Here is a 57,671-nt window from a genome sequence, read left to right as displayed (position 1 = left end):
CATGTTGCTAAATGAGTGGTTTATCAAGAAGTCTAGAAAGGATTTGGCCCAGCCATGAAAAGGTTTAATAGTTTCGTATTTGCCATTACCAGTTTATACCTGGCTTTGCCGATTATTTCAACTGCTCTTTACGCAATTTCAACTGAATGGAATAGAACTGTGTTTCCAGAGGGCCTAACACTAAAATGGATTTCTTCCTTATTCAATGATCTACGATTTATCGAAGCTTTTGGTAGATCAGTAATTCTTTCTGGAAGTGCGGTCATATTAGCAGTTATTCTAATGATTCCAGCTATATTAATTATTGTGATTTACTATCCTAAATATGAGAAGTGGATACAATCTATGGTAGTGATGGTCTATGCATTCCCACCTATCATTCTAGCTGTCGGCTTGATCAATTCATATTCGGGTACAGGCCTATCTATGGTCCTTATTTTGTTGGGTGCCTATGTAATTGGTATTCTGCCATTTATGTATCAGGGGACTCGAAATAGTTTAAGAAACTTTAATGCAAGAGAATTAATGGATGCTGCAGAGCTATTAGGGGCTGGAAAAATGGAGGCCTTTAGGCGTGTTTTACTTCCATCCATCTATCCAGGAATTTTCGTTGCATCAATCTTATCCTTTTCTGTTCTTTTTGGAGAATTTGTATTAGTTAATTTAGTGGTAGGTTCACAATTTGAAACGGTTCAAATATTTTTAATTGCCGTTTTAAAATCTAATGGTCATATTGCGAGTGCAGTTGTTTTAATTTATATCATTCTTATGGGGGCTACAACTGTTATTACTGCATTCTTAGCGAAAAAGTCGGAAGGGGTTACCCGCGGATGAGTTATGTACTGTTTCAGGATATAAAAAAGATATACAATGAAACAACTGTATTATCTGGTATTGACATGGAAGTGAATAGAGGTGAATTTGTTACACTTCTTGGACCAAGTGGGTGTGGAAAAAGTACCATATTACGTATCTTAGCAGGGTTAACAGAAGCAACATCAGGCTCTATCTATATTGATGGTAAGGATATGAGGAACGTCCCACCAATGAATAGAGAAATAGGAATGGTGTTTCAGTCCTATGCATTGTTTCCAAATATGACGGTGGAGGATAATGTGGCTTTTGGACTTAAAATGAAAAAGGTTCCACAGTCAGAGGTTAAAGAGAGGGTAGATCACATCCTAGATGTTGTACACCTTACTGAAAAAAAGGCCGCATATCCTAACCATTTATCTGGTGGCCAGCAACAACGGGTTGCCTTAGCCCGCTCTCTTGTCGTACGTCCAAAAGTATTGTTATTAGATGAACCCCTAAGTGCTCTAGATGCACAAATTCGCAAGCGGCTTCAAACAGATTTACGCAACATCCAAAGAGAGATGGAAATGACAATGATACTTGTTACTCATGACCAAGAGGAAGCAATGGCTGTTTCGGATCACATTTTTGTGATGAAGACTGGGGAAATCGCCCAGAGGGGAACACCAATTGACATCTATACAAGACCGGAGTCAGAATTTATTGCGAGATTTATAGGAAATTACAATATTATCCTACGAGAACAATTAGAAAAACTAATAGGACGTCATTTAGGGGATGATTCTGGAAAATTCGCCATTCGTCCGGAAGCTATTCATTTTAGCCAAACACCTTCATCCTATCATATACGGGCTGAAGCGATTGATTCTACGATGCACGGTAATGTAATTCGAACTATTTTTGAAGCGGAGAGTATCCGTTTTTCTTGCGAGCGTTTGCATCATGGGACAGGAACCTTACAAAAGGGGAAAATTTATGACTGCTTTATTGAGCCAGAAGATGTGGTGGGACTTAAATGAATGTGATAAAAGAAGAAAGACAAAAAACAATTTTAAAAAGGTTAGAGGGTGAGAAAAAAATCTGGGTCTCTAAACTTGCAGACATACTAGACGTGACTCCAGAAACGATTCGCCGTGACCTTGCCGAACTAGAAAATAAAGAACTGTTAACAAGGGTTCATGGTGGGGCGGTAACCTTTATTCCTTCTCAAAAGGAATTAGCTTTTCAACGTAAGCTCGATATGAATAGGGAGGTAAAAATAAAAATTGCAGCAAGGGCCGCAGAGTATATTAACAATGGAGATTTTATTGCTATAGATGTAGGGACAACAACCGTTCACATCGCTGATATGATACAAAACCTAGAAAATGTTACTGTTGTAACTAATTCAATTGCAGCAGCAGAAAGATTCAATTTGGCATTAGAAGAAAAAAGAATGACAGGGAGGGTCATAATGCTTGGTGGTATAACAAATCCGGAGCAATCTTCCGTTGCAGGAGCCATGACCCTTGAATTGCTTTCGCAAATGAAAATTAACAAATCGTTTATTTCATGTGGCGGAGTAACTAAAACGACTATTTATGAATATGACCTTGATGAATCACTTGTTTCAGCGGAGATGGTTAAACAGAGTACTTCCACCTTTTTACTGACAGATGATTCGAAAGTAGGTAAATCATCTTTTTTTTCCATCTGTTCTATAGATATGGTAAATGAAATTATTACCAATAAACACTGTCCCCAAGATTGGGTGAAATCACTAAATCGTAAAAATATTAAATGGACATTGATTAGTTAAGAAAGGAGGAATCTAGGTATGCTCATAGATTACCATGTTCATTTAGAGGAAGGGCCCTATTCTTTTAAATGGCTGGCACGAACAGCAAAGGCATTAGAAGCATTTCAGGGAGTCCCCTTTTCATCTATTGGTTCTAGAGGAAGACTTATAGAGCAAATAAATTCTTTACAAGAGCGTATGTCAAAGGGTTGTTATAGTGAAGAATGGTTACATTTATATTTACGTAAAGCAAAACAGTTGGGGATAAAAGAGGTTGGAATTGTCGATCATCTTTATAGATTTCGTGAAGCAGCTGATTATTTTTCCAAAAGAATGAATCTTGATCAGAATGACACCATTGGATCATTACAGAATTACTGGTTATCGAAAGTGATGAATGAAAAAATGGAGCATTTTGTCGAAGTAATAGTTAACGCAAAAAAAATATGGGAAAAAGAAGGTGTACATTTAAAACTCGGTCTCGAAGCTGACTATTTTCCAGGAGGGGAAGAAGAACTATCAAAATTGCTTGGGGACTATCCCTGGGATTTTGTTATTGGGTCTGTCCACTTTGTTAACGGTTGGGGGTTCGACAATCCAGAAACCATCCAAATTTTTAATGAATGGGACACGCTTACTTTATATACTCACTTTTACGGGACTGTAGAGAAAATGATTCGGTCAGGTTTGTTTGATTTTGTGGCTCATTTAGATAACTTAAAAGTCTTCAATGTACGTGCAGAAAACGAAGCATTTACCCAAACATGGCAGGAACGGATTGCCCAAGCTCTTATTGATACGGATACTGCAACTGAAGTAAATGCCGGTCTTTATTACCGCTATCCTGTAAAAGAAATGTGCCCGGGTCCTGATTTTTTATCAATTCTTGTCAAAAAAGATGTCTCATTTACTTTGTCCTCAGATGCTCATTTTCCAGATGATCTTGGAAATTATGTTGCCGAGAATGCGGGAGCACTAAGGGAGATGGGAATTAAGGGAGTTGCAACATTTGAAAAACGTAAAAGGATCATTAAACCGTTATAAACAGTCGCTGCCAATGCAGCTTCTTTTTGTGTTTAGAATATTATTACTTTCCAGAATCTTAAATTGACACTACAAATGATGATATATAAAATATTTATTATATTTAATATATTTAAATACTACTAGTTACTGACAGGGGGTAAATGGATGACAAATCATGAAATAAATGCAGTGTATTCCCTGTGTAAAATACATACAGATCTCTCAGACGATGACATTCAAAAGATAAATGATGTGGTACAGAATCTATCATTAATTGCTGATTTAAATCAAGCAAATGTTTTTATCGATTGTCCAACTAGCGAAAGAAAACATGCGATTGTCGTAGCGGAGGCTTCACCAACAACAGCTAAATCGGTATACAAATATCCTGTCGTCGGTAAGTTTGCCTATGAAACGTTTGAACCAGCTGTTTTTTATGCACTTCGAACAGGAAAGCCCATCTTCTTGAACCATGCGTTAACACAAGAAGGGAAAAAAGTAGAGCAGAGTGTGGTGCCTATTGAAGGCATAAATAACCGGGTGATTGGGACGTTAATCATGGAAAAAGATATCAGTGATAAGCTTCAAAATCAAGATAAATTGAAAACGTTAACAGAAGCAAATGAGACTCTAAGTGAGCTACTGCTCGGAATCGCTGAAAATAGTCCATTTATCCATGAAGTGATTGAAGAGTCCTTGTTTATTATAGACTCTGAATTACGAATTCAATATGCAAACCCGTCTGCTATGAATCTATTGTTGGAAATGTGTTCAAAAGAGTATAAAAATGGCACTTCCTTTTTAGAATGTTTTCCTAACTTACATGAGGTTTGTTTGCTTCCTGAAGAATTACTCATTCAAGAAGTAACTATAAAGAATAAAGTGTTTCAAATGAAAAAGATTGGACTGGTCCAAAATGATAATAACAGTGGTTCCTTCATTATTTTTCGTGATCTGACTGAACTCAGGGAAAAGGAACGAGAACTAACAGTTAAGACAGTTGCAATTCGCGAAATCCATCACCGTGTGAAAAATAACCTCCAAACTGTTGCAAGCCTATTGCGGCTTCAAATGAGGAGAGGAGTTCCAGAAGAAAGCAGGGTTCATTTTATTGAAAGTCTTAATCGGATATTAAGCATTGCCTCTGTATACGAAATCATCCTATCAAATTCTAGTATTGATGATGTTGAGATTTTTAGTTTAATTGAAAAAATAGGCAATATGTTGGTATTTAGTGATGACCATGATAGTAAAAATATTACAATCACATATTCAGGTCCTAAACTTTTAATAAAATCAAATGTTGCTGTCTCTGTTGCATTGGTCATTAATGAACTTATTCAAAATTGTGTTAAACATGCATTTACTGGATTAAGTGAAGGTGAAATTGCTGTAACCATTCAAAATCATACACCTATGATTAAAGTTCAAGTTCAGGATAATGGTATAGGGTGTCAGTCTACTATGAAGCCGTCTTTAGGTTTGGATATTGTAAAAATGATGATAGAACATGATTTATCAGGTGAATTTACTATCATTGGAACGAGTGAGGGTACGATTGCCACAGTTGAATTCCCCTTAGAAAGGGAGTATGAATCTTGAAAAAACGAATTATGGTAGTAGAAGACGAGTCAATCGTTCGCTTGGATGTTTCACTCATGTTAAAGGATGCGGGGTATGAGGTTGTTGCCGAAGCAGCTGATGGGGAAAAGGCTGTTGAATTAGCTTTTCAACTTAAACCTGATTTAATCATCATGGATATAAAAATGCCAAAGTTGAATGGGCTGAAAGCCAGTGAAATTATTTCTAACAAATTTGATATTCCTATTCTTCTTTTAACTGCTTATAGCCAAAAAGAATATATTGAAAAAGCAAAACAGGCCAATATTTTAGGTTACTTAGTGAAACCCATTTCTGAAGCCAGTTTAATCCCTGCAGTTGAGATCGCTCTAAGGCAGGCAGAAAACACAAGCCTTTACAAAGAAAAAGTAGAAGAAATGAATAAAGAACTGGAAAATCGCAAATTAATTGAAAAAGCAAAAGGAATTTTAATGAAACAATTGAATTTACCAGAAGAAACGGCTTACAATAAGATGAGAAGCATCAGTATGAAAAAACAGCTCCCATTGGAAAAGGTAGCAAAGTACATTCTCTTGAAATACCCCAGCTAGATTGATTGATTACAAGTAAATAAACATAAGCAATGGCGCTTAATAGATTTTATTTTTTTAAAAAAAATAAGGTCTATTAAGCATTTTTTGTCTTATAGAAAGAAATGGAGAGGTGTTCTCATGAGTGATGAGAAAAAGAGATTTATTCAAGAGTTTGTCCCTGGTAAACAGGTAACATTAAGCCATTTAATTGCAAATCCAGATCCAGATATGTTTGAGAAATTGGGTATCCAGGAAAGTGGTGCATTAGGAATCCTAACATTAACACCGAGTGAAACGGTTATTATTGCCGGAGATTTAGCAACAAAGGCAGCAAATGTAAAATTAGGTTTCCTCGATCGCTTTACAGGCAGCTTAGTGATTGTCGGGAATGTATCAGAAGTAGATATGGCCATGAGGGAAATCAACCGGTTTCTTGCGGATACCCTTCACTATACACCAGCGCAAATTACAAAGTCTTAATTTCTGAAAAGGAGAATACAAATGAAGAACAGAGCAATGTTGATCGGTTCAATTGGTGCAGGAAAATCCACCTTAACAAATGCTCTCCTTGGCCGAGAAGTAAAAGCGGTAAAAACACAATCCCTACTATATTTTGATTGGATTGTGGATACTCCTGGTGAATATAGTGAAAACCCATTTTTTTATAAAAATATCATGGCAACTGCTCTTGAGGTTACTCATGTCCTTTATTTACAGGATAGCACGAAGAAAAAGATGATTTTCCCTCATGGGTTTAGTACTGGGATAAATAAACTTCCTATTGGTGTCGTCACAAAGAGTGATTCTGATAAGGCAGATATCGAATTAGCTGTCTCCCTTTTAAAAAAGGTAATGGTGAACAGAGGGCCCATTGTGATTACATCTTCCCTTAAAAATGAGGGGATAGAGGAAATTAAAATGCTGGTGGGCATGAATACGATACAGGAAATGAAGGAGTATATCGACAATCATCCTTCCCCGTATATATTTTTTGAATGAAAGCCTTTACAGTATTCAGAAAATAATTTATATTATGGTTACACAAATGAATTTACAGGCAATGGCGCCTCTTTTAAACCATCTAATCTTGGATGGTTTAAAAGGGGCGTCTTTGTTTTTGGGGAGATGGGATATGAAATTTATTAGCCCACATAAAGAAGAAATGATCAGTGCTGGAATTGATATCGGAACGAGTACAACTAAAGTAGTGATTAGTAAGTTTACATTGATGAATATGGCTGGCGGGGCACATGTTCCTCGCATCGAGATTATTGATAAGCAGGTCGTTTATCGCAGTCCCATTTATCGAACACCACTTCTTTCTCCAACATCAATCGATATCGGGAAAATTGAGGCTTTAGTAAAAGATGAATATAAAAAAGCAAGGGTTGAGCCTAAAGATATTAAAACCGGGGCTGTCATCATCACGGGAGAAACAGCAACAAAGACAAATGCAGAAGTAATGATTCACCAGCTATCGGATCATGCCGGTGAATTTTTGGTAGCCACGGCCGGACCAGATTTAGAAGGGATCATTGCTGCAAAGGGTTCTGGTGCGTATGAGTATTCGAAATCATCAGGCAAAGTCACTGCTAATATTGATATCGGTGGAGGAACAGCAAATATAGCAGTGTATAAATCAGGGAGACTTTGTGGCACTTGTACACTCCATATTGGCGGTAGACTTATAGAATTTCATGGCTTAAAAATTAAAAGTATCTCACCCCCTGTGAAAAATCTGCTTACTCACTGGGGGACAATCATAAATGTGGGACAATCCATAAGTGTAAATGAAATAAAGAGAATTACTGATTTTATGGCTGGTGTAATTGCAAGGATGCTACAAAAGTCACTTACGAAAGAAGACCAATTCCTTTTATTAGGTCATGAACCTAATTGGCAGGAAGATGTAGAGGCTATTATGTTTTCAGGAGGAGTTGGTGAATGTATCTATCGTTATGAAGACGAGTCTGCTAACCCAGCCCAATACGATGACATCGGCATGTCACTGGCTGCTTCCTTGAAAGAAAACAAGGTCTTACATAAATGGTCATGGGTCAAGCCGGAGGAAACTGTAAGGGCAACCGTCTTAGGTTCAGGGTTGCAAACAACGGAAATCAGCGGGGCGACCATTGAGGTAGATAGTAGCCAATTACCACTTAAGAATTTGCCGGTTTTTCAAATCCGATTTGACAAAGATTTTAACGAGGTAGTGGATTCTATTTCGAAAAAAGTGACAGAAGCAATTGAACTATATGATCCCCAGAAGGAAGGTCAGAATTTTGCCCTATATTTTTCGAATCTACCCTATTTACGCTTTCGAGAAATTGACGCATGGGCAGAATGCATCCTTCAAGGGCTGAAGCAAAAACCTAATCGATCGCAGCCCGTGGTCCTTGTTTTAGATAGAGATTATGCAAAAGTACTCGGACAAACGATTAATCGGAAAGATCCTTCGCAATCGGTCATTTGCATAGATCAAATTACTGTTGAAAATGGTGACTATTTAGACATTGGGCGCGTACTAGAATCCGATGTCGTTCCGGTTATCATAAAAACCTTAACATTCCAGAATAAAGAAAGGAGGACTTTCAGGTGAGATTAAAGACGAATTATTTCGGCACAGTCTACCAATTTTCCTCATTAAAGGACTTATTTGCAAAAGCAAACGAAGAAAAATCAGGTGACCGCTTAGCAGGTCTTTCAGCAGAAACCGTACAAGAGCGAATAGCTGCAAAGGAAGTATTAAGCAACCTAACACTTCATGATATTAGGGAGAACCCACTACTATCTCCTGATGAAGATGAAGTCTCACGCATTATTGAAGGTCAAATCAATGAACCAATTTATCAATCGATTAAAAATTGGTCCGTTTCCGAGCTTAGGGAGTATATCCTAAATGATACAACCACTGGTGAAGATTTAAAGCGGTTAAGCAGAGGATTAAATAGTGAGATGATCGCTGCAGTTGCGAAAATCATGTCCAATTTAGACCTGGTTCATGCAGCAAACAAGATTGAGATTCTATCAAAATGTAATATTACGATTGGTCAACAAGGGGTGCTTGCTTCAAGACTACAGCCTAACCATCCAACAGACAATGTTGAGGGAATGATGGCATCAATGAAAGAAGGTCTTTCCTATGGAATTGGTGATGCGGTCATTGGAATCAACCCCGTGGATGATTCAGTAGAGAGTGTAAAGAGACTGCTACACGCAACCCATGACTTCATTCAAAAATGGGAAATACCGACACAAAACTGTGTGCTAGCTCATGTCACTGCTCAGATGAAAGCACTTCAGCAAGGAGCTCCTGCAGATATGATTTTCCAAAGTATCGCAGGAACCGAAGCCGCTAACCGTTCATTTGGTATTACTGCTTCCCTTCTAGAAGAAGCCAATGAAATGGCTAAGGTATATGGAACTGGAACAGGGCCACAGCGTATGTATTTTGAAACGGGTCAAGGCTCTGAGTTATCGGCAGAGGCACATTATGGCATCGATCAAATGACCTTAGAATCACGTAATTATGGCTTTGCTCGATACTTTGATCCATATATCGTAAACACAGTGGTTGGCTTTATTGGGCCAGAATATTTGTACAACAATAAACAGGTAATCCGAGCAGGGTTAGAAGACCACTTTATGGGCAAAATGCATGGGATTCCGATGGGAGTAGATATTTGTTATACAAACCATATAAAAGCAGATCAAAATGATATTGAGGATTTAGGTGTGCTGTTAACCGCTGCTGGAGTGAATTTCATCATTGCTGCACCAATGGGTGATGATTGCATGTTGAATTACCAGTCCTTAAGTTATCACGATGTGGCAACCTTAAGACAAACATTGAATAAGCGCCCTGCTCCATTGTTCGAAGAGTGGCTTGAAAAGATGGGGATTTTTGAAAATGGAAAGTTAAGCAAAAAAGCAGGAGATCCAACTATTTTTTCGAGGGTAGGAGGTGTATAGAATGAATCCTGAATTAGTTGAACAAATTACCAAATTAATATATGAAAAATTAAAATCACAAATTGTGGTGACCGATGAACAGACGTCATCAGAAGTAGAGGTGAAGTTTTGGAACCACAATGCAGACGGTCAATCACACCCTTCTGCGAGTGATAACTATCAACCCATCAAAGAAAAGATGCAGCAAACCCTACAAGATGATATTGAAGATATTAACTTAGAATCAAAGCCTGTTATTGGAATTGAATCCCCATTTGATAAAGATGAGTTAGAGTCTTTGATTAGTAAGACACCTGCAAGAATTGGGGTGGGGAGAGCGGGACTAAGACCTAAAACGAATACCTGGTTGAAGTTTCGTTACGATCATGCAGCTGCAGTGGATGCCGTGTACGGTGATGTAAATCCTGGTTTATTAGAAAGTTTATCGCTGTTTAAAGTTAACACAAAGGTGGCTGACAAAGAAATTTATGTAAGACGTCCTGATTTTGGGCGCAAGCTTTCTGAAGAAGCTAAGCAACTGATCACACAAAAATGCCAAAAAGCTCCAACCGTTCAAATCATTGTATCAGATGGTTTAAGTTCAAAGGCGATTGATGAAAACTTAGAGGATGTCTATCTATCTCTTAATCAAGCACTACAAGCTTTAGGCCTTCATGTAGGGACCCCTTTTTTCATTGAAAAAGGAAGAGTAGCTGCCATGGATGATGTTGGAGAGCTGTTAAAGCCAAAAGTGATTGTGTACTTGATTGGTGAGCGTCCGGGTCTTGTGAGTGCGGAATCTCTTAGTGCCTATCTATGTTATGAACCACGAATAGGGACAATTGAGGCGGATCGAATGGTTGTTTCGAATATTCATAAAGGTGGAATCCCGCCGGTTGAAGCGGGTGCCTATCTTGGTACAGTCATTCAAAAAATATTAAAATATCAAGCTAGTGGAGTTTCGCTAGTTCAAAAAGAACAATAAGGGAGGACTCGGTTGTGACCTTAAAGCGAATTCATGCAGAAATTTTAGCTGTCAGAATTATTCCAAACGTGGACTCCGCCCTGGCAGAGCAATTTCAACTCCAACCCAATCATCGAAGCCTGGCCATTTTTACTTCCACCATCGATGATGTTGGATATACCGCTTTAGATGAGGCTACAAAAAGAGCGGATGTAGAGGTTGTTTATGCTCGCTCGTTCTATGCGGGTTCTGCACATGCCTCGGGGCCATTATCAGGTGAAATGATCGGCATCCTAGCTGGTCCAACTCCAGACGAAGTGAAAAGTGGAATAGAGGCGGTCATCCAGACTGCAGAAAACGATGCTTTTTTCGAAGCAGTAAATGAAGAGAAAAGCCATGCGTTGTATGCCCATGTGGTAGCAAGGACGGGAAGCTATTTATCGAAAGAAGCTGGAATCACGCAAGGGGAAGCACTTGCTTACTTGATTGCCCCGCCGCTCGAGGCGGTTTATGGAATTGACGCAGCGTTAAAGGCGGCAGACGTGGAGTTAGTTAAATTTTTTGGCCCGCCTTCAGAAACGAACTTTGGAGGAGGACTACTTACCGGTTCACAATCTGCTTGTCAAGCAGCAGCAGATGCGTTCCGTGAGGTCATTCTTGACATTAGTAGAAATCCAAGACAAATCTAACAATTTACTATTTATAAAAGAAAGGTGTGTATCCCAGGTGCAGTTTGATCATGATTTACAATCAATCCAAGAAATGCGGGATGCCCTTCACAAAGCAAAGGAAGCGCAGCAGAAGTATATGGGGTTTTCACAAGAGCAAGTCGACGCAATCGTAAAGCGGGTAGCGGAGGCTGCTTTTGCTAAATCATTGGAATTAGCAAAGCTTGCGGTTGAAGAAACTAGAATGGGTATTGTTGAACACAAACGAATGAAAAATGATGTCGGATCAATGGCTGTATATCAATCTATCAAGAATGAAAAGACAGTTGGCATTATTAAAGAGGACCATGCTAACAAAGTAGTGGAAGTGGCGGCACCATTTGGAGTAATCGCTGGTATAATTCCAACGACCAATCCAACTTCGACGGCTATCTTTAAAGCTTTAATTAGCTTAAAAACAAGAAATGGAATAGTATTAAGCCCACACCCTAGAGCAGTTAAATGTACGATAGCGGCATTGGGAATTTGCATGGAGGCTGCTAAAGAGGCAGGAGCACCAGATGGGATAATTGGATGGATCTCTAAACCAACAATGGCAGCAACGACGGAATTAATGAAACATCGTGACATTGATTTAATCCTTGCAACTGGTGGAAAAGATTTAGTCCGTGCTGCTTATAGCTCTGGAAAACCGGCGTATGGAGTCGGTCCAGGTAATGTTCCGGTATATGTTGAAAAATCAGCAGATATAGCAAAAGCCATGAAAATGATTGTGGAAAGTAAATCATTTGACCATGGAACGATTTGCGCAACAGAACAAGCCATGGTGGTTGATCGCAATGTCCAGCAGTTGGCGATTAGAGAACTAACGAAAAATGGCGCATATTTGTTGGATGATCAAGAAAAAGTTAAATTAGAAAAAGTCATTTCACCTCTGCCAGGAAAATTAAATCCTAATATTGTGGGACAAAGCGCATTGAAAATTGCGGAAATGGCTGGGATTACTGTCCCATCGGGTACGAGAATTTTAGTTGCTGAAGAAAGAAAAGTGGGGAAAGACGTACCATTTTCAATAGAAAAGCTTTCACCCATCCTAGCTCTATACACAGCAGATAGTTATCCTCAGGCAAAAGAAATATGCTTAAGCTTGCTAAACCTTGGCGGGAGAGGACATAGTTTATCCCTGCACACGAATGATGACAAGGTAGCAAGGGAATTTGCCCTAGAAATGCCAGTTTCAAGGTTGATGGTAAACACGCTCTCCTCAATTGGGGCGGTTGGTGCTACAACTGGACTCGTTCCATCACTGACACTTGGCTGTGGATCTTTTGGAGGCAATATTACTTCAGACAATGTATCTGCCAAGCATTTAATCAATATAAAAAGAATGGCATATGGAACGAAAGAGGTCATCATTCCAAAGCAAGAAAAGCAACCTAGTCAAACAAAATCAGAATCAAATGAAAATGTATCTGAAATTGTTGAACAGGTTTTAAAACAAGTAAATATCGCAGGAAATGTAGATCCAAATTTGATTTCTGAAATGGTGAATCAAGTTTTAAAAAAATATCAAATGAACTAATAGGAGGAATGGACAATGGCAAGAGAGTTAACAGCATTAGGAATGGTGGAAACAAAAGGATTAGTGGCATCAATTGAGGCAGCTGACGCAATGGTAAAAGCAGCAAACGTCAACCTTATTGGAAAAGTTCAGGTTGGAGGAGGCCTTGTAACTGTATTTGTACGCGGCGACGTAGGTGCGGTAAAGGCAGCAACAGACGCTGGTGCTGCAGCTGCACAACGTGTTGGGGAGCTTTTATCGGTACACGTCATTCCTCGTCCACACAATGAATTGGAAAGCATTTTACCAAAATTAGAAGCTGAACTCTAATCTTTAGCTTACTAGGTTAGGAGATAAGTGATGAATAAACAGGCCATTCAAATGATCGTGGAAGAGGTCATTCAGCAATTTTTGAATAAAAATTCGGTGACTCGTAACATTCCGATGGCTGTTTCTGCCCGACACTGTCATGTAAGTCAAAGTGATTTAGAAGTGCTATTTGGTAAAGGATATGAATTAACAAAAAAAGCTGATTTATCACAACCAGGTCAGTTTGCTGCAAATGAAACGGTGATGATTGTCGGACCAAGGGGTTCTATTGAAAAGGTCAGAATTCTTGGTCCTGCCCGTTCACTCACTCAAGTAGAAGTAAGTAAAACAGATTCGGTTAAATTGGGGGTAAAACCTCCGATTCGTGAATCTGGAAATATTAAAGAATCTGCTTCTATTACACTAGTTGGCCCAAAAGGAAGTATTTTTAAAAAAGAAGGTCTTATCATAGCCCAGGCACACATCCATATGACACCTGAAGATGCATTGAATTTTGGTGTGGAGAATGGAGAATATGTACGGATTAAAACGGGCGATGAACGTCCTGTATCCTTTGGAAAAGTACTCATTCGTGTATCTGCTAGATATAAGTTGGAGATGCATATTGATACCGATGAAGCGAATGCCGGTCTGATTACTAGCGGAGATGTGGGTATTCTAGAGAAATATGAGGAAATGGATGAGGTAAAGAGGGAAAGTTTTGTCAAACTACCCGAAAAGCAAATGGCTATTGAGCAACGTAATGAACCAGTCGTCTTTGAGAATAAGCTTTTATCACAAAGAGATATACAAACATGGAAGGACCACACAATTACGATAAACAAGCGTACAATTGTAACCCCTTTAGCACGTGATACCGCAAGAGAGTTAGGGAAAACCATCAAGGTAATTGACTAACGATGGGAGATGATTTTTTTGCAAGTAGGTACAGTAATCGGAAATGTATGGGCGACTAGAAAGGAAGACCATTTAACTGGATTGAAATTTTTATTTGTGCAGCCAGAGCTTCCTAACGGATCGCCAATTCAAACCCCCATTATTGCTGTAGACCGAATAGGTGCAGGTGTTGGGGACAAAGTGATGGTAACTTTAGGTAGTGCTGCAACGAATATGGCAGCACAGACTAGTCTACCTATCGATGCCCTTATTATCGGAATAATTGATTCGATAGACGTTACGGGAGGTGCCGAGCATGGCGAAGGCATTAGGAATGATTGAAACGAGAGGGTTAATTGCCTCTATCGTGGCCGCAGATGCAATGGTAAAAGCGGCTGATGTCAGGCTCATAAAGAAAGAAAAGGTAGATGCAGGTCTTGTGGCTGTTTTAGTGGAAGGGGATGTAGGAGCCGTGCAAGCTGCCGTTGATGCAGGCAAGTATGCAGCAGCTAAGGCAGGAGTGCTGGTTTCCGCTCATGTGATTCCACGTCCTGATGATGGTGTAGGAGTGATTCTTGCAGAGCAGCCAAAAAAGGATCAAGAAATATTGAAAACAAATAAAAAGGATACAAAAGCAAAAACAAAATCAATTTCACCTAAAGTTGATTCTACACAAGAAGAACCTCCAAGCAACTAAACTATTAATTTGAAAAGCTACTATGAGTATTGAAAATGGGGGGAGAAGAAATTGGCTTTCAAACGGAGAAAAATTGCAGTTATCGGAGCAGGTTTTACCGGTGCAACAGCTGCATTGATGCTTGCTCAGAAAGAATTAGGTGATGTGGTTCTAGTAGATATCCCATCTCAAAGTGATCCAACCAAAGGGAAAGCACTTGATATGTTAGAAGCAAGTCCTGTGCAGGGATTTAATGCAAATATTACTGGAACGTCAAATTACGAGGATATCCTAGATGCTGACTTAGTGCTTATTACGGCAGGGATTGCTCGGAAACCAGGGATGAGTCGTGACGATTTAGTGTCAACAAATGCTAAAATTATCGAGCAAGTATCAGAAAACGTGAAAAGGTTTGCTCCTAATAGTTACATTATAGTTCTTAGTAATCCGGTGGATGCAATGACCTATGTATGCTATAAAACGACCGGGTTTCCAAAGAATCGTGTTATTGGTCAATCAGGTGTATTAGATACAGCCCGTTTTAACACATTTGTAGCCCAGGAATTGAATGTATCAGTTGAGGACATTTCTGGGTTTGTACTTGGTGGTCACGGGGATGATATGGTACCTTTAGTACGCTTTTCCTATGCGGGAGGAATCCCACTGGATAAAATTCTCCCACCGCATCGGATTGATGCAATTGTAGAAAGAACGCGTAAGGGCGGCGGTGAAATTGTCAATTTACTTGGACAAGGAAGTGCTTATTTTGCTCCTGCTGCATCCATGGTCCAAATGGCAGAGGCCATACTTAAAGACAAAAAGCGCATTTTACCATCCATCGCTTATTTAGAAGGTGAATATGGCTATCATGATCTTTATTTAGGGGTTCCGACCATTCTTGGAGGAGATGGAATCGAAAGTATTATTGAGATCCCGCTAACTCCTGAAGAGAAATCTGCATTAGATAAATCTGCACAATCCGTCCGAAATGTTATGACTATTTTTAACAAGTAGTTCAAGTCTATTAATATTGTAAAATAAGGTATTCATTCTCCTACGAAAAATTTTCAGAAAAAGACCTAACAATAGTGGAAGTTCTAAATTCAAAAATGTTCTTAAAAGGGGACGATCTTATTGGAGAAGGAAAAAAACCAATTGCATAAAAGTCTGAAGCCTATCCATTTATGGGGTATTGCAGTGGGGATGGTTATTTCTGGTCAGTATTTTGGTTGGAATTATGGGTTCGAACAAGGGGGAACCATTGGCCTTGCTATTGCAGCACTTATAATTACAGTGTTCTATACAACTTTTATTTTTAGTTATTCTGAGTTATCCACTTCTATTCCAAATGCTGGTGGGCCATCTGCTTATGCAAGGAAAGCAATGGGGCCATTTATGGGGTTTGTAACAGGGATAGCCTGTTTACTTGAATTTGTATTTGCTCCACCAGCTATTGCTGTTTCAGTGGGTGCATACATTAATTTCTTAGTCCCTAGCATTAATGCCGTCTATGCAACAGTTGGGATGTTTATTTTGTTTATTTTAGTCAACCTCATCGGGGTAAAGGGAGCTGCAATCATTGAATTGGTAGCTACCATTATGGCCCTTATCGGTTTAGCAATTTATTATGTAGCAGGGTTACCACATGTACAAACATCTAATATTTTTAATGAAACGGCCTTCTCAAATGGCTGGTCTGGGGTTATGGCTGCAATTCCTTTTGCCATTTGGTTCTTCTTAGCTATTGAAGGCGGTGCGATGGCCGCTGAAGAAGTTCGTGATCCTAAGAAGGATATTCCAAAAGGATTCATTTCAGGTATTTTAACTCTGGGTGTTGCCACGGTTTTAACATTATTCGTAACGGCTGGTCTTGGTGGAGGAACTGGCAAGCCGGCGGATTATCCACTTCCACAGGCATTATCAAGTGTGTATGGTGAAGGCAGTATTATTCCTATTACAGTCGCTATTATTGGACTCTTTGGTTTAATTGCCAGTTTACATGGAATTATTATTGGTTTTTCCCGCCAGACATTTGCTTTAGCGAGAGCGGGTTACTTACCGAAATTCCTTTCTAATCTTTCAAAAAGAGGCGTACCGCACTGGGGTCTCATTGTACCAGGTGCAATTGGTGTCATTGCTGCTGGTTCTGCTAATTTTGCAAATGCCCTAATTATTCTTTCTGTTTTTGGCGCAATTACCATGTACTGTTTAAGTATGGTTTCATTATTTGTGTTAAGAAAGAAAGAACCAAATATGGAGAGACCATTCAAAGTAAGTTATCCGGTTGTACCAGCGATTGCACTTATTTTAGGCGTGTTTTCTTTCTTCTGTGTTGTTAAATATAGTGTTCTAACTACATCTTTACCATTGTTTGGAGTAGAACTTCCATTAGGTTATGTCATTTTATCCATCTTTGGAGTAGCAATTGTCTACTATTTCTTAGTAGGTTCGAAAAATCTACGCCCAATGTCAGAAGAATTTGTATCCATAGAAGATATTACTTCACATGAAGAATTAAAGGATGTAGCAAACAGATAATATTATATAATTTTCGATTTGATTGAGCAGTCTCTATGAGGACTGCTTTTCTATTCTATGATTTATAGTGAATATAATCGAATTTTTCAGAATACTTATAGTATTAACTTGACCCATATAGGTCTTTGTTTAAACCTTGTTGAAGGAGGTGACCGTGGTTGGAGGTCTTAATTGGTTTCGCTTTAGTCATCATTACACTTGGAGTTGGTTCTGCTATTGGACTGAGAGCAAATAAAAATGTGAGAGCTTTTAAAGAGGAAGAACATGAGATTTTCGTGGGAAGTGATGAAAAAGTCTAAGCACGAAAGGAGAAGTATCTATGAAAAATAAAGATCAACAAATGCTGGCGGATAAAAAACAGCTAAATCGCTATGGATATGCACAAGAACTACTACGTGATATGGGGGGGTTTTCAAACTTTGCGATTTCATTTTCAATCATTTCTATATTAACAGGTGCAGTTTCCCTTTACGGCCATGGATTACTTTATGGTGGACCTGGAATGATGGGGTTCGGGTGGACCATCGTTGCCTTTTTTGTACTATTAATTGCTGCCTCTCTATCTGAACTCGCTTCAGCGATTCCAACAGCAGGGGCTTTATATCACTGGGCTGCTGCCTTAAAAGGCACGAGAATTGGCTGGTATACTGCCTGGATCAATTTAATTGGTCAAATCGGAATCGTAGCTGGAATTGATTATTCAGTCGCCTTATTCGCCGATCCACTCCTAGCAACCATCTTCAATTATTCTTCTAATGATACTACTATTCTCATCGTTTTTGGTGTAGTCCTCCTTTTACACGGAATCCTTAACCATGTTGGTATAAAAATAGTTGCAAAATTAAATGACTTTTCGGCTTGGTATCATATGATCGTTGTTGCTATATTAGTCGTAAGCCTTGCCTTCTTTACTAAAGATGGCCTCCAACCAATTGACTATTTATTTCAAGTTGGAACAACATTTTCAGATAAGCCGTATTTTCTTGCCTTTTTAATCGGATTGTTGCAAGCACAATGGACATTTACAGGATATGATGCATCCGCACATACAATTGAAGAAACGGTTCATCCAAGGGTTCGAGCACCATGGGGAATTTTTAACTCAGTCGCATTTTCGTTCGTATTTGGTTTTATCATGCTCTCATTTGTTACTCTTTCCATTCATGATGCGAGTGGCGCGGTGGACTCTGATAATGCCTTTATCTATGTTATCAGCCAAGCATTGGGTGGTACATTTGGAAACATCGTACTCTGGCTTGTTACTTTTGCCATGTTCTTCTGCGGTCTATCATCAATTACCTCGTTTTCACGGATGATGTATGCTTTTTCACGAGATAAGGGAATGCCGTTTAGCAGGCATTGGGCAGAAATTAGCCGTAAATATCGAACGCCTGCGAAAGCGATCTGGCTTTCTGTTATTCTTTCCTTTGTCCTTGCATTAATTGATTATATTACAAAGTTAATCAATCCAGATGTGGGGTACTCAACGATCGCGTTTTTAACTGCTGTGAGTGTAGTTGGTTTATATGTGGCTTACGGAATCCCGATCTTTTTGAAACTAAGAGCTGAATCAAAAGGCATATTCTTACCTAAACACTATGGTCCGTGGAGTTTAGGTAAATGGAGCAAACCAATTAACGTTATTAGTTTAATCTGGATTCTCTTTATATGTATCATCATGGTAATTCCACCAAATCAAATGGCTGCCTACGCTATAGGAGGCATGTTTGTCATTCTAATCATCATGGACTTGGGTTATTACAAAAAGCACTTTAAAGGCCCTCAAGCTGCATTAGAAAAATCAGTTGAAGAAATAAAACGATTGGAAGATGAGTTCGAACATGAACATGAGTAGGATTATGCAAAGAAGTGCCCTTTTTGGATAGGGCACTTCTTTTTGCTTTAGCGAAATGGTGCCTGGTTTTTATATACATAGATTTTCTCTGCGATAAAGCTGAGGAATATACCAATAATAAACGGAACTAAGGAACCTGTTTCAACGTAGAAACTATTTACATTTAGTTCATATTTATGATGAAACATTAACCATTCTATCTTAAAGAGATGCCCAATCGCATACAAAAGGCCAGTTGCTATTACAAACGTAGAAAAACCGACTAGAAATTTCTTAAACTTCATATTTTCCCCCCATTCTGTTTATGAATAATAAATACTATTCAAGTGCATTGTTAACCGCAGCAAGAGCGTGAATAGAAGCTGTATCAAATAATGGCACATTAATATCCTCTTGTTTTATTAATAAACCTATTTCAGTACATCCAAGAATGATGCCCTCTGCTCCATTTTCAATTAGGTTACTAATGAAACTCTTATATGAAGTTTTTGATGAGTGAAGAATTTTCCCTAAACATAATTCTTCATAAATTATGGTATTTATCATGTCTCTTTCCTGATCAGTTGGTATAAGAACCTTTAGTCCTTGGGCTTCTAAACGGGATTTGTAAAAATCCTGCTCCATCGTATACTTGGTGCCAAGCAAGCCAATTGTCTTCAAACCATTCTTTTTAATTTGAGTAGCTGTTGCATCTGCAATATGTAAAATAGGAATATTAATGTTTTCTTGGATGGCATCTATAACTTTATGCATGGTGTTGGTACAAATGATAATGAAGTCTGCGCCACTTAATACTAGGCTTTTTGCTGCATCAGCTAAAATTTTTCCAGCTCTAACCCAATCACCTTCAGATTGACACTTTTCAATCTCAGCGAAATCAACGCTGTACATGATACATTGAGCTGAATGCAATCCACCTAATCTCTTCTTAACTTCCTCGTTAATGATACGATAATACTCAACTGAGGATTCCCAGCTCATTCCACCTATTAACCCAATGATTTTCATAAGTTCCCCCTAATTTTTTTCATTATAAAATCAAGACAATGAATGGAGCTAAAAGATTCAGCTATTGTGAAATGGTTATTTTTCTATTTTTTATATTTGGAACTATAGTCGTATAGAATCTTATTGTACAAAGAACAAATAAAAACATAATTGCAGGGACCAGATAGTGAAGGAGATTGGAAAATGCAGTTTCGTGACCAGTTTCCTTAACGATAAAAATTCCACTCCCAGAATTACCAACTAGACCAAAGAAAAGACCGTAGGCAATATTTAAGCCATAATGGAGCCCTGTATCTGCCCATATTGATCCCGTTTTATAGTATGCAAGAGTTAAAGAGAGGCCTAAAATAATGGAAAAGATAATATTTCTGAGGCTAAATCCTGCATACCAATAATCATCAAGTGCATAAATTAAAATACTTATTATAAATACCCAGACAATGTGAATCTTATCTTTTAATATATTGATAACATAGCCTCTGACAATTAAATCATTAATTAGAGATCCAACTAAGTAACCAATAAAGACTTCCACAACAGGCATGATTACATTTACAGGGTTATGAACGCCTACAAACTCTAAGTCGCCAACGTAAAATTGTATGAAGAACATAACCATCCAAAATCCAAAGCCTATCAGAAAGCTAATAATAAAGTTCTTATTCCAGCCTGGATGAAATACCATTCCCAATCCTTTTAATCCATCTAGTCCGACCCATTTAGAAATATAAAAAGCTAACGGAAAGAAGAGTAGAGTGGACCCAAATTGAAGAAATGGATTTCCAAGCTGAACGGGAATTAAATTAAAATATAAATCTAAAATAAGAAAACCAATTATGCCTTTTAAAAAGTTTTTAATTAAAATACACCTCCATGAAAAAATAGTGAACTAGTTAATTTTACCTTTTTTAAAGGTAAAATCAACCAGTTTCCTATTACCCTTTTTTCAATGAATGCTTTTCTAGTGTTCATCCTTTCTTGTGAGCACATTTTATTTGTTTTCAATCACCATGTGTTACTATAAAACGTAATTGAAGAAAAACGAGGTGTTGACATGAAAATTGAGGTTTGGTCAGATTATGTATGTCCGTTTTGTTACATTGGAAAGCGCAGACTAGAAGACGCGTTAAACCAATTCCCACATAGAGATCAAGTTGAAGTTGAATTCAAAAGCTTTGAGCTAGATCCAAACTCACCAGAATATAGTGGTCAAAATATCCATGCAGTATTAGCAAAAAAATACGGTATGAGTATAGATCAAGCGAAACAAGCTAACCAGGGAGTTGGACAACAGGCAGCAACAGTTGGATTAACTTTTAATTTTGAAGAAATGAAACCAACGAATACTTTTGATGCGCATCGCTTGGCAAAATTGGCGAAAGCAAAAGGGAAAGAACCATTGGTTTCTGAAAAGCTTCTTCAATCTTATTTTACTGAAGGAAAAAATATTGGGGATTTGGAAACCTTGATTGCCATAGCTGAGGATGCAGGCATAGAACGAGAAGAAGTATTACGTGTTTTGAATGATAAAAATGCATTTGCCAATGAAGTTCGTTTAGATGAATCGCTTGCCCAACAATATGGTGTTCGTGGGGTTCCGTATTTTGTTCTAAATTCAAAGTACGCAATATCTGGGGCACAACCACTTGAAACATTCAAGGATGCCTTACAAAAAGTTTGGGAGGAAGAATCACCTAAACCAATGTTTCAGGACTTATCGACAGCGGAAGATGTAAGCTGTGTAGATGGCAGCTGTGGAATTCCTGATAAAAAATAAACTAAAAAGAAGAGGGGTCTCCATAGGAGTCACCCTCTTTGCCTATAGTATACGTTTTAACGTCTTCGTACTCTTAATTTCCACATGTTTCCACTATCCCAATAGCTTTTCGTTTGATGATTGCTGCGGTTACTGCTCTGCCAACAAGATTTTATTTTAAAGCATTTGGTTGGATATCTTCTTGTAGTACAGCGCTTAGCAGATGTATGTCTTCTGGTTGTGTGTCTACTTGAATGCCGAGTAGTATTTCGACTTGAAGAGGAAGTGCGGCGATTACGGCTTGGTCCTCTAAACATAAAGTCCCCGAAACCACCACGTCTTACCTCATCTGCGGCCCTTTGTATTTCCTCTGATGAAAATTCACTCATTTTAGCACCTCCTTTAAATATAGAAAAGGGAGTACGTTTGCTCATTATACATATACCCTATAAACCTCACTCTTCTTTTACCAATTTACGTTTGTGGAGCCATTTTTGTATGAGAAAAAAGCCTATGAAAGGAAAAATTGCTATCCAATCGTGACCACTATTCCTTTATTTTCATACGAATAAAAGAAGGAGGAATAAAAATGGACGAGGTGACAAAGGTACCTGAGTATAAACTTTTTATAAATCCCAATGACCTAAAGGAACTAAAGAGGGATATATGGAATGATGAACCTGTACCCGGACGGTTAACCATAGAAGGTAAGAGACTAGAGATTGATCTAAGTTATCGAGGAGCCCATATTAGAGATTTGGAGAAAAAGTCCTATCAGATAGCTTTTTATAAACCTAATAACTTTAGGGGATCTAAAATCATTCATTTAAATGCAGAATATATGGACCCCTCACTCATTCGCAATAAATTATCCTTTGACTTTTTTTCGGATATTCAAGTTTTAGCGCCAAGGTCCCAGCATGTTTTTTTGACACAGAACGGAAGACCAGAAGGGGTATACTTAGAAATTGAATCAGTGGATGAAAATTTCTTGCGAAGAAGAAACTTATTGAAGGGAAGCATTTTTTATGCACTTGATGGTGATGCTAATTTTTCCCTTATGAGTGAATTGGACAAAGAAACAAAAAAATCATTAAGTTTGGGCTATGAAAGAAAATGGGGAGACCAAAAAGAAAATTATTATTTAGAAGAATTTATCTTTAAGATTAATACAATAGGAAAAAGGGAATTCGAAAAGGAAATACACAATTTTGTGGATGTTAATAAGTATCTTCGCTGGATTGCTGGAGTTATATTCACATCGAATTATGATGGTTTTGTTCATAATTACTCATTGTATAGGAACGGTGAGACTGGTTTATTTGAAGTCCTACCCTGGGATTATGATGCTACATGGGGAAGGGATGTTAACGGAAAAACTATGGAAGCTGATTATGTACCAATAGATGGATTTAATACATTAACGGCAAGAATTTTAGACGTAAACCATTTCCGAAAACAATATGTAAACTTACTGAAAGAAATAATGTCACAGCAATTCACATTAGACTACATGGTTCCAAGGGTGGAACTGTTGCTTCAATTGATTAGACCATATGTCTTGAGGGATCCTTATAAAAATAAAGAAATAGAACAATTCGATAAAGAAATGGATGTAATAAAGGAATATATAATTGGAAGAAGGAATTACCTAAAAAGGATGATGGTAAGTTTAGAATAAAAAGGGACAGTCCCCCGCTGCTTTAAAGCACTGGGGGACTGTCCCCATTTTTTACTTTAGTTCCCTATGAAACGTGAAGTCCTTTGCATTAAGGGAGTAGGTTGGGCTTTGCTCTTTCATTTTTTTCTTCTTCTTTGATTTTTTCTTCTGCTTGGACAGATTGCCTAAGGAGTTAATGTCTAATACCTCATCTAATTCTTTCTTAATCATGTTAATTATGAGGATTAAGATAAAGTAACATGCGAGCGGGATAAGTACTACCCAAGGCGACATATAGAATTCACGGTAATTCTGTCCAACTAGACCGGCCCATTCCTTAGATATGGAATTCAGAAGGGGCAATCCACGGACCTCTTCCTTTGATACCCCCCCTATATAAACCTGAAATGCACCTAAATACATCATAAGTAAAAGTGTACCTAGAAGCTGCTGAATAACCATTAAAAGTCCATATGAAGTCAAATAGGGCTTAATCTGAGTTTTTAACACATGATAATGATTCCCTCCCATTAAATACGAACACTGGATAAATGTTTTCTTTTTTAATTCATCAACAATGTCTACAGTCATAAACAGTACGGAAGGAATCCCCATAATCACAAGAATGATAATCTGATAGATCATTACACTATAAATTGAATCTTTAATATAGTTTGTAGAAACAGGATACATCAACACTAAAGTAATTAGGATAGGTGGTACTAAATTGAAGACAACAAGAAAATCCTTTACAAGTGGAAGCAAACGTTTCAACCATAAGGAAAATAATAATCCGAGAACGCTTCCTATTAACACTCGAAAAAGGGTGACACCAAACGCAGTTAGTAGTGTGAATTTTGCCCCGAAAATCATCATATAAAGAATATCTGCACCATTCCGGTCAGAGCCTAAAAGGTAATGAGAGGAAGGTGGAATAGGAGGGACTCCGATTAAATTTCCTTTTTTATCATAAAGATAGGTCACCTTATTAAAATCCGCAGGTCCATAGTAGGGATATAGTAAACTGGCAATAAGAATGATACTTAGAATAGACAATCCAACAATGGTCTTTTTATATTTTTGAAGTTTCATACAATGCTAGTTCCTTTTCTATTTTTTGACAACATCACAATTTTAGCAATGATATTAGCGATAATAACAGGCACGGCAAAAAAGAGGAAACCAAAAACAAAGGAAATCGCTCTTGTTCCATACATCGAACGTAACACATCCACATACCCGTGTATATTAAATAAGTATTCAACTACTATAATACTTGATAAGAGAAACCAAATAATGATTCTTAGGTGGATGAGTAATAAAGGAATAATGTTGCGGATAATATGTTTCGTGTAAATGGTTTTTAAGGGCGTCCCTTTTGCTATTGCAAATAATACATAATCTTGTTGTTCTTCATTTGCAAACTCTTTTAATAAAAATTGGACCAAGAAAATAGTAGGTACAAAACTAACAATAACAATTGGCATGATATATGGCTCGGTATAATTTCCTCCGTATAATTGAAAAAGCTTTATGTGAAAAGTTTTAAATAAAAATATCACTAGATATTGAAGTAAGAAGACTATAAGTAAGTCTGGTGCTGTGGTTGTAAAATCGATAAAACCACCAAGCCTCTTCCGAAAAGATAAGGGCATCAACATAATGGTGGTGGCCACAAACATTCCAATCAGTATGACTATGAAAAGTGAAACGGATAATATGGTCATGGTATAAAAATACTTATCCATACCATCGCCTTCAAAAAACCTTAATATGGAAGGGTATTCTTCAACATGAACGAACCATGTTAAGTTATTCAACACATAATCCTTATATTGGCTAAAGTGAAATTCAATGCTCTTTTGATTTACATTGAAAACTATTAGAAATGGTATGTTTAATAAACAAATAAAGCCAGCAAGCATGGCAATCAATCTCACTGGAAGATAGGCTACTTTTTTTATCAACCCACTCAAACCTTTCTAACTATTTTTAATTGCAAGAATAAATATATCCTACATTCAGACTAATTTCCACAATATTGTAAAATAAGAGTGTCAGGCACATTGGCGACTGTCACTCTTTCTGAAGGACGCTAGTTCATTTCTCTTTGTAATAGAAAGTCAGAAGCAACAATCGTAGTTTTGCCCTGGTCTTGTTTTTGTTGATCTTTTTTGATTTTCTTATTTTTAAGTTTAAAACCTAATGAATTAATATTCATCGTTTCTTCAAGTTCTTTCTTAATCATAGTAACAATAAGAATGAGAATGAAGTAGCAAATTAGTGGTATATAGACAAGGTAGGGGGCACGATAAAATTCATCAAAGTTTTGGCCAATAAGCCCGGCCCATTCTTTTGAGTTTGAATTAAATGTTTCCAAACCACGTACATTTCCTTTGGAAATTCCACCAATGTAAATTTTATAGATTCCAAGGTACATAATGAGGATAAAGGTATTTAATAATTGTTGAATCCCGATCAATATTCCATAAGACGTAAGGAAGGGTTTAATTTGTCTTTTTAAAACATGAAAATGACTACCTCCCATTAAGTAAGAAGTGAGGATAAACGATTTCTTACTTAGCTCCTCAATAATTTCTGAAGTAGTAACTATGACAGAAGGAATTCCTACAATAGCTAAGACCACAATTTGATATAGAATAATTCCATAGATCGCATCTTCCATATAGAAAGAGACCCTACCCATAAGAACTAACGTAATAATAATGGGTGGTACTATTTTATACACTAAGAGGTAATCCTTAATAACCAGAAGTAGCGGTTTCAACCATAAGGAAAATATTATTCCTAGTATCCCGCCAACTACGACTCTTAAAATGGTTACACTTAAAGCTATTAAAATGGTAAATTTTGCACCATACAGAAGCATAAGCAATATACTTTCTCCATTACGGTCTGTTCCTAACAGGTAATAAGAAGATGGTGGTAGAGGAGGAACTCCTACTAGGTCTCCTTTATCGTCATATAAGAAAAAGACTTTATCGAAATCACTTGGACCGTATAAAGGGTAGAGAAGACTTATAATTAGGACACACAATAAAAAAGATGAACCCCAGATTGTCTTTTTATATTTTCTCATATACTAGCTGTTTCCTTTCTATTCATCAATATCTTTACTACATAACCAATTGCACTCACTATGACAAGAGGTAGGGAGAAAAGGAGGAGTCCTACTACAAAAAGAACGACCCTTGTGCCGTACATGTAAGTAAGAGCAGCACTATATCCTTTGATATTTAGAATGTGTTCTATAACGTAAATACTCGATAGCAGAAACCAGACTATATATTTTAAATGAATCAGTATTAAAGGAATAATATTTCTAAAAATATGTTTGATATAAATTGTTCGTAAGGGAAGTCCTTTTGCCCTTGCAAACAAGACATAATCTTGGAGTTCTTCAGAAGTATACTCCTTTAAAATCAGCTGTGTTAAAAAGAGAGTGGGAACAAAAATGACTATTAATATTGGTACAAAATAAGGTTCTGTCTCCACTCCCCCATATAGCCGAAAAACCTTAAAATTGTACGTTTTATATAAAAAGAATATAAGGTATTGTAATACAGCGATAATAAGTAAATCTGGAACAGTGGTGGAAAAATCAATAAAACCCTTAAACCTTTTTTGTATAGGTAATGGCAGGAGCATGATGCCTGTTGCAATGATCAAGCTGAGAATGATAACGATAAATAGAGCAATACCTAATAATGACATGGTATACAGATATCTATGGATGCCATCTCCTTCAAAGTACTGTAAAATCCATGGATATTCATTTGTATGGGTAAACCAACTTAAGTTGCTTAATACATATTCCTTAAAAAAACTAAGCCTAAATTCAACTTTTAATTGATAAGGATTAAACGTTAATAGGATGGGTAAATTCACAGCAGAAATAAAACCTACTAGAATTACTATAAATCTTATTGGTAAAAAGACTTTCTTACTATACAAGGTCACCAGCCCCTTCTTCCAATGATTTCTCGTATTTACAAATATAGCGTAGAAAAATAAGGAATTCCACAATTTTGAAAATTTTAAAAATATATCCTTAAACCATGTAACTATTTATCTGAACCTTACGTCTATTAGGAATGCGAAAGAATTCAAATACTTGTATAAGAGGATGTTGTTATGAAAGGAATAAAAATAGTTAAAAGATTTTTCACCCTTATGGTCCAGTGTCTTGTTGGGGTTGAAGTACTAATAGTAATTGCTGTTTTCCCCGAGTTATTTAAAAATTTAACTTTAAATGGTGCCCAATATCTGCAAGCTGTTTATGATTTAAATATAAAACTGTTTACATTTGGTGATTTTTTATTGGTGGACCAGAAGAATTCTGTATTTCCTGTCATTATTTATAAGTATTTGAATTCTATGAAGATGTTAGGTGTAAGCTTTGTGGTAGCATGTTTAATTGCCTTTATTATTGCGTTTGTCGGTCTTATTTTCTTCAAAAATAAAATAAAGTATATTAAAAGCTTCCTAGAGATCCTTGAGTCTATTCCTGACCTAATGCTTATTTTATTACTGCAATTTGCGGTTATCATGGTTTATAAGAAAACGGGTATTAAGCTGGCCCAAGTTGTTACTGTAAGAGAAGAAGCGATTCTTCTTCCAGTCATCAGTTTAAGTGTTCCTATCAGTCTATACATAACAAAAGTACTAATTCATTACATTGAAGAAGAATTAGAGAAGCATTATGTCATGCTGGCAAAAGCAAAAGGCTTTACCTTTTCTTATATCCTAAATGTCCATGTACTTAGAAATATTGCGGATGGTATGTTCGGAACATCAAAAATGATTTTCTGGTCTATGCTTTCAACTCTATTAGTAATTGATTACTTGTTTAATATGAATGGACTGCTTAGAGTGATGTTAACCGCTGTAGATCCATTTATTATTGGATGCATCCTAATTTTTATTCCATTCTTTGTTATTTTTCGAATTTTTGAATGGGTGAGTTTTGAAAACAGAAAGGATATACAATAGTATGCTGGTATTTTTGCTAAAGAGGAAAAGGTTTATATTTAGTGCTTTGTTTCTCATCATACTATTTACTGGTAGTATTCTTAATAGTGTGTTTAATGATGGGCAAATCAGACAGGTGAGATTTCATGCTGATGAAAAGGGAAATATTGTGGATCGTCCCCCGTATGCGCCGTTCACCGAGTATGTTTTTGGTTCTGATCCTTTTGGCTATGATCTTGGTCATATGATGGTGGAGGGGGCAAAATGGACTATAGGTATTACAATCACAATCGTCATTCTCAGGATGTTATTATCAATCATATTGGCGTCATTCATTTATTCATTAAACAATCGGATTTATAACGGTTTAAAAACCATTTTTGAACCATTCTCAGTTGTACCTCAGACCATTATTGCTTATTTTATTTTGTTTAGTGTTTTATGGATGCCGCTTGATGGCTTTCATACTCCCTTTTGGTTACGAGCATCATTTCAGGTATTTATTATAGTCGCTCTTGCTATTCCGAGTTTAACTATTCACATATCGGGTGAAATGAGGCATGTTGAAAAAGAAGATTTCATTGAAGTCTCAAAAACACTAGGTTCTAGTAAGCGTTATATCTTTTTTAAACATATTATCCCACATGTATATGAAAAATGGATTATATCATTTGGCCAACAATTTATTCAAACTTTGCAGCTTCTTGCCCATCTCGGATTTATGAAATTGTTTTTTGGAGGTACCCATTATCCTGACGATGATACACCTCCACGTACGATCTCCTATGAATGGTCAGGAGTAATTGGCGGAGATATTAGTTATCTTTACTCATTGCAGCCTTGGATAGTATTAGTACCAATCGGATTCTTTATTGTTACGGCCATTAGTGTTGCACTCATAAACCAATCAGTTAAAGCTTATTTTAAAAATAAAACCATGATTCGTTTAAATAAAAGATAAAAAATTGAGGTAAATAGGAACATAGGAGAATAGGTTATATAAAAGGAGGGGGAAAATGCTGAGAAATGTTGTCATGGTGAGGGATGATGAAGAAAGTGTGAAACAAGCCATAAGAGAAATCCTGCGTTCAAAAAATAAAGGTCATGAGGTGGCTCTGGATTTAACAAGAATTAAAGATAAAGCTAGGAAAACCGAAATTATGAAGAGGTTAACAAGATATTAATGGAGGTATTTCTTAATAAAGATACTTCTATTTTTTTTGAATAAAAGCAGGTATTTTGAGCTACTCATAAATTATGCAAATTTTAATAAAAATTTATTGTTATAGAAGCATGAGTTTGAAAAACCTTATAATATAGAGAAAACTTGGAGGTAAGATAAAACCTACAGTAAAAAAGACAATGATTTTAAGTACCAGAAATCAATGCCTTTTTTACTGTTTTTTCTACTATTGTTTCAACCGTTTAAGTACTTTTTCTACAAAGTTTGCATGATTGATATCTAAATCCAATATTTCATTTCTAAAGGATTTAAAACGTCCATTTGCTACTTCTAAAGTAAAGTACCCTCTTGGACTTAACAAGTTAATGTCACCAATAATTTTTTTCCCACGTTCAGGATCAAATAAATGAACTAAGTTAGGATTGCTTGGATGTGGTCTGAACATACACCCCTGTTCCACGCAGATTCTTACGATATTACGTACCTTCGGATGAGTGATACTTTCAATTTTCTTATTAACTTCAATGCTGACCATATTGTATCCTCCTTTCCCATCTTAAAAAAATATGCAAGTAGAGGGTGTTTCATTCCTCTTTATGCATTTAATTGTCAGAAACTTTAGTCTTCATGTGCGAAGGAATTAATGATAAACTAATAAAAAATCATTAATCGAAGTGAGGACAAAAATGATAAAAGCCATTTTTTTTGATTTAGATGATACGCTACTGTGGGACCAAAAAAGTGTTAAAGAAGCCTTTGCAGCAACATGTAAATTAGCAGAGGAGAGGTATGGCCTTTCTGCAGATCAACTTGAGGGAGCTGTTCGTGAAGCAGCAAGAAACTTATATTCTTCCTATGAAACGTTTGCGTTTACACAAATGATTGGGATTAATCCTTTTGAAGGATTATGGGGGGATTTTTTAGATGATACGGAAGAGTTTAAGAAAATGAAAGAAATTGTACCCACCTATCGAAAAGATGCTTGGACATCAGGATTATCAGCAATGGGTCTTGATGACCCTGAATTTGGGGTTGAGTTAGCTGAGCGGTTTCCCCAGGAGCGGCGAAACCTTCCATTTGTCTATGATGAAACGTTTAAGATTCTAGATGGTTTAAAGGGAAACTATCAACTTCTTTTATTAACAAACGGATCTCCTGATCTTCAAAATACGAAACTAGCTATTACGCCTGAATTGGTTCCTTATTTTGATCAGATTGTTATTTCTGGTAATTTTGGACGAGGAAAGCCAGATCCTTCAATATTCGAGCATGCCTTATCACGGATGTCTTTGAAGAAGGAAGAAGTGATAATGGTTGGTGATAACCTGATGACCGATATTCTTGGCGCAAACCGAGCTGGAATAAAAACCGTGTGGATTAACCGTCATGATAAACAAGGAAATGATGTCATTCCTACATTTGAAATTAAACATTTGGAAGATCTTTTTCCTATATTAAAAGTATTAAATAGAAGCTAAAAATAATCACCTACGAGTACACTGTCATTTATGTGGCAGTGTCTTTTTATTAGGATAATCAAATAACATGTTCTTAAAGTTTTCACATTTAAAACTATAATAATGATGTTAATCACTATCGGCTAATAATCTTAATGGTAAGTTATTAATGAGATAACTTTAAAAACAGTATTTAGCAACAGTGAAGGAGAATCCTGAAATGAGTGAAATTATTAATAACCGCGAACAACTAATGACTAAAAAAACAGACCGTCTTACCATATTAAAAGGTATCTTCCATGACCTTCATAACGGAAGAAATTTAGAAGAAGTAAAAGCTCATTTTGATGCATTGATAGGGAAAATTACAGTCGATGAAATCACACAGCTCCAGCATCAGTTTTCAGAAGAGGGAAGTATACCAATAGAAGAGTTACAGCGAATCTATCAGGAACATAGTGCCATTTTTCAAGGTTCAATAGAAAGGGAAGATAATTTGCAAAAGCCAGAGGATCTACCAGGGCATCCAGTTCACACGTTTAAACTGGAAAACAGGGAAATTGAAAAGCTGCTACAACTACAGGTACAAGTACATGTGGATGAGTTTGTAATAGACGATTCATCCGAAAACATTTACAAAATTCTGCAGGATATTAATCTCTTACTAGACATTGATAAGCACTATAGCCGTAAAGAGAACTTACTATTTCCCTATTTAGAAAAGTACGGAATCTTCGGGCCGACTACCAATATGTGGAGAATTGATGACTTTATTCGTGACGCTATTAAAGAAGCAAAACAAAAATTAATTAGCTATCAAGGTGAAAAGCAGGAGGTACTTGGAGTCCTAAATTTTGTCATCCAAGAAGTATCTGGAATGATATACAAAGAAGAGAACATCCTTTTCCCAATGGCTTTGAAAAATTTATCTGAGGATGAGTGGATAAAAATTGCTCATGAAAGTGATGAGATTGGCTTCTGTTTAACAGGTCCTGCGGAAGAATGGAAGCCAGAGAGAAAAGCCTTAGCTGAAAATGCTATAACAGAAGGCTATATTAAGATGGAAACGGGATTTTTATCCTTAAAGCAATTAGAGCTGCTATTAAACCACTTACCAGTTGATATTACTTTTATTGATCATGAGGATGTAGTTCGTTATTTTTCCCATGGAAAAGAAAGAATCTTCGCCCGTACAAAAGCAGTTATTGGACGTACGGTTCAGAATTGTCATCCGCCACGAAGCGTGCATGTGGTAGAAGAATTATTGGCAGATTTTAAAGCTGGGAAAAAAGACAGTGAGGATTTTTGGATTAAGTTCCGAGATAAATATGTATATATTCGTTATTTTGCAGTCCGGGATGAAAAAGGAAGATACATTGGTACATTAGAATTTACACAGAATATCGGTCCGATAAAAGCCATTGAAGATGAAAAGCGAATCCTCTCCTAACTTTAAAATTGGAAATATGGCAAAAAATATATTTTTGACAAAAAGTGTAACTTTATTCCTTTTTTTAGCGACTATAGCCCTGAAAACAAAAAACACGTTAAAAAAGGGGTTATGAAAATGGCAAACAAAAAAATATATTTTGTCATTAGTTCCGTAGTATTATTCGGACTTTTAACAGGCTGTGGCACAAGTTCTAAAACGAATGGCACCACTGAAAGAACGAAAACGGAAAATCAAAAGCAAGAAAAAGTGACGGCGAAATTTATTCCTTCACTAGAAATAAAAGAGGATAACCATGACATGACGATCAAGTATGCAGTTAAAAATATATCCGGAAAAAAACAGACACTAACCTTTTCTAATGGTTTAAAGGCTGACTTTATTGTATACGATCAGAATGAAAAAAAAGTCAAACAATATTCTGAGGAAGTTTCCTCAACACAAGCTACGGAAGAAATTTCATTAGATAATAATAAAGATATTGAACAAGAATTTACTATATCTGATCTTCCGAATGGTCAATATAAGTTGGAAGTTTTTCTAACTTCAAAGGAGGATATGGCAAAAACTGAGGCAGAGTTTATAGTAAAGAATTCTATATATACTAATGGTTCAGGTCAGTATGTAGGTCAAATGGATCCACATACAATAGAAGTAAGCATTAATGGAAATAAATCCGCCTTTCAATTATCAGATGAAGCGAACAAACAACTAACATCAATAAAAGAAGGTGAACAGATTTCGTTTATCTATTCAGAAAAGGATAACGGACAAAAAACAATCGAAAAATTTATCATAGAATCTTAGGTAAGTATTAAACCCATTGAGTACCCTCATTTTAAAAGAGGGAGCTTGGTGGGTTTTTTGCATCCGATTTCCTACTGAAACGAATATTATCCTCCCTTGTTTAATAGGATTAACTATAACTTGGATAAGGGAATCCTTTTGGGAAATAACAATTTAATAGGTTCAAGAATTGTTTTTCAAATAGGATTACCGCTGAAGTATTATTTCTACAAAAAGGAGGGTGACATGATTAGGGTTAGGAACGTAGTTAAGTCTTTTGGATCACAAAAAGTTTTAGATGGTATCTATTTATCCGTTGCTGAAAAAGAGGTTGTTGTCATAATTGGTGCAAGTGGTTCTGGAAAAAGTACGCTACTTCGCTGCCTCAATTTCCTTGAAATATATGATCAGGGAGAGATCACGTTAAGGGGAGAAACAATTAATCCTACTAGTACAAATCTGAATAAAGTCCGAGAAGACGTAGGGATGGTATTTCAACATTTTAACCTTTTTCCTCATATGAATGTGTTGGAGAATGTGATGGAAGCTCCTGTGCATGTGAAAGGGAGGGACAAGGCACAAGCTAAACAAAAAGCGCTAGCATTACTTGAAAAAGTAGGATTATATGACAAAGCGTCTGCCTACCCAAAAAATCTTTCGGGTGGTCAAAAGCAACGAGTAGCTATTGCGCGAGCACTCGCAATGGAACCACGAATCATGCTGTTTGATGAGCCGACATCTGCACTTGATCCTGAACTTGTGGGAGAAGTTCTTCAGGTAATGAAGCAGCTGGCAAAAGAGGGAATGACGATGGTTGTTGTTACACATGAAATGGGGTTTGCTCGTGAAGTAGCTGATCGTGTGGTCTTTATGGGGGATGGGAAAATTCTTGAAGAAGCACCGCCGAACGAATTTTTCATCAATCCTCAGCATGTGAAAGCCAAACAATTTTTAAATAGTATTCTTTAAAAAATGGAGGGATTTTGTTGAAAAAAAGCTGGATGATAGGATTGATGGTTTCTCTGTTTTTTGTGTCTGTTATGTTGACAGCTTGTGGTAGTTCAGAGAAAAGCAGTGGTAACGAGAAAAAGGAATTTCGCTATGCTATGAGCGGATTGTACAAGCCGTTTAATTTCAAGGAAAATGGGAAATTAGTTGGCTTTGACGTAGAGATTGGGGAAGCTCTTGCGAAAAAAATGGGAATGAAGCCTGTAGCGGTTACAAACCCTTGGGAAACACTTATTCAAGGATTAAAGGCAAAGAAATTTGATGCCATTCTTGCAAGTATGACTGTTACGGAAGAACGTAAAAAATCAGTAAACTTTACAGATACGTACTATCGTTCCGGTGCACAGATATTTGTAGCAAAAGACAATCAGACCATTAAATCAGTTGCTGACTTAAAAGGGAAAAAAATTGGAGTTGTTAAGGCAAGTACTTATAAAGAGCTGGCATTACAAAATACAGATCAAGGTAACATTGTTGAATATGACAGTGATATCACAGCGCTAATGGATCTTCCAACTGGTAGGTTGGATGCAGTAATTACTGATCAAATGGTGGGGCTTCCAATCATCAAAGACGGTGCAATCAAGATTAAAGATGTTGGTAAGCCACTTTCACAAGATGATCAGGCAATAGCGGTCCGAAAAGAGGATAAAGAGCTGCTTGATAAGTTAAACAAAGCTCTTGCTGAAATTATTAAGGACGGAACCTATGACAAAATTAGTAACAAATGGTTTGGTCGTAGTATTTTAGGAGAATAGGAGTTTCTATGGGTGTCAATTATGAGTGGCAGGCACCCTGTTGATCAAATAAAGAGAGGGTGTTGATTATCGTTCAAATCTTCCTGGACACCTATGAGATTTTTATTTCTGCGGCACTACTTACCTTAAGGTTAACCATTACATCACTAATCATTGGGTGTCTTATTGGGCTCATTGTTGCTTTCTTAAGAATTTCTTCAAATAAATGGCTAAATAAATTAGCAACTATTTATATTGGTCTTATTAGAGGTACGCCGTTAATTGTCCAAATAGCCATTCTGTATTTTGGAATCGCATCTGTAGTTACCTTCTCACAGTTCTGGGCTGGTGCTCTCGCCTTAGCAATTCATAATGGTGCATACATTGCAGAGATTTTTCGAGGTTCTATCCAATCCATTGACAAGGGACAGATGGAGGCGGCCCGGTCACTTGGAATGTCCTATCCACTTGCGATGAGAAGAATTATATTACCACAGGCATTTAAATTTTCCATCCCTCCATTGGGAAATCAATTTATTATTGGATTAAAGGATTCCTCCCTAGTTGCCTATGTTGGAATGTCAGATTTATGGGGCTCTGGGTTAAGTGAAGCAGCATCAAATTACCGCCAATTAGAAACTTACATGGTGGTTGGTATTTATTATTTAGCACTTGTCTTGTTATTTTCTTTCTTGCTAAGGATATTAGAGAGACGGATGGATATTGACTTAAAAGAGGTTGCATAGAAACAAAAGGGTCAGAAACCAATTACGGTCTGACCCAATTTTTAATATAAATGAAAGAATTATCAGAAAAATAGGATGAAAGACATATGTATTGAGGATATAAAAAGTAGGAAAGACCTATTCTTAAAAATTTCAAGTAGATGAGATAATATCATTAAGTAAGCGTTTTCTATACTTTTTTGTGCAAACGTTTGCCTTTTTAAACTAGTTTGGGGAGGAAAAAGGATGAAAGGTAAATCAAGGAAGTTATTCAGTTACTTAGCACTTTTAGCGTTAATTGTGCAAACGATTGCAGGAACGGCTTTTTTTCATCCGTCGCCTACAAAGGCTGATGGAAGAGTAATAACACTTGTCGGTAACCTACAAGATGAACTGGGCGGTTCAGGGGAGTGGAACCCAGCAGATCCTGCGACACAAATGACGCTGCAAGCGAATGGGAAGTACTTGTTAACAGGTACACTTCCCGCAGGAAGCTATGAATATAAAATTGCCATAAATGGTTCATGGGATGAAAACTATGGGGTGGATGGAGTTCCTGGGGGAGGTAATTACAAGCTATCTCTAGATAAGGAACAGAAGGTTACGTTCCTCTATGATGATAGCAACCATCGTGTAACGGTACCGATAGAATTACCGGATGATCAAAAACCTAGAATAGTAGGCGATATTCAGCCAGACATTGATGCAGGTGGGGAATGGGCCCCGGATGAATCGACTGCCATTTTAAAAGATGAAGACCATGACAATGTGTACACATATACAGCACAAGTTCCAAAGGGGAAGCATGAATTTAAAATTGTCCTAGGGAACAACTGGGATGCGCCTGCCTATCCAGACAATAACTTTGTGTTAAATGTACTCAATGCCACAACGGTTACGTTCTTTTACAATCATGATACTAAAGAAGTATACACCGATTATGATCCGGGTTTACCTGATGGTAGTGTCCAAGGGGACAAGCTTTACCACAATACGTGGGATTCGGCTTACCGTTCACCTTTTGGGGCAGTGAAGGCAGGGGAGACAGTTAAGCTCCGTCTTCAAGCAAAAAAGGGTGACTTAACTGGCGCAAAAGTCCAGCTGAAAAACTACAATACTGGTAATACCGCAACTGTAGATATGGAGTATGCGGGTTGGATTGATCAAAAAGGTACAGAGGTCGAGTTTTGGGAAGCAGACGTTAAGCCAGAGGTTAAGGGGGTTTATGGTTATAAGTTTATTGCTCGTGATGGTGAAGGACAGAAAGAGTACGGGGAAGACGTCCAAGAAGGTGGAAAAGGAACGGCGACGGACTCAAATGCATCTTTATTCCAGTTAACGGTATATGACCCGTCATATAAAACACCTGATTGGATGAAGGAAGCAGTCGTATATCAAATTTTTCCAGATCGATTTAACAATGGGGATAAAAAGAATGATCGTGTAAAGACAAATGCGCGTGGTGATGAACCAATTGAGCATAAGGATTGGAACGATTTGCCTGATAATCCTCGTCTAGAAGGGACAGAAGGATATAAAGGCGATGCCATATTCTCTAATGACTTCTTCGGTGGAGACATCGCTGGAATTCAAAAGAAATTAGATTATATCCAATCATTAGGAGTAAACACACTTTATTTAAATCCGATTGCAGAAGCAGCATCGAACCATAAATATGATGCGGCGGACTACAAGAACGTTGACCCGATGTTTGGTTCGCCTGAAGAATTTAAAGCGTTTACGAAAGAATTAAAGAAAAGAAAAATGCATTTGATTTTAGATGGTGTGTTTAACCACGTGGGGGACGATTCCATTTATTTTGATCGTTATAGTAAATACCCAACAGTTGGTGCTTATGAGTACTGGTCGGCTATCTATGATCTTGTTAATAAAGGAGTTTCAGAAGCCGAAGCAATAAAGCAAACAAGAGATAAATTCATCGATGAAGGACAAACGTTTAGTCCATACGGCTTCGAAAATTGGTTTAACATTCAAAATGAAAAAGTTGACGGCGTATATAAATACCAGTGTTGGTGGGGCTATGATTCGCTTCCAGAAATCAAATCAGTGCCTGGTGAAGCGGTCGATTATCCATCAGAGTTAAATAATAAGTCCTTCGCGAATTACATTATGTATGATAAAGACTCAGTGGCAAAGTCATGGATTAACAACGGTTCTTCCGGTTGGCGTTTAGATGTGGCAAACGAAGTGGATCCTGAGTTTTGGCGTGAGTTCCGTAAAGAACTGAAAACAGGAAAAAAAGATGAACCATTAATCCTAGGAGAAATTTGGGATGACGCTTCAGAGTATTTTCTTGGTGACCTATATGATTCAGTCATGAACTATCGTTTTCGAGGTGCGATGATTGATTACTTAAAGTCCGGAAATGCGGAAGGTGCAGAAAATCAGCTCAATGCTGTCTTTGAGGACTACCCTAAGGAAGCGTTTTATTCCCTTATGAATTTAATGGGCTCCCATGATACAGCACGTGCAGCGTTTGTTCTAGGAAATGGAACAGACTCGTATGAAAGAGCTGAGTTTGATAAGAACTATAATCCTGAACTAGGAATTAAACGCTTAAAGCTCGCTGCTATCCTACAAATGGGTTATGCTGGTGCACCAACTATTTACTATGGTGATGAAGCTGGTGTTACTGGGTCAAAAGACCCGGATGACCGCAGGACCTATCCATGGGGTAATGAAAACAAAGATTTAATCAAACATTATCAAACAATTGGAAAAGTAAGAAATGACTATCATGATTTATTTAGCTATGGAGATTTAAATCATCTTTATGCTAAGGGTGATGTGCTTGCTTTTTCTCGTTCAGACAAAAAGAATGTAGGTATTGTACTGACAAACCGAGGCACTGAAGAAAAAACGGTTGAACTGAATGTCCAAGATTTATTAATTAATGGAATTAAGTTCACTGACCAGCTTGATAAAAAGTATACAACTGTAACGAAAGATGGAACATTGAGCGTGACGGTTCCTGCCATGAGCGGTCGCATGCTTATATCCGATAAAGGGCAGAACTTAAAACGTCCAGATTTGGTTACAGACTTAACAGTAGCAGAAGGAAGTCATACCGCAACACTTAAATGGGATGGCGATGCAAAACAATATGCCATTTACGAAACAACAATTTCCGGAGCTTTTTATCAAAAAGTAAAAGAAACTACTAAAACTTCAGTAACAATTGACGGGTTAGACAATGGCCGAAAATATTATTTTGCTATCGTTGCGCTTGATAAAAACGGAAATGAATCCAAAAAGGTAGAGACTAAGGACGCTGTTATTCCACATGTATCGCTAACTTCTGAGAATTATAAGATTGATAATGTGACAGCTCTAGAGGAAGGAATTATTGATCTCTCCAAGCCCGAAACGGTTACAGCTAATATTTTTGTAAAAGGTGAAACTGAGTTAGAACAAATGGAAGGCTTGCAAGCGAAGCTTGAAGTTAAGCAGCCAGGAAGTGAAAAGTGGACCCCAATTAAGGCTTCATACGTAAATCAGCAGGAAACATCAAATGTGTATAGTGCAATCTTCCTGCCATTTAATGTAGGAACTTATGAGTATCGTTTTGCATTCTCAAATGATTTAGGCCGCAGTTGGGTGGCAAGCGAAACAAAGTCAGTTAGCTTTACAAAAGGAGACGATACAACAGCACCTGCAGAAAAAGTGACACTTGAACAGCCTCAAAAGGAATCTGGTCAGGTCAACCTTTCCTGGAAGGTGGATGGGGCAAATGATCCATATATGGTAACAATTGTCCGTGATGGTGAAATGAACGATCAGCTATTGGATCTATCAAAAAACTCCTTTAGAGATATTAATGTGACCAATGGAAAAACGTATACGTACGAAGTTCGGATATATGATAAGGCAGGAAATATGGTGAATTCCAACGATGTTACTATCACGCCTGAACTAGTTACAGTAAAAGTAACGTTTAAAGTAAATGCACCAGCCTATACTCCGCAAGGTATCTACATTACAATGCCGGGAAGTAAAAACGGTTGGAATACTGGCGCATGGCAGATGACTCGTGCCGGAGCGGTTACCAATGATTATGAATATACGGTAGAAGCACAAGAAGGAGAAGTTCTTACTTATAAATATGTAAAAAATGGTACGTGGGATCAAGAAGGGTTACCGGACCATACTGCAGCAAACACAACCGACGATGATGTCAGTTATTATGGCTATGGGGCACAAGGTACTGACCTTTCAGTAGTGGTGGCAAACCAAGGTGGTAATCAAATGGTGGTACAAGATAGAATCATTCGCTGGATTGACCTTCCGGTGGTGGTTACATCCCATACAGATGGGCAGACGGTATTAACTGACAGTATTACTTTACAAGGAAATGCCATTAAGGATGGTGTTCTAACAATTAATGGAGAGCCTGTTACCATTAATAGTGATATGACTTTTTCTCACACGATTAAACTAAATGCAGGTGAAAACAAGTTAAGCATTCATATTGAACCATCAGAGAATAATAAGGCAACAATCTTTGAAAATGATGGCGGTGCCATTTCTAAAGCGACTAAAACAATAAATTTTACCATTAATAAGAAATAACAAGAGGGCCTCTTTCCTAGTAATTGGATAGGGGCCTTTTCCTGTTTAGATTTTTTTCTCCTATTATTAAGCAAACTTATAAAGATAATTATCATAGAAATAATTATATTCATTTCATATTTGGCTCATATTACAAAGAGAGTTTTTAGATAAAAAAGGATGAATCAAGTGGAGACTTTAATTATTGCCGTTCTGCGAACGTGTTTTTCATTTTTAATATTATTGACAGTTTCGATATGGATTGGAAAACAAGTAAATTCTCATAACAATCACTATAATTTTGCATTATCTGTAACGCTGGGTTCTTTTATTGCAAATATGGGATTTGATACGAATTTAAAATTCACTCCAATGTTGGCTTCTTTTATTGCACTTATTTTTATGTATTTAATTAGTTCACTCATATCTATTAAAAACAGACGTTTTCGGTTGTGGCTTTCAGGAGAGCCGACCGTTGTTATTGAAAATGGAAAGCTGTTAGATGGTAACATGAAAAAAATACGGTATTCGCTTGATGATTTAAATCAGCAGCTAAGAGAGCAAGGGATTTTTGATTTAATTGAAGTGGAGTTTGCTTTATTAGAAGTTAGTGGTAAGTTATCTGTTCTGAAAAAAACAAAATATCAAAGTGTAACCAAAAATGAAATTGTTTCAACCAATACTAGTGTAGATATCCATCTCCCTATTGAACTGGTCATGGACGGAAAGGTAGTTGAGAAGAACTTGAACTCACAATACTCAAGCGCATGGCTTAATCAGGAGTTGCAATCTCGAAACCTGCAACTAAAAGATATTCAATACGCAGTTATATCATCAAATAGTTCTCTAATTATTGACCTATATAATGATCATTTAAAATCTCCTTTGGATCAGGAGTAGTTAAGGTTAGTTCCAAAACAGTAGAGGGATTAGCCTTTATGAATTATTTTTTTAAAATAATTTTTATTTATTAGTAAATTTTCACTGATTTAATGAATAATAGCTAATTCTTTAAAAAATAGTAAACTTTTGTCAGTTTGTAATTATCAAATAAATCATTAAAATAGGTTGAATTTTGAGTGTTTGAATAGTAATATTATTCACGGAATAATATTTGAAATTACTAATCTATTATGAGTATTGGAATTATAAGGTGGGAGCATTATTTATGCAAAATAAATTAAGTTTTTCAAGGTATTTCATCATTGGTGTGATGTTGTTTGCCTTGTTTTTTGGCGCAGGAAATTTAATTTTTCCAGCATCGCTTGGTCAAAAAGCCGGATCAAACATTTGGCTGGCGGTAGCAGGATTTTTAATAACGGGGATTGGATTACCGTTCCTCGGAATTTTGGCAATTGGTGTTTCGGGAAGTAAGAATTTACAGGAGCTTTCTAGCCGTATTCATCCAGTCTTCGGAGTGGTCTTTACATCTCTTCTATACCTAACCATAGGTCCATTTTTTGCAGCTCCTAGAACGGGAGCTGTTGCGTTTGATATTGGAATTGCACCTTTTGTGAATGAAAATAATGGACATGCTGGGCTGATTATATTTACCCTATTATTTTTTGTAGTCACACTTTGGTTTTCTCTAAACCCTGCAAAAATAGTCGATAATGTGGGAAAAATATTATCTCCTGGAATTATCATCCTTATTTTTGTGCTACTGTTTATGATTATAGTAAAACCGGTAGGTACGATTGAAGCACCACAAGCATCTTATACAAACGGTGCATTTATGAAAGGTTTGATGGAAGGCTATAATACAATGGATGCACTCGCTTCACTTGTATTTGGCATTATTGTCATAAACGCGATTCGTTCCATGGGTATAACGTCATCTCGAGGTATCCTTTTGGCATCAGCTAAATCAGGGATAGTGGCAACGTTTTTTCTTGGAATCATCTATGTTGGTATTGCCTACCTAGGGGCAACAAGTACGGAAGCGTTCGGCCTATTTGATACAGGTGGACCTGTCCTTGGAAAGGCAGCATCTTATTATTTTGGTTCGTTCGGAACGCTAATGTTATCCATAATAATCATACTAGCTTGTCTTACAACCAGTATCGGGCTTATGACAGCTTGTGGTGAATACTTTCATATTTTGATGCCTAGAATCAGTTATAAAATGTGGGTTGTGTTCTTTTCCATGGTTTCGTTAATTATTGCAAATTTTGGATTGTCAAACATTATTACATTTTCCATTCCTGTGTTAATGTTTCTCTATCCACTTGCAATTGCCTTAATGTTGCTTGCCTTTGCATCGAAGCTATTTAACCATTCGCGAATTGTATATGTTACTGCTATCGCTGTCACATTTTGCATAAGCATAATTGATGGGTTTAAAACCTTATGCAGCTTGTTAGAAATGGATTATTTTGACTGGCTGGCACCGATCGTTTCGTTTTATGAGCGAGTGTTACCTCTTTACAAGGATGGACTTGGTTGGTTACTACCTGTTTTGGCTGCAATTATTATTACATCATTATTTGTACGATTGCAGAAAGTTACTGCATTCCGTGTTAAAAATAAAACAGAGAGCGCTCTGTAAATATTCAAACATCTCCCTACAATAGGGGAGATGTTTTGTTTATTTAAAATCTTTTTCTATAATGAAAAATAGGTACGGAAAATCGAGGTGTTTTCATTGGAATTACGGCAGTTAAGATTATTTATTGAGGTAGCTAAGCAAAAAAGCATTACGAAAGCAGCAGAGAATATGCATATTTCTCAGCCAGCCTTAAGCAAGTCAATAATGGCTCTAGAAGATGAGATGGGCATGACATTAATCATTCGGACCAACAAGACAAGCGACCTTACAGATGCAGGGAAAGTGGTCCTCGAATATGCTCTAAGGATGACCGTGTTAGTAGATGAAATGAAGACCACTTTAGTTGATATGACGAACTTATCAAGAGGTCAAATCAACATTGGATTACCGCCATTTATTGGAAGCTTGTTTTTTCCAAGGGTCATGGCCAAGTTTCATCATGCCTTTCCGAATATAGAATTAAATATTACGGAGTATGGTGGTGCAAGAGTCGTAAAAAGTGTGGAAGAAGGAGAATTTGAATTGGGTGTCGCAGTACTACCAATCGATGAACAGCAATTTTCGGTTTATCCCATTGTAGAGGAAGAGATGAGGCTAGTAGTTTACAAAGATCATCATTTATCAGATCGCAATGAAGTGGAGTTAAAGGAATTAAGGGACGAAGAATTTATTTTTTATCATGAGGAATTTGCTTTAAATCAAATCATGAGAAACCATTTTATTGCTGCTGGCTTTGAACCAAAAATTTTATTCAAGAGTTCACAATGGGACCTGATGACGGAGATGGTTGCAGCAAACTTAGGTATAACCATCCTTCCACAGTCGATTTGCAACCGGGCTTTTAATTCCGATTTAAAGGTAATCAAACTTCAGGACGATATAATGTGGAGACTAGCTGTCATTACAAAAAAAGATCGCTATATTTCTAACGCGGGGAGAACCTTTATTGATTTCATTCTAAAAGAACCATTATAACTTTGAGTTATGAAAAACATTCTAAATATGTATTTTACGAATGGTGAATATCGCTGTACTATTACTAATAGTTAATTCTAGGAAACAAAAGGGAGATTTTACTCCCTTTTTCTTATTTAGGAAGGAAGTTCACAATGAAACTAGGAGTAATAGTGATACAAGTCTTATTTTTACATGTTTTCTTATTTCTTGGGGTGGCACTAAAGGAATTGATTCCTCTTCCAATTCCGGCTTCTATGTTCGGATTAGCTCTTCTTTTTCTAGCGCTTTATTTCAAAATTATTAAACTGGAATGGGTGGAAAAAGGGGCAAGTTGGCTGATGGCTGAGTTGCTTTTATTTTTTATTCCATCCGCAGTTGGAATAGTAAATTATGATGAAATTATTAGCCTTCAGGGTGCGGAAATTGTTGTTTTAATTGCCATTAGTACAGCAATAGTTATGGGAATGACTGCACTAATTGCGGAGAAAATATCGGTTCGGAAAAGGAGTGAGCAGCATTGATGACGATTCTATTTACTATCATAACCTATCTTATCTACCGGTTTGCCAAAAAAACCTATACAAAGATGACTCTTCCGTTTTTTCATCCGCTACTGCTTGCACCTATTTTACTAATAGTCCTAATATCTATTTCTCATGTTTCGGCTACCAAATACTTGGAGGCATCTAAGTGGCTAACCCATCTATTGGGTCCAGCCACTGTTGCCTTTGCGGTACCCATATACAAAAATTTATCGATTATTAAAAAGTATATCGGTACTATTATCATTAGTATTACTTCAGGTTCACTTGTGGCTATTTTTTCAACCTTAGGACTGTCAAAATTAATTCACTTGAACTATGATTTCGTCACTTCCATCCTTCCAAGGTCTATCACGACTCCGATTGCGATTGAGGTGTCAAAAGAAATTGGTGGATTGCCAACCTTGACAACTGTTTTTGTCATTTTAACTGGTGTAATTGGCGGTGTTGTAGGTCCGATGGTTCTAAAATCTCTGTCTATCAAATCCCCAATTGCCAAAGGGCTCGCATTAGGTATGGGAGCACATGGAGCTGGGACTAATAAAGCGTTAGAGTACGGTGAACAGGAAGCAACGTTTTCATCCTTAGCGATGATTTTTGCCGCCTTCATTACCCTTATCTGGGCTGCGCTGCTCATTCCTGCATTGATGAATATTCCACATTTATTTTAATACCAACTAGAAGAGACCCTTAGTGGTCTTTTTTTGTTATACTTAACAGTTGCAGTGGGAAATAACCATCTATATCATGGGTTGTAAAGATATATTTTAAAGGAGGCACTTAAGATGATAAAAGAAGTGGGCTTTATCGGCCTTGGTAATATGGGACAACCAATGGTTTTGAATCTTTTAAAAGCAGGATATACAGTAAAGGTGTATAACCGTACACCTAGTAAAGCAGTTGCTGTAGTGGAAGCAGGGGCTCAGCAGGTGAATAAATTATGTGATGCAGTTACCACTGGTGGAATAGTGATCACCATGGTGTCGAACGACCAGGCACTCGAAGAGATTGTATTGGGGCCTGATGGATTTGCTGAAAAGTTAGGTGCTGGTGGAATTCACTTATCAATGAGCACCGTATCTCCCGAGACATCAAAGAAACTAGCAGCATCTCATCAACAGCATGGAAGTTATTTGGTAGCATCCCCTGTTTTTGGTCGACCTGAGGCAGCAATAGCTCAAAAACTAAATATCCTCTCATCTGGTCCACTTGAAGCTAAAAAGCGTGTCAAGCCAGTGCAAGAAGCTCTAGGGCAGCCGATTTTTGATATTGGTGAAGAACCAGGTGCTGCCAATGTGATAAAGCTGGGTGGTAACTTTATGATTATGGCTGCCATGGAGGCGATGGCAGAGTCCTTTAATTTAGCAGAGAAAAATGGAATTGATCGAGAGTTAGCTGCAGAGGTATATGCGTCAACCTTATTTAACTGTACAGTCTATCAAGGATACGGTCAGATGATTGCTAAGAAAAGGTTTGAACCTGCTGGTTTTCAGCTATCACTTGGTCTAAAAGATTGCAATCTTGTCCTGGATGAAGCAAACGCAACAAAAACCCCGATGCCACTTGCTAACTTAGTACATAATCGTCTCCTTGCTTCTGTTGCAAAGGGCCGAGAGAATCAAGACTGGTCAGCCTTATCAAGAATATCGATGGAAGAGGCCGGACTAGAATAAATTATGTAAGGAATAGGAGCACCCATTTAATCATTAAGTTTTTCATAACATTATTATGTAAACTGATATTTCCATAAAAAAATACAAGCCACCTTTTAGGTAGCTTGTATTTTTTAAACATATTAAAATACCAATTCTTCTTTATCAGTGTGTATTAATTGTAATAGATGACGTACAGCATAGGCAAAACCATCTTCATCATTTGTTTTTGTAATGAGATCAGCTTTTTGTTGAACATGAAGAGGGGCATTCCCCATTGCAACTGATGTGTTTGCCACCTCAAACTGTGCCAAATCGTTGCCGCCATCACCAAATGCAATAATTTCTTTAAACGAAAGGTTCATCATCTGTTGGTAACGCAATAATGCCTTCCCCTTATGTGCTTCAATGGAGGTAATCTCGACATTATTTGGGAAAGATGATGCCATAGATATCGGAAATTTGCCAGCTAATGCGGTTTTTATTTCATCTACACGTTCTTGTTGCTCAGGATGGACCAAAGCAATTACTTTATAGATTTTTAATTGTTCCTTTTCTAAAATTTCATCATAATTGAATTCTTCAAATAGAATATTTAGCTCTTCTTTACTTTTGCCATGTAAGGGAGGCAAGGTAGATGGAAAGCCACCGTAATTGGTATAAACGAGAATTCCTACCCCTAATTCTTTTAAAATTGAAAACATTTCTTGATAAATGGAAACAGGAAGAGTTGCTTCATACAGCACCTCTCTTGATGCAGAATATAAAACAGAACCATTGATACAAAAGATAGGAACTTCCATATTTTGTACTGCCGGTAATTTAATCACATCTGCGTAAGCACGGCCCGTGTTTAAAATAAGGCAGTGCCCTCTTTCTTGCAATTCATTTAATGCTTTTACATTCTCTTCAGTTATTTCTTGCTTGGAATTTAATAATGTACCATCTAAATCTATTGATAAACATTTCATGGTTGTCATAAATCCTTTCCATTCTTCTCTATAAACTACTATATCAGAATTTATTCAAAAAGTGGGTTACCAAAATTTATGGTGCTTAAAAGCATAAGCTGGTGATATAAAAACAGCTGATACGAACGAAGAACATCTTATTCATATGGGTGAAATACTAACTGATGGGATTGTTAAGCAGTTTCCAGAGAAGTTTAAGTAAACAAGAATGTAAAATACACACGAGATTTGTTAAAATATTTCTCGTGTGTATTTTTTTGGAAAAAGTTATAATAGTAAGCAACCAAATTAATTAAGGGAGAATTTAAGAATAGGTTTAGGGGGAGAGTTTTTGCAACAAAATTTTATTAAAATGAACCAAGGAAAAAACAATTGGAAAAGGTTTTTATTATCATTTGTTATTATAATATTATTTATTTTCGTAGGGTCTATTATGTACATTTTTGCTTTAAGTGTATTTGCTGAGACAGATGGAAATCCCAATTCTTATTTCGATAGAGTTGAGTTAGTGGGTGTTCATGTTAATCCGCTATATGACTTTGTTTTGACACATATTAATTATGTTTTTTGGATGCTGGGTTTAGTTATTACCATGAGGCTGGTTCATAAACGAGCATTCAAATCTCTTATAACTCCCAATAAAAAAATAAACTGGAGGAGAATTTTTTGGGGATTTAGCTTGTTTTTTTGCTTAGTTTCCGGAACGACACTGCTTGATTTTATTTTAAATCCAGGAGATTATGCATTCAATAATATTAAATTCAGGGACTTTCTTCAGCTGTTTTTCTTTGTTTTAATCTTAACACCACTACAAACTACAGCAGAAGAGGTATTTTTCAGGGGCTACCTAATGCAGTGGTTTGGCCGAAAGATTACTTATTCTCTATTATTATCAATTATTGTAGGTTCTATTTTTGGTATGCTTCATTTCAGTAACCCAGAAATGAATTATTCAGCATTTTTTGTCGGTAGTGATTATGTACTTTCTGGAATAGTGTGGTGTTACGTAACTGCAAAAACTAATAGTGCAGAAATAACGATTGGTGCTCATGCGGCAAATAATATGTTTCTTGGTTGGTTTTTAACCATGGATGATGCAGTCTTTGGGAAAATTCCATCCTTATTTGTAGTTACTAATATAAATCCACAAATCTCCTTGTTATGGACTATTATTACTCTCGCTGTCTTTTCGTTCTTAGCAATTAAGAAATATGGAAAAAATTATTAAATTTTATATCTATTCGGGAGAAGTATAAAGAGTACTAATCATTTCCGAAAAAGAAGAGCTGACTCGAAAAAGTCAGCTCTTCTCTCTGGTTATAAAGTTACAACGAGTCAGCTTACCCGCGTCTTCCACCTCGGCCGCCACGCTTTGTTTCTGTGCTGCGCTTTAGTGAAGATAAATTTTCTTCACTAGACTTTAAAAACTTAGCCACTTTATCTTCAAATGATTCTTTAGGTTTGAAATTGCTTTTTGGACGAAAATCTTTAGAACGGTTGTCAGATCTTCCTTGCCTTGCTGGGCGTTGTGAGTAAGAAGAGGTTTGACTTTCTGGTCTATCGATAGCTTTTTTAATAGATAAGGCAGTTTTTCCGTCTTTCTCACTAATTACCTTTACTTCAACCATGTCGCCTACTTTAAGGTGGTCATTAATATCCTTAACATAGCTTTCCGCAACTTCACTGATATGCACAAGACCTGTTGTGCCGCCAGGCAATTCTACGAATGCTCCAAAATTAGTGATTCCTGTTACTTTTCCTTGTACTTTGCTGCCTACTTCAACTGACATAGAAATATATTTCCCCCTCAATAATGTTAAAACCACTTCATTATAACAAATATTTCACAGGAATAAAATCTTTTTGCTGAATTAGGAAAAAAATTGAAAACGTTTAATAATCGTTAAAGAAAAGTTCACAGGAAAAAGGATGAAAGTGCGATAAAATAAAAGTATGTTAAGAACATCACAAATAAAAAGAATTTTATTAAAGGAGTAACACATTATGGCATACAGTAAACCGGATCAAATTATGGAAATAACCATAGAAAATGGCACGAAGAAAACCAAGAACTCTCCATTGCAGACGATAATCTTAGGTTTTGAAGCAGGTGCATTTATTGCGCTAGGTTATTTACTTTGCATACGTGTAACAGCAAGCCTATCAATAAATTTGGAGGGATTAAGCAGTTTGATAGGAGCATCTGTATTTCCTATTGGGTTGATTCTTACTTTACTTGCAGGAGGAGAGTTACTAACTGGTAATATGATGGCTGTACCGCTTGCAAGGATGGCGAAAAAGGTGACTACTGGTGAGGTCATATTAAATTGGTTTCTTGTGACAATTAGTAACTTTCTAGGAGCTGTTTTTGTCGCCTATTTCTTTGGTCATCTAGTAGGTCTTACTGAAACTGGTCCTTTTTTAGAAAAAACGGTTAGTATTGCTGAGCATAAACTTGAAGCCACCTTTATTCAAGCGTTTATATCTGGTATTGGTTGTAACTGGTTGGTTGCTTCCGCAGTCTGGCTTTCGTACGGAGCTAACGACATGACTGGGAAAATAGCTGGAATTTGGTTTCCAACGATGGCATTTGTTGCTATTGGCTTTCAACACGTAGTTGCCAATATGTTTGTCATTCCTGCTGCGATTTTTGCAGGTCATTTTTCTTGGATGCAGTATATTACCAATTTTGTTCCGGTTTTCTTAGGAAATGCAGTAGGAGGATCCGTGTTTATTGCAATTGCTTATTGGCATGCATATAGAAAAAAAGATGTATCATATCAAGAGCCAAAGGTCATTCCATCTATCATGAAAACGGGTATTCGATAGATTTTAGTAATCATAATCAAGACAACTTTATAAGCGAAAAAAGACTATTTAAAAGGTTCCTATTTCTAGGATCCTTTTTTTATTTCTTTTAAGATTCGGACAAAAACAGCCATATTACGAACTATTTTCTTAAGAGGGTGTCGATAAAAAAATGAGAACTTTTCACAGAGATGTCACATCTAAATCGTAGAAATGGAAAAATCAGGTGATAATAGAGATATAAACAGATGGAATAAGCAAGGGTCATTGAGGAGTAAAAGTTATCCAAAGAAAAGGAGGAGAACAATGAATAAACCAAATTGGATAGCCATGCTGTTAGCGGGGGGGAGGGGGACGAGACTTAATCTACTAACAAAAACTATCGTAAAGCCAGCTGTGCCGTTTGGTGGGAAATATCGTATCATTGACTTTGCCTTAAGTAATTGCAAAAATTCAGGGATAGAAACTGTAGGGATTTTAACTCAATATAAGCCCCTAGTATTACATTCTCATATTGGTCAATGTAATCAATGGAAGCTTTCAGACAGGTTTGGTGGATTAATAATCCTTCCACCATACCAACGGGACGGTTTAGGTGTGGAGTGGTATGAGGGTACGGCACATGCAGTATTTCAGAATTTCCAATTCATCGAGCAACACAATCCTGACTATGTTCTCATTCTCTCAGCTGACCAAGTCTACAAGATGGATTATAGAGAGATGCTGCAACATCACATTGAAACAAATGCTGATTGTACCATTGCAGTTATGGAAGTTCCTTGGGGAAATGCACACCAATTCGGTGTACTAGAAATTGATAAGCAGTCAAATAAAATTCTAGCATTTAAAGAAAAACCTCAAAGGCCCACTACCAATTTAGTATCGATGGGAATATACATTTTTAATTGGCCAATTCTAAAAGATACCTTGATTAAGGAAGAGCAAAAGGAATTTACACAAAGAGATTTTGGAAAGGATATTATTCCCTCCATGCTGGACGAAGGATTTCATTTGTCATCCTTCAATTTTCATGGGTATTGGAGAGATGTGGGAACGGTTAGAAGCTTTTGGGAGGCAAATTTGGATCTTTTATATAAAGAAACAAATATTTTTCAACAAGCTCCAGAATGGAAAATTTACAGTATTGAAAATAATGAGCCCCCTTCACTTATAGATGGTAGTGCCAAAGTACACCATAGTTTAATATGTGATGGCTGCGAAATAAGTGGTTCAGTTGAAAGGGCAGTTATATTTAATGGTGTGAAAATTGGAAAGGGGGCACATATAAAAAATTCGGTAATCTTACCTCATACCGTTGTAGAAGAAAACGTTTGGCTGGAGAATTCTGTAGTAGGAAGTCAATCTTTTATTAAGAAAGGGGTAATTATTGGGTCAAAAACACCGGAGGAGTATTTAATGGTAGTAGGGAATCAGGTTACTGTTGACCCGGCTATTGAAGAGGTACAATTAAAAAATAATGTAAAATCAGTTTTATCGTAGGTAATATGCAAAGAAGAGGATGACTCTTGCGATAGAGTCATCCTCTTTTTTTATATGAACAATTCTTAAAACGTTAATGTTATCCGCGTCTTCCGCCTCGACCACCACGTTTTGTTTCTGTGTTGCGCTTAAGAGAAGATAAATTTTCCTCGCTAGCCTTTAAGAACTTAGCCACTTTATCTTCAAATGTTTCTTTAGGTTTAAAATTTCCTTTTGGACGGAAGTCTTTCGAACGGTTATCAGATCTTCCTTGCCGTGGCGGGCGTTGTGAATAAGATGATGTTTCAGGTTTGTCTATCGCTTTTTTAATGGATAGGGCAGTTTTACCATCCTTTTCACTAATTACTTTAACTTCAACCATGTCGCCTACTTTTAGATGGTCATTAATATCTTTTACATAGCTTTCTGCAACTTCGCTAATATGCACTAGACCTGTTGTACCTCCAGGTAATTCGACGAATGCTCCAAAATTAGTGATTCCTGTTACTTTTCCTTGGACTTTGCTGCCTACTTCAACTGACATGAAATCTTTTTCCCCCTCAATAGTGTTAAAACTACTTAATTATAACAAATTTTCAGGGGAAATAGAATCAAACGAAGAGGTTTTTCTAACTTTTTTTTGACATTTCTTCTAATATAATATTCATTAATAAAAATTTCTTCCTTACTAACTGTGTACCTTAAGTAAACTGATTGGGAGGCTTTTCTGTAATGTTTGTTGTTCTTCCTCCGTTAATGAGACAAGTGGTAATCGGACACCACCCACAGAAAGACCAATCATTTTTAATGCTGCTTTTACTGGTGATGGACTTGGTGCTGCAAACAATGCTCTCATTACTGGAAGTAGGTTACGATGTGCTGTTGCTGCCTCTTTAAGATTACCATTTTTAAAGTTATTGATCATTTCTTGCATTTCATTTCCAATGATATGAGAAGCAACAGAGACAACTCCTGTCCCACCAATCGCTAAAACAGGTAATGTTAATCCGTCGTCTCCGCTATAAAGTGTAAAGTCACTAGGAGTTTGGTTCATAATGTCAGACATGGCATCAAGGTTCCCACTAGCTTCTTTGACAGCAACAATATTATTAATCTTTGATAAACGGACGATTGTTTCGACAGTCATATTAACTACACTTCGTCCTGGGATATTATATAGCATGACTGGGAGTGATGTAGATTCGGCGATTGCTTTAAAGTGTTGATATAATCCTTCTTGAGATGGTTTATTGTAGTAGGGAGCAACCAGCATAATTCCATCTACTCCGGCATCCTCAGCTTGCTTTGTTAAGCTAATAGAGGCTCTTGTATTATTGGAACCAGTTCCTGCAATGACAGGAACTCTGCTATCAACAACAGCTACTACAAATTTAAATAGGTCCACTTTTTCTTCAGTTGTTAATGTGGGAGATTCACCCGTTGTTCCAGCAATTACTAATCCATCAGAACCATTAGCGATTAAATAATTAATGAGTTCTTTTGTTGCACTATAATCAATTTCCCCTTGTTGATCAAATGGCGTAACCATCGCAGTTAAAACTTGGCCAAAATTCATCATGCTCACCCTTTAAATAGTTTTTTTGAATTAGAGCGGAGAAGGCACCTTAATAATCAACGCAAAAAAGCAGCAGCGAGGGTTCGCTGCTGCAATAGAAACATAATTTAACAATTGTTCCCATGCGTGAGATAGCCCTCCATATAGTTTCCTATATGACAGTTCTGTATTTATTCAATAGCAGAACCAGCTTCAAGATTTATGAGTTTCTTTCCGCTTCGGCAAATTCCCCTTTTCACAATTGTCATTGGATCTCATTCTCCTCGAATTGTGTACTCATGGTTTTTGCGCCTCTATCCTCACTTCAAATGGTATTGAAGTAAGAAATATTTAATTGACTGTTACTATAACAGAATTTCTATTATGATACAAGGGATTTGGAAGATTTTTAGAAAAAAGAGGCCATTTATGAGTTAACAAGAAGTAATATCAATCTATAAAAATGTTATATTATAGTAAAATTTGATAATAATTGTTTAATTTGGGAGGATATATATGTTTATGATAAGGAACGTTAGAATTGATGATTTATCTGAACTAGTAGTAATCGAACAACTTTGTTTTGTAAAAGAAGAAGCTGCCCCAAAAGAGGCATTTGAAAAGCGAATCCAATTCATTTCAGATAGTTTTTTTATAGCTGAGGGGGACGGGAAAATAATGGGTTTTGTAAATGGACCTGTTATTGAGGAGCCATACATTACAGATGAGCTATTTAGTGATGTAAGGGCCAACCCCATTTCAGGTGGACACCAAAGCATACTAGGAATAGCCGTGTCTCCAGGTTTCCAAGGACGTGGTGTGGCTACCGCGTTGCTTGCGCATTTGGAAGAGGAAGCAAAATTAAAAAACCGTGAAACCATTACACTTACTTGTAAAGAAAAATTAATACCCTTTTATGAGCGTCATGGGTACCACAACCAAGGTGTGTCAACTTCTAATCATGGAGGAGCTGTCTGGTACGATTTGGTTAAAAAATTATATTAAATATTTTCGTGTAAGTTACCATGGATACTTATGTACGGATCTTAAAAAAGAGGTGGTTTGATCATGAATCTTATCTCTCACAAAATGAATGAACACTATGCTAAAGAAGTATTGGGTTGGAAATATGACCAGCCATATGATTTTTATGATAATGAATTAACAAATGAATCCCTGCAAGAACTATTGAATGACAGTTATTATGCTGTAGTAAACGCTGAAAATAAATTAATAGGTTTTTTTTGCGTCGGAGAGTCTGCCCAGGTTCCAATAGGTCACCAGTTTGGAGCCTACGTTGATGGTTTTATTGATTTTGGACTCGGGATGCACCCCGAAGAAACCGGAAAAGGGAAGGGCTATGAATTCTGTAGATTTATCTATGACTTGATCAAAGAAAAATATAAAGACTTTCCTATCCGCTTAACTGTGGCTAATTTTAATAAAAGGGCAATCCATCTTTATGAAAAAATTGGATTTGTTAAGAGTAAAGAATTTAATTCAAATAATTGTTTTTTCTCAACAATGGTTAAAGTATGAGTCTTAAAAAATAAAAAAGAAGCTTGGAGATCTGAATCTCAAGCTTCCTTTTTTGATTAAGTGTTAATTATATTCTTTCACTATTTCTTTTGTGCTTCTAACTGTATCGATTGGACGAACCATTTTTTCAATTTGATCCCGTTTTGTTTCTAAGAATGGAGGCAAGGATAGATTTTCTCCTAGTGTTTCATAGGGCTCATCTCCCATAAATCCAGGACCATCTGTAGCGAATTCAAATAAGATTTGAGGTGCTACTCTTACATATAATGAACCAAAAAAGTAGCGGTCGACAAAACCAGAGGTACCAAAGCCGAAGCCTTCAATCCGTGTCATCCATTCTTCTAAAACCGTGCGATCCTCCACACGAAATGCTGCATGATGGACAGTACCAAAGCCTTGTTGGGATGGGGGCAGTACTGCATTGTATTCCACAACCACTTGAGCACCGTTACCGCCTTCCCCTACTTCAAATAAATGAAAAGCTTCCTCTTGTGCAATTTCTTTAAACAAAAGAACTCTTTCCATCATTTCTTTAAAGTAATCGAAATTGGCTACACGAACAAAGATGGGTCCTAATCCAGTGATGGCGTATTCTAAAGGGATCGGACCCTTTTGCCAAGGTGTGCCGCTGGCAACTCCTATATTTTTTTCATCGGAAATTAATTGGTATTGTTGGTCATCGAAATCTACAAAGGATAAAGTTTTCTTACCAAAAAACTCCTTGACTCCTGAGTGCTTCACCTTTAAACGATCAAAGCGGTTCGCCCAATACTCTATCGCTGTATCATTTGGTACTCGGAAGGAGGTTTTTGATATCTCATTCGTCCCGTGCACTCCTTTTGGAATACCTGGGAAATCAAAGAACGTCATATCAGTACCTGGGCTGCCCTTATCATCGGCAAAAAATAAATGGTAGGTTTGAATATCATCTTGATTGACTGTTTTCTTTACTAAACGCATTCCTAAAACATATGTGAAAAAGTCATAATTCTTTTCTGCACTACTTGTAATAGCTGTTACATGGTGAATGCCTTTTAATCCGTTCACACTAAACCCTCCAAACATCTCATTTTGGGTATGACTATATTATGCCAAGTTGTATTGATATAACTACTGAATTGATGGAAATATCATGGAAGGATAAAATACCTTTAATTAAGATATCTCTAATTCGAGATAAATATACCATGTTCCTTCTAAGTTGTCAATAAAGTGAAACCCTCTAATAAAGGAATGAACAAGTAGATTTCGTTCAATAATAAATATCAAAAAGGAGGAAGCCACATGGATGGAAAGTATAATACAAACGATGATGCAACTGTCGAATTAAAAAAAGCACTAAATAAAAGTACACCAAGAAGAAATCCAAACATGAGTGAAGCAGAGATGAAAATGAAGTTCCAAGGAAGAAAGAGTTAGGGGAATAAAAATGAAAATAATTTGAGGTGAAAGAAGTGTCTGGAAAACATCCAATAGAATATACGGGGAAAGTCTTAGATCAAAGAAATGACCTTACTGGGCCTGTTGATGGTAAAGGTTCGTATCCAGAAAGGCCAAAACATGTAACTATACAGCAGCAAAGTAGCAACAAAGGTAAATAGTCTGAATAGAAAAAAGTACCTTGTATAAATAATCCAAGTGAAAAGATGTAAGAGGGGGGATGACCTCCTCTTTTTCATGAATAGTAAGCATTTAAGTTTGTTTCCTGCAATCCTATTGATAGTATAGAATTATATTTTCAAAATGAAAGGACAAATTTAATATGGCAACCATTCATATACCTGTTTCGGTTCTAAATTTAGCTCCGATTCGAGAGGGACAAACACCCAAAGAAGCGATTGATTCAATGGTGGATCTTGCCCAAGCAGTAGAGAAGATGGGGTATAAACGCTACTGGATTGCAGAACATCATAATACTCCCACCCTTATTAGTTCAGCTACATCTATTCTAATCAAGCATACATTAGAACATACCAATACCATACGTGTAGGGTCTGGTGGGATTATGCTTCCTAACCATGCACCTTTAGTTGTCGCTGAACAATTTGGTACCATGGAGACGATATACCCAGGACGAGTGGAATTGGGGCTTGGCCGTGCTCCTGGCACAGATATGATGACGGCAAATGCATTAAGACGCTCAAAAAATGACTCTGTATACACCTTTCCAGAAGATGTTAAGGCACTACTAACGTTCTTTGGTCCAGAGGATCAACAAAGCTTTGTGAAATCCTATCCTGGTGTGGGGACAAATATTCCACTTTATATTCTTGGTTCTTCCACAGATTCAGCTTATTTAGCAGCAAGTTTAGGGCTTCCCTATGTTTTTGCTTCTCATTTTGCACCTAGATACATGGAAGAAGCTATTAAAATATATCGTAGTCGTTTCCAGCCCTCAGTGTATTTGGATAAACCATATATGATGGTTTGTTTAAATGTGATTGCCGCAGAGACTGATGATGAAGCCGAATGGTTGTCTACAACCATGCAGCAATTCTTCTTAAATGTAGTTCGTGGTTCTAGGAATCCATTACGACCGCCAGTTGAAAACATGGATCAGATTTGGAATCCAATGGAAAAGGAAATGGCTACCTCTATGTCCAGTGTTACACTATTAGGAAGCAAGGAGACCATCCAAAATCAGTTGACTTCATTCCAAAATTACTATGAAGTAGATGAAATCATGGCTGTATCTTATATCTATGACCCTGTAAAACAAAAACGATCTTATGAAATCTTGAAAGAAGTAGTAGACGGAAAATAAATAAAGAGGGGACAGTCCCTCACCGCTTTAAAGCGGTGGGGGACTATCCCCTAAATTGTTATACGATTAAGCTTAGTAAAAGAATAAATCCTAGACCAGCTACAGAAATAATCGTCTCAAGTAATGTCCAAGTGGCAAATGTTTCTTTCATACTTAAACCAAAATACTCTTTAAACATCCAGAAACCAGCATCATTAACGTGTGAGGCGATTAAGCTACCAGCACCAGTTGCAAGTACAACTAAAGCTAGGTTTACATCGGATTGGCCTAACATGGGAATAACTAACCCAGCAGTGGTTAAAGCTGCAACAGTTGCAGAACCTAATGAGATACG

General features: G+C 37.0%; 61 protein-coding genes, 2 pseudogenes and 1 riboswitch (1 of these 64 running past the window's edge). Of the genes and pseudogenes, 48 read left to right on the top strand and 15 right to left on the bottom strand.

The features are described 5' to 3' along the window. From ABES03_RS17520 to ABES03_RS17415, 22 genes and pseudogenes are all read left to right on the top strand, one after another. Nucleotides 1-58: the final stretch of an ABC transporter permease gene (locus ABES03_RS17520; protein ID WP_430119052.1), read on the top strand. 758 nt of this gene lie to the left of the window's left edge; only the last 58 of its 816 coding nucleotides appear in the window; the start codon falls outside the window, past its left edge; it ends in the stop codon at nucleotides 56-58. Continuing rightward, entirely contained in the window at nucleotides 55-834 is a 780-nt protein-coding gene (locus ABES03_RS17515; RefSeq protein WP_430119016.1) for an ABC transporter permease, read from the top strand. Before ABES03_RS17520 ends, ABES03_RS17515 begins: the two co-directional genes overlap by 4 nt. Then, nucleotides 831-1,835, top strand: a complete 1,005-nt coding sequence (locus ABES03_RS17510; protein ID WP_430119014.1) for an ABC transporter ATP-binding protein — start codon at nucleotides 831-833, stop codon at nucleotides 1,833-1,835. Before ABES03_RS17515 ends, ABES03_RS17510 begins: the two co-directional genes overlap by 4 nt. After that, nucleotides 1,832-2,614, top strand: coding sequence for a DeoR/GlpR family DNA-binding transcription regulator (locus ABES03_RS17505; RefSeq protein WP_430119012.1), 783 nt, complete (start codon nucleotides 1,832-1,834; stop codon nucleotides 2,612-2,614). The genes ABES03_RS17510 and ABES03_RS17505 overlap by 4 nt, the downstream gene beginning before the upstream one ends. Before the next feature lie 18 nt (nucleotides 2,615-2,632). After that, complete coding sequence (locus ABES03_RS17500) at nucleotides 2,633-3,637, top strand: histidinol phosphate phosphatase domain-containing protein (RefSeq protein WP_430119010.1); 1,005 nt, start codon at nucleotides 2,633-2,635, stop codon at nucleotides 3,635-3,637. 147 nt (nucleotides 3,638-3,784) lie between these two features. Further along, a complete protein-coding gene (locus ABES03_RS17495) occupies nucleotides 3,785-5,221 on the top strand; it encodes a histidine kinase N-terminal domain-containing protein (protein ID WP_430119008.1) in 1,437 nt (478 codons plus the stop codon). Then, complete coding sequence (locus ABES03_RS17490; RefSeq protein ID WP_308083738.1) at nucleotides 5,218-5,790, top strand: ANTAR domain-containing response regulator; 573 nt, start codon at nucleotides 5,218-5,220, stop codon at nucleotides 5,788-5,790. Before ABES03_RS17495 ends, ABES03_RS17490 begins: the two co-directional genes overlap by 4 nt. A 120-nt stretch (nucleotides 5,791-5,910) precedes the next feature. Continuing rightward, the gene (gene eutS, locus ABES03_RS17485; RefSeq protein ID WP_430119005.1) at nucleotides 5,911-6,252 is read left to right on the top strand and encodes an ethanolamine utilization microcompartment protein EutS; all 342 of its coding nucleotides are present in this window, start codon (nucleotides 5,911-5,913) and stop codon (nucleotides 6,250-6,252) included. A 21-nt stretch (nucleotides 6,253-6,273) separates the two neighbouring features. Beyond that, entirely contained in the window at nucleotides 6,274-6,771 is a 498-nt protein-coding gene (locus ABES03_RS17480) for a EutP/PduV family microcompartment system protein (protein WP_430119003.1), read from the top strand. Nucleotides 6,772-6,904: 133 nt separating this feature from the next. Beyond that, nucleotides 6,905-8,371 carry an ethanolamine ammonia-lyase reactivating factor EutA gene (locus ABES03_RS17475; protein ID WP_430119001.1) on the top strand — a complete coding sequence of 489 codons (1,467 nt, stop codon included), beginning with the start codon at nucleotides 6,905-6,907 and terminating at the stop codon, nucleotides 8,369-8,371. Then, nucleotides 8,368-9,744 (top strand): ethanolamine ammonia-lyase subunit EutB, encoded by a 1,377-nt coding sequence (locus tag ABES03_RS17470; protein ID WP_430118999.1) that lies wholly within the window; start codon nucleotides 8,368-8,370, stop codon nucleotides 9,742-9,744. Before ABES03_RS17475 ends, ABES03_RS17470 begins: the two co-directional genes overlap by 4 nt. A gap of 1 nt (nucleotide 9,745) precedes the next feature. Further along, complete coding sequence (gene eutC, locus ABES03_RS17465; RefSeq protein ID WP_430118997.1) at nucleotides 9,746-10,708, top strand: ethanolamine ammonia-lyase subunit EutC; 963 nt, start codon at nucleotides 9,746-9,748, stop codon at nucleotides 10,706-10,708. A 14-nt stretch (nucleotides 10,709-10,722) separates the two neighbouring features. Beyond that, a complete protein-coding gene (gene eutL, locus ABES03_RS17460; protein WP_430118995.1) occupies nucleotides 10,723-11,376 on the top strand; it encodes an ethanolamine utilization microcompartment protein EutL in 654 nt (217 codons plus the stop codon). 37 nt (nucleotides 11,377-11,413) lie between these two features. After that, nucleotides 11,414-12,937, top strand: a complete 1,524-nt coding sequence (locus tag ABES03_RS17455) for an aldehyde dehydrogenase family protein (RefSeq protein ID WP_430118993.1) — start codon at nucleotides 11,414-11,416, stop codon at nucleotides 12,935-12,937. 15 nt (nucleotides 12,938-12,952) lie between these two features. Beyond that, nucleotides 12,953-13,246 carry an ethanolamine utilization microcompartment protein EutM gene (gene eutM / locus ABES03_RS17450; RefSeq protein ID WP_307287352.1) on the top strand — a complete coding sequence of 98 codons (294 nt, stop codon included), beginning with the start codon at nucleotides 12,953-12,955 and terminating at the stop codon, nucleotides 13,244-13,246. A gap of 30 nt (nucleotides 13,247-13,276) precedes the next feature. Next, a pseudogene (locus ABES03_RS17445) lies at nucleotides 13,277-13,921 on the top strand (phosphate propanoyltransferase); the annotation flags it as partial. 240 nt (nucleotides 13,922-14,161) lie between these two features. Then, nucleotides 14,162-14,464, top strand: coding sequence for a EutN/CcmL family microcompartment protein (locus ABES03_RS17440; protein ID WP_430118991.1), 303 nt, complete (start codon nucleotides 14,162-14,164; stop codon nucleotides 14,462-14,464). Then, on the top strand, nucleotides 14,439-14,819 hold the full coding sequence (locus ABES03_RS17435) for a BMC domain-containing protein (RefSeq protein WP_430118989.1): 381 nt from the start codon (nucleotides 14,439-14,441) through the stop codon (nucleotides 14,817-14,819). The genes ABES03_RS17440 and ABES03_RS17435 overlap by 26 nt, the downstream gene beginning before the upstream one ends. 51 nt (nucleotides 14,820-14,870) lie before the next feature. Then, entirely contained in the window at nucleotides 14,871-15,812 is a 942-nt protein-coding gene (mdh, locus tag ABES03_RS17430) for a malate dehydrogenase (protein ID WP_430118987.1), read from the top strand. Nucleotides 15,813-15,932: 120 nt separating this feature from the next. Beyond that, nucleotides 15,933-17,336: an ethanolamine permease gene (eat, locus tag ABES03_RS17425; protein ID WP_430118985.1), complete on the top strand. Its 1,404-nt coding sequence runs from the start codon at nucleotides 15,933-15,935 to the stop codon at nucleotides 17,334-17,336. Nucleotides 17,337-17,494: 158 nt separating this feature from the next. Continuing rightward, the gene (locus ABES03_RS17420; RefSeq protein ID WP_430118983.1) at nucleotides 17,495-17,635 is read left to right on the top strand and encodes a hypothetical protein; all 141 of its coding nucleotides are present in this window, start codon (nucleotides 17,495-17,497) and stop codon (nucleotides 17,633-17,635) included. A gap of 20 nt (nucleotides 17,636-17,655) precedes the next feature. Further along, nucleotides 17,656-19,191, top strand: a complete 1,536-nt coding sequence (locus ABES03_RS17415) for an amino acid permease (protein ID WP_430118981.1) — start codon at nucleotides 17,656-17,658, stop codon at nucleotides 19,189-19,191. Nucleotides 19,192-19,238: 47 nt separating this feature from the next. Here ABES03_RS17415 and ABES03_RS17410 read toward each other — a convergent pair whose 3' ends face one another. The 3 genes from ABES03_RS17410 to ABES03_RS17400 form a co-directional block, all read right to left on the bottom strand. Continuing rightward, nucleotides 19,239-19,475 (bottom strand): hypothetical protein, encoded by a 237-nt coding sequence (locus tag ABES03_RS17410; RefSeq protein WP_430118979.1) that lies wholly within the window; start codon nucleotides 19,473-19,475, stop codon nucleotides 19,239-19,241. A gap of 34 nt (nucleotides 19,476-19,509) precedes the next feature. Further along, on the bottom strand, nucleotides 19,510-20,199 hold the full coding sequence (locus tag ABES03_RS17405; RefSeq protein ID WP_430118977.1) for an aspartate/glutamate racemase family protein: 690 nt from the start codon (nucleotides 20,197-20,199) through the stop codon (nucleotides 19,510-19,512). Nucleotides 20,200-20,260: 61 nt separating this feature from the next. Beyond that, nucleotides 20,261-20,884: a CPBP family intramembrane glutamic endopeptidase gene (locus tag ABES03_RS17400; protein WP_430118975.1), complete on the bottom strand. Its 624-nt coding sequence runs from the start codon at nucleotides 20,882-20,884 to the stop codon at nucleotides 20,261-20,263. Between the two features lie 369 nt (nucleotides 20,885-21,253). Between ABES03_RS17400 and ABES03_RS17395 the strand changes: the two genes are divergently transcribed. Next, complete coding sequence (locus ABES03_RS17395; RefSeq protein WP_430118973.1) at nucleotides 21,254-21,976, top strand: DsbA family oxidoreductase; 723 nt, start codon at nucleotides 21,254-21,256, stop codon at nucleotides 21,974-21,976. 56 nt (nucleotides 21,977-22,032) lie between these two features. On the opposite strand, the gene ABES03_RS17390 is transcribed toward ABES03_RS17395, so the two are convergent. Then, the gene (locus ABES03_RS17390) at nucleotides 22,033-22,344 is read right to left on the bottom strand and encodes a CotG/ExsB N-terminal domain-containing protein (RefSeq protein ID WP_430118971.1); all 312 of its coding nucleotides are present in this window, start codon (nucleotides 22,342-22,344) and stop codon (nucleotides 22,033-22,035) included. A 200-nt stretch (nucleotides 22,345-22,544) separates the two neighbouring features. On the opposite strand from ABES03_RS17390, the gene ABES03_RS17385 reads away from it, so the two are divergent. Further along, entirely contained in the window at nucleotides 22,545-23,636 is a 1,092-nt protein-coding gene (locus ABES03_RS17385; protein ID WP_430118969.1) for a CotH kinase family protein, read from the top strand. A 51-nt stretch (nucleotides 23,637-23,687) separates the two neighbouring features. Here the strand turns inward: ABES03_RS17385 and ABES03_RS17380 are convergent, their stop codons facing one another. The 4 genes from ABES03_RS17380 to ABES03_RS17365 all read right to left on the bottom strand — a co-directional run bounded on the left by ABES03_RS17380 (nucleotide 23,688) and on the right by ABES03_RS17365 (nucleotide 27,590). After that, nucleotides 23,688-24,707 (bottom strand): hypothetical protein, encoded by a 1,020-nt coding sequence (locus tag ABES03_RS17380; protein WP_430118967.1) that lies wholly within the window; start codon nucleotides 24,705-24,707, stop codon nucleotides 23,688-23,690. Further along, entirely contained in the window at nucleotides 24,704-25,582 is an 879-nt protein-coding gene (locus ABES03_RS17375; protein WP_430118965.1) for an ABC transporter permease subunit, read from the bottom strand. The genes ABES03_RS17380 and ABES03_RS17375 overlap by 4 nt, the downstream gene beginning before the upstream one ends. Nucleotides 25,583-25,710: 128 nt before the next feature. Then, nucleotides 25,711-26,715 (bottom strand): hypothetical protein, encoded by a 1,005-nt coding sequence (locus tag ABES03_RS17370; RefSeq protein WP_430118963.1) that lies wholly within the window; start codon nucleotides 26,713-26,715, stop codon nucleotides 25,711-25,713. Continuing rightward, nucleotides 26,712-27,590, bottom strand: a complete 879-nt coding sequence (locus ABES03_RS17365) for an ABC transporter permease subunit (protein ID WP_430118961.1) — start codon at nucleotides 27,588-27,590, stop codon at nucleotides 26,712-26,714. Before ABES03_RS17365 ends, ABES03_RS17370 begins: the two co-directional genes overlap by 4 nt. A gap of 180 nt (nucleotides 27,591-27,770) precedes the next feature. Here ABES03_RS17365 and ABES03_RS17360 point away from each other — a divergent pair, with 180 nt between their 5' ends. The 3 genes from ABES03_RS17360 to ABES03_RS17350 are packed head-to-tail and all read left to right on the top strand — an operon-like array spanning nucleotide 27,771 to nucleotide 29,791. Further along, nucleotides 27,771-28,628, top strand: a complete 858-nt coding sequence (locus ABES03_RS17360) for an ABC transporter permease subunit (RefSeq protein WP_430118959.1) — start codon at nucleotides 27,771-27,773, stop codon at nucleotides 28,626-28,628. Nucleotide 28,629: 1 nt separating this feature from the next. Further along, nucleotides 28,630-29,568: an ABC transporter permease subunit gene (locus ABES03_RS17355; protein WP_430118957.1), complete on the top strand. Its 939-nt coding sequence runs from the start codon at nucleotides 28,630-28,632 to the stop codon at nucleotides 29,566-29,568. 55 nt (nucleotides 29,569-29,623) lie between these two features. Continuing rightward, on the top strand, nucleotides 29,624-29,791 hold the full coding sequence (locus ABES03_RS17350) for a hypothetical protein (RefSeq protein ID WP_430118955.1): 168 nt from the start codon (nucleotides 29,624-29,626) through the stop codon (nucleotides 29,789-29,791). A gap of 225 nt (nucleotides 29,792-30,016) precedes the next feature. On the opposite strand, the gene ABES03_RS17345 is transcribed toward ABES03_RS17350, so the two are convergent. Continuing rightward, the gene (locus ABES03_RS17345) at nucleotides 30,017-30,325 is read right to left on the bottom strand and encodes a hypothetical protein (protein ID WP_430118953.1); all 309 of its coding nucleotides are present in this window, start codon (nucleotides 30,323-30,325) and stop codon (nucleotides 30,017-30,019) included. Nucleotides 30,326-30,476: 151 nt separating this feature from the next. On the opposite strand from ABES03_RS17345, the gene ABES03_RS17340 reads away from it, so the two are divergent. From ABES03_RS17340 to ABES03_RS17280, 13 genes are all read left to right on the top strand, one after another. Beyond that, complete coding sequence (locus tag ABES03_RS17340) at nucleotides 30,477-31,268, top strand: HAD family hydrolase (protein WP_430118951.1); 792 nt, start codon at nucleotides 30,477-30,479, stop codon at nucleotides 31,266-31,268. Nucleotides 31,269-31,467: 199 nt separating this feature from the next. Continuing rightward, nucleotides 31,468-32,697 carry a DUF438 domain-containing protein gene (locus tag ABES03_RS17335; RefSeq protein ID WP_430118949.1) on the top strand — a complete coding sequence of 410 codons (1,230 nt, stop codon included), beginning with the start codon at nucleotides 31,468-31,470 and terminating at the stop codon, nucleotides 32,695-32,697. Between the two features lie 117 nt (nucleotides 32,698-32,814). Continuing rightward, nucleotides 32,815-33,504, top strand: a complete 690-nt coding sequence (locus ABES03_RS17330) for a BsuPI-related putative proteinase inhibitor (RefSeq protein ID WP_430118947.1) — start codon at nucleotides 32,815-32,817, stop codon at nucleotides 33,502-33,504. 225 nt (nucleotides 33,505-33,729) lie between these two features. Further along, entirely contained in the window at nucleotides 33,730-34,452 is a 723-nt protein-coding gene (locus ABES03_RS17325) for an amino acid ABC transporter ATP-binding protein (RefSeq protein ID WP_430118945.1), read from the top strand. Nucleotides 34,453-34,484: 32 nt separating this feature from the next. Further along, nucleotides 34,485-35,249, top strand: coding sequence for an ABC transporter substrate-binding protein (locus ABES03_RS17320; RefSeq protein ID WP_430119050.1), 765 nt, complete (start codon nucleotides 34,485-34,487; stop codon nucleotides 35,247-35,249). A gap of 68 nt (nucleotides 35,250-35,317) precedes the next feature. Next, nucleotides 35,318-35,974: an amino acid ABC transporter permease gene (locus tag ABES03_RS17315; RefSeq protein ID WP_430119048.1), complete on the top strand. Its 657-nt coding sequence runs from the start codon at nucleotides 35,318-35,320 to the stop codon at nucleotides 35,972-35,974. Nucleotides 35,975-36,199: 225 nt separating this feature from the next. Continuing rightward, a complete protein-coding gene (locus ABES03_RS17310; RefSeq protein ID WP_430118943.1) occupies nucleotides 36,200-40,543 on the top strand; it encodes an alpha-amylase family glycosyl hydrolase in 4,344 nt (1,447 codons plus the stop codon). A gap of 168 nt (nucleotides 40,544-40,711) precedes the next feature. Next, nucleotides 40,712-41,422 (top strand): DUF421 domain-containing protein, encoded by a 711-nt coding sequence (locus ABES03_RS17305; RefSeq protein WP_430118941.1) that lies wholly within the window; start codon nucleotides 40,712-40,714, stop codon nucleotides 41,420-41,422. Between the two features lie 268 nt (nucleotides 41,423-41,690). Beyond that, nucleotides 41,691-43,070 carry a branched-chain amino acid transport system II carrier protein gene (gene brnQ, locus ABES03_RS17300; protein WP_430118939.1) on the top strand — a complete coding sequence of 460 codons (1,380 nt, stop codon included), beginning with the start codon at nucleotides 41,691-41,693 and terminating at the stop codon, nucleotides 43,068-43,070. Nucleotides 43,071-43,166: 96 nt separating this feature from the next. Further along, entirely contained in the window at nucleotides 43,167-44,045 is an 879-nt protein-coding gene (locus ABES03_RS17295) for a LysR family transcriptional regulator (protein ID WP_430118938.1), read from the top strand. 134 nt (nucleotides 44,046-44,179) lie between these two features. Continuing rightward, entirely contained in the window at nucleotides 44,180-44,548 is a 369-nt protein-coding gene (locus tag ABES03_RS17290) for a CidA/LrgA family protein (protein WP_430118936.1), read from the top strand. Then, nucleotides 44,548-45,240 carry an LrgB family protein gene (locus ABES03_RS17285; protein WP_430119046.1) on the top strand — a complete coding sequence of 231 codons (693 nt, stop codon included), beginning with the start codon at nucleotides 44,548-44,550 and terminating at the stop codon, nucleotides 45,238-45,240. The genes ABES03_RS17290 and ABES03_RS17285 overlap by 1 nt, the downstream gene beginning before the upstream one ends. 114 nt (nucleotides 45,241-45,354) lie before the next feature. Further along, nucleotides 45,355-46,242 (top strand): NAD(P)-dependent oxidoreductase, encoded by an 888-nt coding sequence (locus ABES03_RS17280; RefSeq protein ID WP_430118934.1) that lies wholly within the window; start codon nucleotides 45,355-45,357, stop codon nucleotides 46,240-46,242. 122 nt (nucleotides 46,243-46,364) lie between these two features. Here ABES03_RS17280 and ABES03_RS17275 read toward each other — a convergent pair whose 3' ends face one another. Beyond that, entirely contained in the window at nucleotides 46,365-47,201 is an 837-nt protein-coding gene (locus ABES03_RS17275; RefSeq protein WP_430118932.1) for an HAD family hydrolase, read from the bottom strand. A gap of 322 nt (nucleotides 47,202-47,523) precedes the next feature. On the opposite strand from ABES03_RS17275, the gene ABES03_RS17270 reads away from it, so the two are divergent. Continuing rightward, entirely contained in the window at nucleotides 47,524-48,420 is an 897-nt protein-coding gene (locus ABES03_RS17270; protein ID WP_430118930.1) for a CPBP family intramembrane glutamic endopeptidase, read from the top strand. 112 nt (nucleotides 48,421-48,532) lie between these two features. Here ABES03_RS17270 and ABES03_RS17265 read toward each other — a convergent pair whose 3' ends face one another. Next, the gene (locus tag ABES03_RS17265) at nucleotides 48,533-48,982 is read right to left on the bottom strand and encodes a S1 domain-containing RNA-binding protein (protein WP_430118928.1); all 450 of its coding nucleotides are present in this window, start codon (nucleotides 48,980-48,982) and stop codon (nucleotides 48,533-48,535) included. Between the two features lie 214 nt (nucleotides 48,983-49,196). Between ABES03_RS17265 and ABES03_RS17260 the strand changes: the two genes are divergently transcribed. Continuing rightward, nucleotides 49,197-50,021, top strand: a complete 825-nt coding sequence (locus ABES03_RS17260; protein ID WP_430118926.1) for a formate/nitrite transporter family protein — start codon at nucleotides 49,197-49,199, stop codon at nucleotides 50,019-50,021. 285 nt (nucleotides 50,022-50,306) lie between these two features. Further along, the gene (locus ABES03_RS17255; RefSeq protein ID WP_430118924.1) at nucleotides 50,307-51,500 is read left to right on the top strand and encodes a glucose-1-phosphate adenylyltransferase; all 1,194 of its coding nucleotides are present in this window, start codon (nucleotides 50,307-50,309) and stop codon (nucleotides 51,498-51,500) included. 79 nt (nucleotides 51,501-51,579) lie between these two features. Here ABES03_RS17255 and ABES03_RS17250 read toward each other — a convergent pair whose 3' ends face one another. Then, on the bottom strand, nucleotides 51,580-52,023 hold the full coding sequence (locus ABES03_RS17250; RefSeq protein ID WP_430118922.1) for a S1 domain-containing RNA-binding protein: 444 nt from the start codon (nucleotides 52,021-52,023) through the stop codon (nucleotides 51,580-51,582). A gap of 144 nt (nucleotides 52,024-52,167) precedes the next feature. Beyond that, nucleotides 52,168-53,055 (bottom strand): 4-hydroxy-tetrahydrodipicolinate synthase, encoded by an 888-nt coding sequence (dapA, locus tag ABES03_RS17245; protein WP_430118920.1) that lies wholly within the window; start codon nucleotides 53,053-53,055, stop codon nucleotides 52,168-52,170. 124 nt (nucleotides 53,056-53,179) lie between these two features. Further along, nucleotides 53,180-53,359, bottom strand: a riboswitch (Lysine riboswitch). A 191-nt stretch (nucleotides 53,360-53,550) separates the two neighbouring features. Here dapA and ABES03_RS17240 point away from each other — a divergent pair. Both ABES03_RS17240 and ABES03_RS17235 read left to right on the top strand, forming a co-directional pair. Next, nucleotides 53,551-54,039: a GNAT family N-acetyltransferase gene (locus ABES03_RS17240; protein ID WP_430118918.1), complete on the top strand. Its 489-nt coding sequence runs from the start codon at nucleotides 53,551-53,553 to the stop codon at nucleotides 54,037-54,039. A gap of 63 nt (nucleotides 54,040-54,102) precedes the next feature. Next, entirely contained in the window at nucleotides 54,103-54,573 is a 471-nt protein-coding gene (locus tag ABES03_RS17235) for a GNAT family N-acetyltransferase (RefSeq protein ID WP_430118916.1), read from the top strand. A 63-nt stretch (nucleotides 54,574-54,636) separates the two neighbouring features. On the opposite strand, the gene ABES03_RS17230 is transcribed toward ABES03_RS17235, so the two are convergent. After that, nucleotides 54,637-55,620 carry a ring-cleaving dioxygenase gene (locus ABES03_RS17230; protein ID WP_430118914.1) on the bottom strand — a complete coding sequence of 328 codons (984 nt, stop codon included), beginning with the start codon at nucleotides 55,618-55,620 and terminating at the stop codon, nucleotides 54,637-54,639. Between the two features lie 237 nt (nucleotides 55,621-55,857). Here ABES03_RS17230 and ABES03_RS17225 point away from each other — a divergent pair, with 237 nt between their 5' ends. The 3 genes from ABES03_RS17225 (at nucleotide 55,858) to ABES03_RS17215 (ending at nucleotide 57,337) form a co-directional block, all read left to right on the top strand. After that, nucleotides 55,858-55,992 (top strand): hypothetical protein, encoded by a 135-nt coding sequence (locus ABES03_RS17225; RefSeq protein ID WP_430118912.1) that lies wholly within the window; start codon nucleotides 55,858-55,860, stop codon nucleotides 55,990-55,992. Nucleotides 55,993-56,027: 35 nt separating this feature from the next. After that, nucleotides 56,028-56,174, top strand: a complete 147-nt coding sequence (locus ABES03_RS17220; protein WP_430118910.1) for a hypothetical protein — start codon at nucleotides 56,028-56,030, stop codon at nucleotides 56,172-56,174. A 161-nt stretch (nucleotides 56,175-56,335) separates the two neighbouring features. Then, entirely contained in the window at nucleotides 56,336-57,337 is a 1,002-nt protein-coding gene (locus tag ABES03_RS17215) for an LLM class flavin-dependent oxidoreductase (protein ID WP_430118908.1), read from the top strand. 58 nt (nucleotides 57,338-57,395) lie between these two features. Here ABES03_RS17215 and ABES03_RS17210 read toward each other — a convergent pair. Beyond that, a pseudogene (locus tag ABES03_RS17210) lies at nucleotides 57,396-57,671 on the bottom strand (gluconate permease); the annotation flags it as partial.

The sequence above is a fragment of the Neobacillus rhizosphaerae genome, from assembly GCF_050477885.1.
GTDB classification, from domain to species: Bacteria; Bacillota; Bacilli; order Bacillales; family Cytobacillaceae; genus Neobacillus; species Neobacillus rhizosphaerae_A.
The sequence above is the reverse complement of the archived record's forward strand: the minus strand, read 5'-3'. Positions and strand labels throughout refer to the sequence as shown.

Excerpts from the sequence above, each read along its gene's own strand:
- ABES03_RS17350 (WP_430118955.1), top strand. The coding sequence starts at position 29,624 with ATGCTGAGAAATGTTGTCATGGTGAGGGATGATGAAGAAAGTGTGAAA.
- ABES03_RS17260 (WP_430118926.1), top strand. The coding sequence starts at position 49,197 with ATGGCATACAGTAAACCGGATCAAATTATGGAAATAACCATAGAAAAT.
- eutM (WP_307287352.1), top strand. The coding sequence starts at position 12,953 with ATGGCAAGAGAGTTAACAGCATTAGGAATGGTGGAAACAAAAGGATTA.
- ABES03_RS17410 (WP_430118979.1), bottom strand. The coding sequence starts at position 19,475 with ATGAAGTTTAAGAAATTTCTAGTCGGTTTTTCTACGTTTGTAATAGCA.
- ABES03_RS17340 (WP_430118951.1), top strand. The coding sequence starts at position 30,477 with ATGATAAAAGCCATTTTTTTTGATTTAGATGATACGCTACTGTGGGAC.
- ABES03_RS17320 (WP_430119050.1), top strand. The coding sequence starts at position 34,485 with ATGATAGGATTGATGGTTTCTCTGTTTTTTGTGTCTGTTATGTTGACA.
- ABES03_RS17265 (WP_430118928.1), bottom strand. The coding sequence starts at position 48,982 with ATGTCAGTTGAAGTAGGCAGCAAAGTACAAGGAAAAGTAACAGGAATC.
- ABES03_RS17310 (WP_430118943.1), top strand. The coding sequence starts at position 36,200 with ATGAAAGGTAAATCAAGGAAGTTATTCAGTTACTTAGCACTTTTAGCG.
- ABES03_RS17275 (WP_430118932.1), bottom strand. The coding sequence starts at position 47,201 with ATGACAACCATGAAATGTTTATCAATAGATTTAGATGGTACATTATTA.
- dapA (WP_430118920.1), bottom strand. The coding sequence starts at position 53,055 with ATGAATTTTGGCCAAGTTTTAACTGCGATGGTTACGCCATTTGATCAA.
- ABES03_RS17280 (WP_430118934.1), top strand. The coding sequence starts at position 45,355 with ATGATAAAAGAAGTGGGCTTTATCGGCCTTGGTAATATGGGACAACCA.
- ABES03_RS17510 (WP_430119014.1), top strand. The coding sequence starts at position 831 with ATGAGTTATGTACTGTTTCAGGATATAAAAAAGATATACAATGAAACA.
- ABES03_RS17505 (WP_430119012.1), top strand. The coding sequence starts at position 1,832 with ATGAATGTGATAAAAGAAGAAAGACAAAAAACAATTTTAAAAAGGTTA.
- ABES03_RS17250 (WP_430118922.1), bottom strand. The coding sequence starts at position 52,023 with ATGTCAGTTGAAGTAGGCAGCAAAGTCCAAGGAAAAGTAACAGGAATC.
- ABES03_RS17475 (WP_430119001.1), top strand. The coding sequence starts at position 6,905 with ATGAAATTTATTAGCCCACATAAAGAAGAAATGATCAGTGCTGGAATT.
- ABES03_RS17400 (WP_430118975.1), bottom strand. The coding sequence starts at position 20,884 with ATGGTATTTCATCCAGGCTGGAATAAGAACTTTATTATTAGCTTTCTG.
- ABES03_RS17255 (WP_430118924.1), top strand. The coding sequence starts at position 50,307 with ATGAATAAACCAAATTGGATAGCCATGCTGTTAGCGGGGGGGAGGGGG.
- ABES03_RS17405 (WP_430118977.1), bottom strand. The coding sequence starts at position 20,199 with ATGAAAATCATTGGGTTAATAGGTGGAATGAGCTGGGAATCCTCAGTT.
- ABES03_RS17500 (WP_430119010.1), top strand. The coding sequence starts at position 2,633 with ATGCTCATAGATTACCATGTTCATTTAGAGGAAGGGCCCTATTCTTTT.
- ABES03_RS17395 (WP_430118973.1), top strand. The coding sequence starts at position 21,254 with ATGAAAATTGAGGTTTGGTCAGATTATGTATGTCCGTTTTGTTACATT.
- ABES03_RS17435 (WP_430118989.1), top strand. The coding sequence starts at position 14,439 with ATGGCGAAGGCATTAGGAATGATTGAAACGAGAGGGTTAATTGCCTCT.
- ABES03_RS17370 (WP_430118963.1), bottom strand. The coding sequence starts at position 26,715 with ATGAGAAAATATAAAAAGACAATCTGGGGTTCATCTTTTTTATTGTGT.
- ABES03_RS17285 (WP_430119046.1), top strand. The coding sequence starts at position 44,548 with ATGACGATTCTATTTACTATCATAACCTATCTTATCTACCGGTTTGCC.
- ABES03_RS17355 (WP_430118957.1), top strand. The coding sequence starts at position 28,630 with ATGCTGGTATTTTTGCTAAAGAGGAAAAGGTTTATATTTAGTGCTTTG.
- ABES03_RS17335 (WP_430118949.1), top strand. The coding sequence starts at position 31,468 with ATGAGTGAAATTATTAATAACCGCGAACAACTAATGACTAAAAAAACA.
- ABES03_RS17330 (WP_430118947.1), top strand. The coding sequence starts at position 32,815 with ATGGCAAACAAAAAAATATATTTTGTCATTAGTTCCGTAGTATTATTC.
- brnQ (WP_430118939.1), top strand. The coding sequence starts at position 41,691 with ATGCAAAATAAATTAAGTTTTTCAAGGTATTTCATCATTGGTGTGATG.
- ABES03_RS17360 (WP_430118959.1), top strand. The coding sequence starts at position 27,771 with ATGAAAGGAATAAAAATAGTTAAAAGATTTTTCACCCTTATGGTCCAG.
- ABES03_RS17380 (WP_430118967.1), bottom strand. The coding sequence starts at position 24,707 with ATGAAACTTCAAAAATATAAAAAGACCATTGTTGGATTGTCTATTCTA.
- ABES03_RS17385 (WP_430118969.1), top strand. The coding sequence starts at position 22,545 with ATGGACGAGGTGACAAAGGTACCTGAGTATAAACTTTTTATAAATCCC.
- ABES03_RS17290 (WP_430118936.1), top strand. The coding sequence starts at position 44,180 with ATGAAACTAGGAGTAATAGTGATACAAGTCTTATTTTTACATGTTTTC.
- eutS (WP_430119005.1), top strand. The coding sequence starts at position 5,911 with ATGAGTGATGAGAAAAAGAGATTTATTCAAGAGTTTGTCCCTGGTAAA.
- ABES03_RS17345 (WP_430118953.1), bottom strand. The coding sequence starts at position 30,325 with ATGGTCAGCATTGAAGTTAATAAGAAAATTGAAAGTATCACTCATCCG.
- ABES03_RS17240 (WP_430118918.1), top strand. The coding sequence starts at position 53,551 with ATGTTTATGATAAGGAACGTTAGAATTGATGATTTATCTGAACTAGTA.
- ABES03_RS17225 (WP_430118912.1), top strand. The coding sequence starts at position 55,858 with ATGGATGGAAAGTATAATACAAACGATGATGCAACTGTCGAATTAAAA.
- ABES03_RS17215 (WP_430118908.1), top strand. The coding sequence starts at position 56,336 with ATGGCAACCATTCATATACCTGTTTCGGTTCTAAATTTAGCTCCGATT.
- ABES03_RS17390 (WP_430118971.1), bottom strand. The coding sequence starts at position 22,344 with ATGAGTGAATTTTCATCAGAGGAAATACAAAGGGCCGCAGATGAGGTA.
- eutC (WP_430118997.1), top strand. The coding sequence starts at position 9,746 with ATGAATCCTGAATTAGTTGAACAAATTACCAAATTAATATATGAAAAA.
- ABES03_RS17235 (WP_430118916.1), top strand. The coding sequence starts at position 54,103 with ATGAATCTTATCTCTCACAAAATGAATGAACACTATGCTAAAGAAGTA.
- ABES03_RS17415 (WP_430118981.1), top strand. The coding sequence starts at position 17,656 with ATGAAAAATAAAGATCAACAAATGCTGGCGGATAAAAAACAGCTAAAT.
- ABES03_RS17325 (WP_430118945.1), top strand. The coding sequence starts at position 33,730 with ATGATTAGGGTTAGGAACGTAGTTAAGTCTTTTGGATCACAAAAAGTT.
- ABES03_RS17495 (WP_430119008.1), top strand. The coding sequence starts at position 3,785 with ATGACAAATCATGAAATAAATGCAGTGTATTCCCTGTGTAAAATACAT.
- ABES03_RS17480 (WP_430119003.1), top strand. The coding sequence starts at position 6,274 with ATGAAGAACAGAGCAATGTTGATCGGTTCAATTGGTGCAGGAAAATCC.
- ABES03_RS17515 (WP_430119016.1), top strand. The coding sequence starts at position 55 with ATGAAAAGGTTTAATAGTTTCGTATTTGCCATTACCAGTTTATACCTG.